The sequence below is a fragment of the Thalassospira lucentensis genome (assembly GCF_001613805.1).
Taxonomy (GTDB): Bacteria; Pseudomonadota; Alphaproteobacteria; order Rhodospirillales; family Thalassospiraceae; genus Thalassospira; species Thalassospira lucentensis_A.
The window spans coordinates 1-57,671 of sequence record NZ_LPVY01000011.1 but is presented as its reverse complement, the minus strand read 5'-3'; the positions used below and the strand labels follow the sequence as shown (position 1 = coordinate 57,671).

Genomic DNA, 57,671 nt, shown 5'->3' with positions numbered 1-57,671 from the left:
AACAGATATGAAGAGGTAAAATACGGCGCAGATTAAATGCGTGTCTTGACCTGTTTTCTAAAGCATTTTTTGACATATCCTAGATTGTCCATATGGAGAAGGCTTCAGCACAGATAATGCCACAGCCTTCTAGTATCCGGATGCACAGGAATCAGCTTCAGTTGGCGAAAGACAACTGAACCTTGACCGATTTGCTGCGATCACGTGCCACGTCAAAGGCTTCTGTGGCGGTTTCAAGCGGAAAGGTTTGGGTGATGATCGGGCTTACGTCAATTTTACCGCTATCGATCACGCGAACGGCCTCGGCAAACTCCGTATGGAAACGGAAAGTGCCGGTGATTGTGATTTCCTTGGCGACTAGCGGATTGAACGGTACCGGAATTTCGCCGGCAACGCCGACCTGAACGAGGATGCCTTGCGGGCGCAAAACGCTGATGGCGGACCGCAAGGCCGCCGGGGCGGCGGAGCATTCTAGGCAAACGTCAAACTGGCCCTTATCCTGTTCATAAGGTTTAAGGTCATCGGCGGCCGTGGCGATGTTGATGGTGCGGGTTGCTCCCATCTGCTTTGCAACATTCAACGCAAAATCCTGCAAGTCGGTCACAACGATTTCGCTGGCACCGGCAAGTTTGGCAGCCGCCGCACAAAGGCTGCCAATCGGGCCGGCACCGGTAATCAGAACCTTTTTATCCGCAAGATCACCTGCGCGTGCAACTGCATGCAGGCATACGGCAAGTGGTTCGGCACAGGCGGCTTTGCCGATGTCGGTTTGATCGTTGATGACGAAACACTGGCCTTCGCGCACATTGACCAGATCGCGGAACGCACCCTGAATATGGGGCATCGGCATTGCCGACCCAAAGAACTTCATGTTCAGGCAATGCTGCTGCAGGTTCTGTTGGCAATAACGGCACGTGCCACACGGATGGCTTGGGTTGATTGCAATCTTTTGCCCGACGGCCAGACTGGTTGCATCCGGGCCAAGTGCAACGACGGTACCCGAGGCCTCATGTCCAAGGATGATCGGTTCGCGCACGCGGATTTGACCAATGCCGCCTTCGAAATAGTAATGCATGTCCGAACCGCACACACCACCGGCACCAACACGGATAAGGACTTCGTCACCAACAGGGGCGGTGGTTGCTTCGGTGTCGATCCGAAGATCATCTTGGCCATACAGACGGCAAACGCGTGTTTGCATCGATTACTCCATCAGGGACGGCAACCAGGTTGACAGCGCCGGGATATAGGAAACAAGGAACAGGATAAGGATATTGGTCAGAAGGAACGGCATCAGCGCCCTTATAACCGTGGTCACCGGGGCTTTGGCGATGTTCGCACAGATGAACATGCAAATGCCTACCGGCGGGGTCGTCAAACCGATCATCAGGTTCAGAACCGCAAACACCGCGAAATGGATCGGATCGACACCGACATTGGTGGCAAGGGTCAGAAGTGGCACAAACAGGATGATCAACGCCGCAATCGTTTCCATGAACATGCCGACAATGAGCAGAACCAGATTGATCAGCAATATCACGGCATATTTGTTATCGGTGAACGACAATACCGCGTTTGAAATCATCTGCGGGATGCGTTCGGAAACAAGGATCCAGCCAAACACGTTTGCCAGACCGACAAGCGCAAGAATGGCGGCGGCGGTCACCGCGCTATCGATGATGATTTTCGGAACCTTGCGCAGCGGCAGTTCGCGATAAATGAAACAGCCGACAATCAGGGCATAGATACTGGCAATGACTGCGGTTTCAGTCGGGGTGACGATGCCGCTCAGCAAACCGCCGACAATCAGGGCCGTCATGGCAAGTGCCCAGAAGGCGCCGACGAAGGATCGGGCCAGTTCACCAAATCCCTGCCACGGCTGGTGAGGGAAATTGCGTCGGACCGCGATGATGTAGCAGGTGACCATCATTGCGAGACCCATCAGGATGCCGGGAATAGCACCCGCAATGAACATCTTGCCGACAGAAATGCCAGACAATGCACCAACGATGATCATGGGCATGCTTGGCGGGATGATCGGCCCGACCGTTGATGATGCCGCCGTAACAGCGGCGGAAAAAGCAGGCGTGTATCCGGCGCGGACCATGCCGGGGATCATCATGCCGCCGATTGATGCCGCGTCGGCAACAGCGGTTCCGGAAATGCCACCAAACAGCATGGAACCGGTAACATTGGTCAGGCCAAGGCCACCCCGCATCCATCCGACCATCGCATTGGCGAACCGCACAATACGCGGTGTAATTCCCCCGCCATTCATCAGGTTCCCGGCAAGGATAAAGCCGGGAATACAAAGCAGGACAAACACATCCATCCCGGCAAACATTTTTTGCGGGATCACAACAAGAGGAATGCCTTCCAGCAGCAAATAGCATAGCGAGGACAGACCCAGTGTCACGGCGACCGGAAGGCCGATGACGAGGCCGAGGGCAAAAACGCCAAGTAAAATTGCGAGGCTCATGGGAAGTCCTTCGTCGTATCTTCAGCTTTTCCGTCAGAAGCCCCGGCGATGACACGTATCATCCGCAGGACCGCGAAAAGGCCGAGAACGGCAAGAAGAATGAAAACGGTGGCGTGAATGAAGTCCATCCGGACGCCTAAAGCGGGTGAAGTTTGAAGAACACCGATTGAAACAAACATCCACGCAGGGGATAGCAGTATCAGGCAAAATGCCGCCGTCAGCCCGGCCGAGATGAACATCAATGCCCGCTGAATACGCAAAGGCAGCATTTCGCAAACGATGTCGACATTAACCAGTTCGCCATTGCGAAAAGACAGCCCGACGCCAAAAGCCGCAAGAAACAGCAGCGCATGACGCGTGAGTTCTTCGGTCCATACCGGTGAACTGGTCAAAAAGGTTCGCGACACAACCTGTATCAGGACCGTGCCGATCAGAATGCCGAAAGCGGCACCGGTTCCGATCCGGCAAAGTGCAATGATGGATGCGTATAATCTGGCAGAAAGCACGTTACTTCCCCGTCGAAAAAAGGTTCGGTCGCGCGTACGCAACCGAACCGGTAGCAATCAGTTTGCGAAAAGGTCTTCGACGACAGGACGGATTTCGTCGGAAACATTTGCAAGAACAGCGTCTTTTGCTTTCTGGGCAAAGGCCTGCGTGTCGACTTCAACGAAGGTCATGCCCTTTGCCTGAAGTTCCTTCGTCAACCGTTCTTCATCAGCGCTAAACAGGTCGCGCTCATATGCTTGGGCCCGTTTTGCAGCTTCCATGACGGCTTCCTTGTCGGCATCTGACAGTTTGCCCCAGGTGATTTCCGAAATGGTCAGATAAATCCATGAACGGACATGCTCGGTCTTGTTCACAAATTTCTGCACTTCGTTGAAGCTTGCCGAATCAATCAGTGCCAGCGGGTTTTCCTGTGCATCGATGGTGCCTGCCTGAAGCGAGGTAAAGACTTCCGAGAACGCCATCGGTGTCGGTTGCGCACCAAGCGATTTCCAGACATCAACAAAAAGCGGAACGTTCGGAACGCGCAGTTTCAGGCCGTTCAGATCGTCCGGGCTTTTGATTTCGCGGTTTGACGTCAGGTTGCGCGGGCCACGGGCAAAATAGGCAATCGGGCGGATGCGGGCTTTCTCGACGATCTGCTGTTCGATTTTGTCGCCGATTTCACCACTGGCAACGGCATCCATGTCTTCGAGCGTCTGATAGGCATACGGAACAGCCAGAAGGGCCGCCATCGGTGCCCAGTTCTGCAGGCTTTCACCGGTAATGGTCATGTCGACCGAACCAAGCTGCATGCCGTTGATCAGGTCGATTTCCTTGCCGAGTGTTTCGTTGGGGAAGACCTGCACATCAATACGGCCGTCGGTAAGGGTCGAAAGTTCCTCGCCGAACTTCACGGCAGCTTTGTGCCAGGCATTCTGTTCATTGGCGAGATGACCAAGTTTCAGGGTTATTTCTGCGGCAATCGCAGAGTTACCCATCATCATGGCGGCTACACCGGCGATCATCAGTTTCTTGGTCGTTTTTTTAAGCATCTTTTCCTCCCTGTTCGGTTGATGCCTTAGGGCGACAACGTGGAATTTGCGTTGTCAAAAAGCTCCGTTCTGGAGCGGGCAATATCAGGCAGCGTATGCAGAATCTCACGGAGGTGCTCACGCATGGCTGCGCTGGCTGCTTCGGGATCACGGGATGTGATCGCGGAAACAATTCGGATATGCTGTTCGATGATCTCGTTCATCGGAAACTGGAAGTAACTGAGGTAGCGCACTCGGTCGAGCTGGGCGCGAACATCCTCAACGACCTTCCATGCGTATGTCTTGCCTGCCGCTTCTGCGAGGCAGCGATGAAAATCATGATCCAGTTTCAGGAATGCACGCGCATCGCCTTCCATGGCCTTGCGCTGATCGGTGATCAGTTGTTCAAGGCGTGCCAGAAATGCATCATCGGGCTTGATTGCGACGAAACGGGCAATGTCGGCCTCGATGGCTTCGCGGACAAAACGCGCATCAAGAACGGCGGCGACGGAAATCTTTCGGACATAGGTTCCGCGTTGCGGGCGAACCTCCAAAAGGCCTTCGTCGGCAAGCTTGATGAAGGCCTCGCGGACGGGTTGGCGGCTGACATTGTAATGTTTGGCAAGTTCGGCTTCGGACAGGCGCACGCCGGGAAGCAGATCCGTGCACACGATCCGTTCGCGAATAATGCGATGGATCTGTGGGCCTACGGCCTGATCGTGTGTGATTTCCCAGTCATTTTGTTCGGGATCGCCCATCAATCTCTCCTTGCTTTTCTGAGTCATGATGCATACTACCATACTAGTCAACAAAATTATGACGTGATATTATTCCTAATCGTTATAGTCGGTGTTGAAGACACCACGCCAATACAGAGAGAAACACATGAAACAAACCTGGAGATGGTTCGGCCCGCGCGATCTGGTCAGCATTGACGATATTTGCCAGGCTGGCGCACATGGCGTGGTTTCCGCCCTTCATCATGTGCCAAGTGGTGCTGTCTGGACGCCGGATGAGATTGCCAAACGTCATGCCGAAATCGCGACCATGAAGGATGGGGCGCCTTCGGGCCTTACCTGGGATGTCGTCGAAAGTCTTCCGGTTTCCGAATCGATCAAACGGCAGGTAGGTCCGTGGCGCGATCATATCGCAGCCTACAAGCAAAGCCTGTGTAACCTTGCCGATTCCGGGATCAACATCGTTTGCTATAACTTCATGCCGGTTCTTGACTGGACCCGAACCCATCTGAGCTGGCGTCTGTCAAACGGCGCAACCTGCATGCGATTTGATCTGGTCGACTTTGTTGCATTTGATCTGTTCATTCTGAACCGCGATGGTGCTGTCGATGATTATCCGGCCGCAATTGTTGCGGATGCAAAAAGTCGTTTCGCACAAATGTCCGAAGATCGCCGTAGTGAACTTGAACGGACGGTTGCCTTCGGCTTGCCCGGTTCGGTCGAGAACCTCTCGCTGGATGATTTGCGTGCGTTGCTTGCAACCTATGCCGATATTGATGCCGATACGCTTCGTAGCAATCTGGTTGCCTTCCTTGAGGAAGTCGTACCTGTCGCACGCGAGGTTGGTATTCGCATGTGCTGCCATCCCGACGATCCGCCCTTTGCCCTTTTGGGATTGTCGCGGATCATGTCGACCGAGGCCGACTATGCCTACATCATGCAGGCGGTGGATCTTCCAGAAAATGGCATAACGCTATGTTCCGGGTCGCTGGGTGTACATCCGGAAAATGATTTGCCGGGGATGATGAAACGCTTGGGTGACCGTGTGCATTTCATTCATCTGCGCAATACAAAACGCGAAAGCGAAGGTCTGCCATGCAGCTTCCATGAAGCGGAGCATCTGGATGGCGATACCAACATGGTCGATCTGATCGAGGAAATCCTGCGCGAAGAGGCACGTCGCAAAGCAGCGGGACGTGCTGACTGGAACATTCCGATGCGTCCGGATCATGGGCAGGATATTCTTGATGACTTGAACCGCAAGGGGCAGCCGGGTTATCCGGCGATTGGGCGCCTCAAGGGCCTTGCCGAGTTGCGCGGTGTGATGACGGCACTTTCGGCAAGGTTTGATTTGCTTGAGGCCCCAAAATGACATCTTCCGATAATTCCGCTAATGCACCCGACGCAGATAGCGCAACGGCCGGTATCGTCCATATCGGTATCGGTGCCTTCCACCGGGCCCATCAGGCAGTTTATACCGACGTGGCAATGCGGGCCAAAGGCGGGAACTGGCGCATTATCGGTGTCAGTTTGCGCAGCACTGACATTGTCGATGCTCTGAACGCTCAGGATTGCGCCTTTACGGTGATTGAACGTCATCCTGACGGCCCCAAAGCCCTTAGGATCACCAGCCTGTCAAAGGCAATTGCGGCTTCGCGTGATATTGCACCGGTTTTGGACGCGCTTGCCGATCCGGCAATCGGGATCGTGACCATCACGGTTACCGAAAAGGCATATGGCATTGATCGGGTGTTGGGGGCGGTTCAGGCGGAACATCCGGCTGTGAAACATGATCTGGCAAATTCCACCACGCCAACCGGGCTTCTCGGAATCTTGGTTGCCGGGCTGAAGCGCCGCAAACAGGCAGGCATTCGACCGTTTACTGTCGTTTCCTGTGATAACCTGCCATCGAACGGAGTGTTGTTGCGCAACGGTGTGATTGACTTTGCCAAGCGTGTCGACCCGGACCTGGCAGGTTGGATCGCGGATAACGTTTCCTTTCCCTCAACGATGGTTGATCGGATTACGCCAGCGGCGACAGCTCGCACGTTTGAAGATGCCAAAATTTTGACTGGCATGGACGATCCGGCTGCAATTGAAACCGAACCATTTTCGCAGTGGGTTATCGAGGATGATTTCCCCGATGGCAGGCCCGCCTGGGAAAAAGCCGGTGCGATTCTGGTTCACGATGTCGAGCCATACGAACTTATGAAACTTCGTATGCTTAACGGCAACCATTCCCTGATCGCCTATTTGGGGCAAGTCGGTGATTACCGCTATGTTCGCGATGCAATGGCAAATGAGGCCTTCTCGCAACTTGTTGCGCAACATATGGAAAATGCTGCCGCAACGATGGCACCGCTTGCCGGGATTGATTTTTCCGATTACGGGGCGGAATTGGTCGAACGTTTCCGCAATCCCGAAATCGCACACGAAACCCGTCAGATTGCCATGGATGGCACGGAAAAACTCCCGCAGCGGATTTTCTCCCCGGCTTGTGACCTGCCGCAGGAAAGCAAGATGCTCGGCACGTTTGCCCTTTGTTTTGCTGCCTGGATGGCGGTTATGCGTCAACGTGTCAATGCAGCGCCAGACGGAGCTGCTGAATTGCTCAATGATCCGCGTGCAAACGAAATCATGGAAGCACTGGCGGATCATCAGGATGCAGCGGGGATATACGAAAAACTGTCCGGGCTTAAGGGCTGGATGCCCAAACAGTTGGAGGATAGCCCGTTCTGGCGTGAAGCCGTGATTGAACGCCTGTCGATACTAATGTCGGACGGCGCCGATGCCGCCATCAGGCACGAGATCAGTGCATGACATTGCTTTAGTTTCCTCTAGTCGATGAATGCATGATCGAAAGGGCATTTGATTAACCCGTAGCCATAGGGACGCATTTTTGCCGATGCTTCATGTGGTTTTGATTGGTGCGGCCATAAAACATATCAATAATATTGAAAGTGATTATCATTACTGATACGGTCCGCTCGTCACCGTTGTGGGGGCTGTCTGTCGGGGCTCGTAAAACGGGCCGTTTGGCAGGGTTTCATAGGCAATGATAGAACCTGCGCATGAGTTTCTGGAGGAACACACTTGCAAAGCTGTTCGAAGACCATCGGCGCCAGCTTGTCGCGATGGTGGTTCGGCGGATACGTGATCGTGAAGTTGCGGCCGAACTTGTGCAGGACGTCTATGCGCGCCTGATGCAGTCCGGTGATTGCGGGGAACCGGAAGCCAATACAAAGATGCTTTATGCATCCGTACGCAATGCGGTCATCGATCATCACCGCAGCAGCTTTGGCCGTGCGCAGGCAATGAACGGGGTTCTCCCGGCTCAGCTCTGGCTGTGCGAAACGTCATCTCCTTACGATCATGCCGAAGCCCGTCAGGCGCTTTCTGCGCTGGATCGCGCCTTGCTGGAACTTTCACCAAAGGCGCGCGAAATGTTCATCCTTCATCGTGTCGACGGCATATCCAACGCGAAACTGGCGAAAAAGTACGGGATTTCTATCAGTGCGGTGGAAAAACAACTGGCCCGGACCATGCGCCATTGCCAGGAACGACTGGCAGCCTATCGCGACGACGCCTGATAAATCCCTTACGCTCCTTGAGGATATTTTATCGTCATCCGTTATTGTATATAGAAAGGGAATTTGGCGGGTCACATCATTTGCTGGTATGAACGTCACATCATAACGGGCGAACCGGGAACCTATGCAAGGCGCTTTTGAACCGACTGAAAAGCAAAAGGACGAAGCGGCAATCTGGCACGCAAGGCGCGCTGGAGGGTCGTTGTCTGCTGTGCAGGAATACGAGTTCGAAGAATGGCTGAATGCAGACCGGAACAACCGGCTGGCTTTTGACCAGATGCGTGTGCTTTGGGCCCGGATCGAAGAACCCTCAAGGCGTTTGGCGCAGACACGAAAAAAGCCCATGCTTTCCGGTTTCCTGTCAATGTTTCGGCCCCGGCGCTCCTTTGCCGCACTTGCAGGAATGGCGTTTGTTGCTGGCGCGATCTTTTTCCTGCATCCCGATTTTATTGATAATATTCAGGCCGATATCGTTAGTGGTCAGTCAAATGTCACGGCGGTTGAATTGCCCGATGGTTCGGTTGTGCGGCTTGCCGCAAACAGTGCCCTATCGACCAACTTTGGTGGTGGTCGCCGGGAGATACAATTATTGCGCGGGCAGGCATTTTTTGAAGTTGTTCATCGCAACGGCGATTCGTTCAGAGTCCATACCGGTGACGTGACAGTGCAGGTCGTTGGCACCCGGTTCAATGTGGATCGTCTTTCACAACAGACTGTTGTGATTGTCGAGGACGGGGCTGTTCGTGTGTCAAGCGCGCAGGATGAAAACGGTGTTCTGCTGGGACCGGGGCAGCAGGTTGTTGTCAATGACGGAACACTTTTGCCATCCGAAATCGGTGATGTCGGACTTGCGCTATCCTGGATGAAGGGGCGTCTTAGTGTGCACAACATGCCCGTCTCAGAGCTGACCGCCCGGTTGGAAAACTTTGACGAAGGTCGCATCGTTGTGATTGGCGATGTAGGAACGCGCAGTATTTCCGGCAGTTTTCCGACAACCGATATCCCCGGATCGCTTGAAACTGTTGCCGATGCAATTGGCGCAAAGGTCGTTAGAACCTTGCCATGGTTGACAGTTATTTATTGAGATTGCGAAAAATTCGCAAAAAATCATCCTCCGATGTGAGGACTCTTATTTCCCGTTCGTTTGTCTTTTTAGATGCAGGGGGGGACCTGCCTGACAGAAAAGACGTTTATGGAGCGGGAAGTTGGAATTCAAACAAGCAAGAACAAGAACATACTCTCTGATTTCGGTATTGCTGGTTTCAACCGCAATGGCCGTGCCAGCAACATCGGGGGCGCTGGCGGCAAATGTGCAGACCGAAATTGCACAGGCGACCTATTCATTTGATATCTCGGTTTCCTCCCTTGCTGAAGGGGTTGCTGAAATCGGTGCCGCATCAGGCTGGCGGATCGCCTATACGATTGATCTGCCGTCTATCGATGGTGCGCGCGATATTCGCGGCGATATGACCGTTCCCGCCGCGATAGATGCATTGCTGCGCGGTACCGGACTTTCCTATCGTGAAGCCGGGGAAAATTCCCTGATCCTGATCGACCCGGCGGCGGAAGCCGGGCAAAGCGGTGCGGCGGTTGTTGATCCGATCCGCGTTGAAGCCAACAGCACGCAATCCGATCTGCCGCCCGCCTATGCCGGTGGCCAGGTTGCGACCGGTGGCCGTCTTGGCATGCTGGGTAACACGGACATCATGGACGCGCCGGTCAGCATCACGAGTTATACCAGCGAAAAGATTGCCGATCAGCAGGCCCAGACGATTGCGGATGTTCTTAAAAACGATCCATCGGTCAGGACGCCCAATAGCAGCGGTGGTATGCTCGATACTTATCAGATCCGCGGTTTCAATGTGAATACCGGCAACTCTGGTGAAATGGCGTTCAGCGGGGTTTACGGTGTTGCGCCAACCTATCGCGCATTATCCGGGTTTGCCGAGCGTGTTGAAGTTCTGAAAGGGCCAGCAGCTCTTCTTGCCGGAATGGCACCTAATAGCGGTGTCGGCGGTGTCATCAATATTGTTCCAAAACGTGCCGGTGACGAAGATCTTAACCGGGGCAGTGCGGATTATGGACTTGGTGAGCAGGCAGGTGGCAATGTTGATTTCAGCCGCAGATATGGCGATGACGGTGAGTTCGGGGTTCGCTTTAACGGTGGATATCACAATGGTGATACTTATCTGGACCATCAGACACGCGAAACGTCACTTGGCGCACTTGCCCTAGATTATCGTGGAGATGATCTGCGGCTATCGCTTGACGTTATTGATCAGCGTGAAAACCTGAATGCTCCCTTTCGCGAATATCGTATTGCTTCCGGCTTAACGATGCCGTCTGCACCTGACGGTAATAAAAATGTTACTCACGACTGGGAGTGGTCAGATGCCGTTGATCAGTCTGCCGTACTTCAGGGTGAATACGACCTTGATAACAGTTTCACTCTGTTTGGCAGTTTTGGTGGTGGCAAGACCGAAGTGGATCGTTTGTTCGGTTATCCGATCATCCGGGCAAATGACGGAACGATTGAAGATGACAGTCTGTCGTTCATGCGCTTTCAGACAGAAAGATGGACTGCGAGTACCGGTGTAAGAAGCGAATTTGAGACACTCGAGGTCAAGCATAAGGTCACACTGGAAGCCAGCCGTTATGAAGATACCTTCAAGCGTGGGCAGGTTTTCTCGACAACTGATCCATTTTCCAACATTTACAATCCCGTGGCAAACGCACCGATTGCTGTGGCGGCGCCTGCGTCAAAACCAAAGATATCTGAATCCGATATGACCGGTGTTGCTTTGGCAGACACAATGTCGATTTGGGATGAGCGGTTTTTGGTAACAGTTGGTGCGCGCCAGCAGCGCGTTGAAACCAATAACTTCAGCGCTACGACAGGTGCTGTAACGGCTGCATACGATAAAAGCGTTGTCACTCCGATGGCTGGCGTGGTGTTCAAGCCTTGGGAAAATGTTTCTGTCTACGCAAACTATCTCGAAGGTCTTAGCAAAGGTGCGAACGCACCCATAACCGGCGAAGCCTTGTCGCCTTATGTCGCTGAACAGATCGAAACGGGTGTGAAGTTGGACTTCGGTTCAATAAGCACGACAGCAGCGATTTTCCAGATCACGAAGCCCTTTGCCCAAAATGTGAGTGGCAGTTATGAAAGCGACGGCGAACAGCGGAACCGAGGGTTTGAACTGAACGTCTTTGGGGAGGTGACGCCAAATGTACGATTGTTGGGTGGCGTCATGTTCCTTGATGCGGAACTGACTAAAACCAACAGTTCTACGACCCGCGGAAATAGCGCTGTCGGGACACCTGAAATGCAGGTCAACCTGACCGCTGAATGGGATACTCCCTTTGTCAAAGGGATGACGCTAAGCGGGACAATCACCCATACGTCGGAACAGTATATCGATACTGCCAATACTCAGGACATTCCCGACTGGACCACACTTGATTTGGGGCTACGCTACAAAACCTCGATCGGTGAAACACCTATTACATTCCGTGCCACCATCCAGAACGTTACTGATGAAGACTATTGGTACGGAGTCAACGAATTCAGCATGGTTTCCGTCGGGGCACCCCGTACGGCTCTGCTGTCTGTTACCGCTGATTTCTAATGGCGTGGGCGGCATCTTTTAAGGTGCCGCCTGGTCCACTAGTTTATCAAAAAAAGGACATCGAAAAGATGCCAACCATTTTACGGGATGGAGCAAATGAACTTTTTATCAAGGGACCATATTGAGCAATCCGGTTTGCAGCCGGTTCTTTCCTTGCCGCCAATCCTTGATCCGATGATCGGTGGCCTGCTGTCCGGGCAGGGCCGGCGATTACCCGATCTTATTGGTCGGTTCGGTTCACCGCTGAATATCGTTTTTCCTCATATCCTTGGCCAAAATCTGGCGCGAATGAGTGATGTGTTTAACCGTCACGCTGTAACGCCGAAAATTTTTTATGCCGCAAAAGTTAATAAGTCGCATTCTCTTGTTTCTGCGGCGATTGATCTTGGGCTGGGTGTCGATGTTTCAAGTCGCTATGAATTGCACGATGCACTTTCCTGTGGCTGTACAGGGGAAATGATATGTGCGTCCGGTCCGGCGAAACCGCGCGTTTTTCATCAAGAACTGATAGATGCCAATGCCTTGATTTCGGTTGATTCCGTTGAAGAGTTGGCCGATCTCGCAGAGCTGGCGCTCAGCCGGGAACGGCAAAAAAGAATTCGTATTCTTCTGCGCTACCGTCCGATTAATGCGCATACCAGCAGGTTCGGTATTGCACCGGAATATATGCAATCCGCCCTGCGGTCTGTTGTTCAGCATAGCGAATGCTTTGCCTTTGAAGGTTTTCACTTCCATCTGGGCGGTTATGCGCCGGAAAACCGGGTACAGGCATTTTGTGAGATTTCCGAATGGGTCCGGTTTGCCGCCGAACTTGATCTGGCGGTTTCCATGATTGATATCGGCGGTGGCTTGCCGGTCCGTTATGTCGAACCCGATGTTTATGCAGCGTTTCTGGCAAGTCAGGACAGTGATCATTATCGCAACGGCGTCGTGCCGCAGTCTTTCTATCCTTACGGCGGGGCAATCGACGCAGCGGAATGGATCGACAGGTTCCTGCTTTCGCCCGGTCCGGGCGATATGACGATCGCGCAATATCTGCGTGCCAATGGAATTACGCTTGGTCTTGAACCGGGGCGCAGCCTTGTCGATCAAACGGCAATTTCCGTTTTTCGTATCACGCGGGTCAAGGATCTTGCCAATGGAACGGCTGTTCTTTTTGTCGAAGGCAGCAGTTTCAGTGCCTGCGAAACCTGGTTCGCATCGGAATTTCTGGTCGATCCCATTTTGATCAGCAGCCGTGTCCCCAACCGTCGGGGATCAGATGTCGCATCGGAAGATGGGGGCGTGCGGGCCTATGTTGCGGGGCACAGCTGCCTCGACGAGGACATCATTTCCAACCGACTGATTTCCTTTCCGAGCAAACCGCAAAACGGTGACTTGCTCGTTTATGGCAATACGGCCGGATATCAAATGGACCTTCTGGAAAACGAATTCCATCGGGTTCCCATGCCACGCCGCATTTCCATCAGCACCGATCTGGCAACAGTTCAACCGGACGATCACAAGGGAGCATCCCGATGATACAGACCAAAGTAACCAATTTGATCGGAAATACCCCGTTACTCGAACTTCCCGTTTCGGCGCCCAATGCGCGCTTCTTGCTCAAGATCGAAAAAAACAACCCAGGCGGCAGCATGAAGGACCGCATGGCACGCAGTATGGTTATGGCCGCAATCGCCGATGGCAGATTATCCGAAGGCGGCACAATTGTTGAGTCCTCATCGGGTAATACCGGCATCGGGCTGGCAATTGTCGCGGCCGAGTTGGGGTTACGGTTCATTGCTGTCGTCGATCATCACGCCGCACCGGACAAGCTGGCAGTGATGAAGGCGATGGGGGCTGAACTTTGCTTTGTTCAAGGTGATTACGCCGAGGATGAAGTGGCCGTCGTTGAACGTCAGCGTCTTGCTGCGGAACTTGGTTCGACGATCCCCGGCGCGATATTTATGAACCAGTCTGACAACCCCGCCAACCCGGCGGGCTATCAGGGGTTTGTTGACGAACTGATTGCCCAGACCGGGGGCGAGATTCATGCATTTTGTGGATGCACCGGCACAGGTGGGTCTTTAACCGGAATTGCAACCGGTCTTAAAAAATTCAACCGGGATATCCGAACCGTCGGTGTCGAGCCAAAGGGGTCAATCGTATTTGGCCTGCCCGGTCACCCCTATTACCAATCCGGAACCGGAACGCCAAAAGGCGACGAGGTCGGCAAGGTCCTTGATTACAATGTGATTGATATTGGGACCCAGGTGGGGGATGCCGAGGCATTTGAGACGGCGCGTTATGTTGCGCAAAATACCGGGCTTTTAGTCGGCGGCTCGACCGGTGGTGCGATTTATGCTGCTCTTGAACATATTCATGCGGGCAAAATCGGCGGCACCGTTGTCTGCGCGGTCGCCGATGGCGGCGAAAAATATCTGCATACGGTTTTTGATGAAAAATGGTTGGCCGAACGCAACCTGCTTAACGACGGTGTCTGGCGACAGATGGCGCAATGGATGCCGCTTGAGCGCGGATATATTGCGCGTTCCGAACCGCTCGGAGACGTCGCATAATGACCATTACACAACAGAAATGGCCGATTGTCCTGATTGATCCGCATCGCCTGCGTAGACATGAAGAACATGATGCTGCTCATGCTTGTGCTTTACATGATGCGATACTCGCCGCTGGTGTATGGACAACGCCAATCATCGTCGAATGGGAAGACTTGATTGTCATGGACGGGCATCATCGCCTGTCGGTTGCCTGTGCCGCGGGTCTTTCGCAGGTCCCATGTCTGATGGCGGATTATCAATCTGTCCGGGTTGAATCGCGTCGGGCGGAATTTGTTGTGACACCCAACGATATTCGGCAACGTGCCCGCACCGGATTGCTGTATCCGCCAAAAACCACACGACATCATATTCCATCGGAATGGAATTCATGCTGCGCGGTTGAACTTGCAGCATTGCGCAAGATTACTGCGCCGAACTGTGCGTGGGCGCATAGCCTTCTTCCCAATCCGGAAGACAGGTGCGCGGTATGAGACAACAGCAAGAAACCCACGGTCCTCTTCGGATCGTGATTTGTGGCGGTGGTCGAACCGGGCATCTCAATGCTGTCTTGTTCAAGAAAATTCCTCATGTTGAAGTCAGATTGCTGACCGGGAACGAGGTTGTTGTTAAGGCGCACAATAACGGGGAAAACATACGTGCCTTACTGCCGGAAGGTGGTGAAATGAGTGCCCGGCTTGATGGTGCAAGCACCTATCCGGCTAATGTCTTGGCTGGTGCGGATATTGTTATCATCACTTTGCCAGCCCACGCCCGTATGGACTTACTGCGTCAGATTAAGCCGTGTTTGCCAAAGGACAAACCCGTCTTCGTCGGGGCCATTCCCGGATTTTGCGGCTTTGACTGGCTGGCAGAAAACATTCTGGATGGCAATCCCAATGTCGTGATCTGGGGCATGAAGGATGTGCCGCACACGGCATTTGAACTCGATCCCGGTCGGACCATCAGAATGGGTGGGGCCAAAAGTGTTTTGCATGTCGCAACTCACGACCGCGAGACGGATGAGGCCCGCAGTCAATTGATCGGACATCTGAACCGTTTGTATGAGTCCCCGGTCGAACTCTTGGATAGCTTCCTTGAAATCACACTGACGCCGGGCAACCCGATTATGCATAGTTCGGTGATCTACGGACTGATTGGTCCGTTTGGCCAATGGCATAACAGGACGTTTTCTTCGCCGATCTGCTGGTGGTCCGAATGCCCGGAAGTTGGGGCATATTTTTTGGAACGCTGCGATGCCGAAAGTCAGGCGCTTTGTGCCAGACTTGAACAGGTACTTTCAGCCGATCTTTCATCGGTCCGGCCATTGAAGGATGAAATCATTGATGCCTACGGTGATCAGATCGCAGATTGCCACACCATGCTTTCGGTTTTGCGCAGTAACCGGGCCTATGATGGAATAAAGGCCCCGCTTGTTCCCGCTGGCGAGGGAATTGATGGGCTGATCATGGACCCACAAAGCCGGGCTTTTCAGGAAGATGTTGCTTTCGGTCTTGCCCTACTGGTCGAGATGGGGCGTCGTCTGTCCGTTTCCCTGCCGCATATCGAAGAAATTTTTGACTGGAGTGTTGCCTATATGGGGGGGCTCAAGGTGTCTTCGCTGGATTACTTCCCGGCGAACTGGCCGATTGAAAGTAACAGGTCATGAACAACAATATTCCCATCAATGTCACCACAAATAACCTATCGTCTGGCACCAGCAGCTATTCCGAAATTGAATATGCGCAGGCAAATGCATTGCGTCGGATTGTCCGATGTCTGTTCGCCGAACGCATCATTGATCCTGATCGTCTGGTTTGTGATCCGGATGGCCGAAGTGCCAAAGTCGAGCTGAGGGCTAGCAATACAACAGTTTGGTTCGAGGATATCGAACAAGCACCGGCCAATACCGTTATTAATCATGGTTCGATCAAGGTCCGTAGTTCTGATGGCGACTGGCATGTAATTTCAACCGGGGCAGAATTGATCGATCTGATGTTGCCCGATTTTGATTTTGTGCCCGCCGATACCAATGGCGAAAACCTTAAGCGTGATATTGCCAACAGCATTGAAAATGATGCCGAGGCCCGCCGGTTTCGGGAAAAGTGGAATGCGGAGCTGGCAAACAATATTGCCGCCAGTGGGGCGCGCGGTCTGATTGACTATGCGCGTCGACAATTCGATACCCGTGATGCATCCATCATGCTTGATCAATGGGGATCGTTGGAAGGGCATCCGTTCTATCCGACATGGAAAACCAAACCGAACCTGACGTCGGCAGAAGTTGCTTCTTTGTCACCAGAATGTGCAGCAGTTGTCCCCGTGCGTGTGGCCGCGTTGCGCGCAGATATGGCCCATCTTGAACATATGCCTCATATCACCGACCTGCATCTCTGGTTTGCGGAAAACCTGCCAACGGTTTACCGCGACTGGAAAAATGGTCTGATGAATAATGGCCACGAACAGCGCGACTGGTTGCCTCTTCCCATTCATGGCTGGCATCTTGAACATTACGTAAAATCGCATTTCTCTAATGAAATCAATCAGGGTATTCTGATCATTGATGGGCCGGATCTCGAAACACGACCCAGCATGTCATTTCGCACGATGTTGCCGACCGATCCGCAAAACAGCCCGTTTATCAAATTGCCGGTGGCGATCTGGTTGACCAGTGAATTGCGAAGTTTACAGGCAAAGTCCATCCATATGGGACCACGCATCAGTACGGTAATCAGCGAAATCCTCGCGGCTGAGAACGGCTTTGACGAGACGCTTGAAGTCTTTACCGAAGATGTTGGCATTCATTACAAACATGCGATCCGTCAGGACGATGCAGAAGGCAAACTTCTGTCCGTGATATTCCGTGCAACCAAGGGGCGGCTTGATCGGAATGATGGTCTGTTGCCGGTAACTGTTGCGGCACTTCTGACCCGCAATCCGTCGGTTGATGCACCGCTGATTGCCGAAATGGTTGATGGGTCGAACGGGCGGGCATCGAAGCCGGATGTCACTGATTTCTTCCGTCGTTATGCGCGTGCGGTCATTCATCCAGTCATTCAAATCTATCTGATGTATGGCATCGCACTTGAAGCCCATCAGCAAAATACATCAATTCTGTTTGATGAAACGGGTACACCGGTCCGTATGTTGATCCGTGATTTTGGTGATGGGCGAACCTTCGCGCCGTTGCTTAATGAACGGGGATACGATCTGAAGTCCTATTACTACAAGGGCATTTTGCCGACGGTCTTTGATGACGATATCGAACCGGTTAGATCATTTGTGATTGATGCCTGTTTCGTCTGTCATTTGCACGAAATGGCCCTGACGCTTAGCCATCATTACGAACTTGATGACGACGTCCTTTGGCAGGTCATGGGCGAAGAAACCGCGCGTGCATTTGCTCATGCAAAGCCCCGTGTCAGTTCCGCCGCATTCTGGCAGGAGGAACGGGAAATTTTCCTGACGCATGACTGGTCGACGCGATCCGTGTTGCGCATGCATTTGCAAAAATACGCGGATTATCGGGTTCAGCATCAGCTTCCCAATCCGATGACCGCGGGATCGAAGCCTGCATGATGACGGGCGGCATACAGACATTGTCCATTCGCTGGCAGATACATCTTCTGTTTATCATCCAGCTGGTCTCGATGGGCGCGATGGAGATGAGCGGGCCGTTCTGGCCCGTTCATTTGCGTTCATTAAGCCAATCAGACGACCTGTTCACATTTGCCAGTATTGCGGTCTATGTCGGGCCGATGCTGGGCATCATGCTGACCAGCACGTTCTGGGGGCGGCTTGGGGACCGGTTCGGGCATAAGGCGATGATGATGCGCGCCCTTTTCGGGCTTGCGATTACCCAGCTTGCGCTGGCCTATGCCAATGACGTGTGGCTGATCCTGATGTTGCGGTTCCTGCAAGGGGCGTGTGCGGGCTATATTGCGCCGGCACAGGCTTATGGCGTCAGCATCGAAAGTCCGGCACGGCGGGCAAAGCTTTTTGCCTATCTTCAGGTTTCAACCAATGTCGGGTCGCTTGGCGGCGCATTGGTCGGTGGTGTGATCCTTGATCATGCGGCTTTCTTCTGGATCAACTTTTCAGCAGCCATTCTGTGCGCCGTTTGTCTGGGTTCGGTCTGGGCATTTTTGCCGGTTGTGGTGCCAAAAGATGCAGGGCGTGGTGCCGTTGTCAATGTCGCACCCACGGAAAAGATTAGCATTTTGCGATCACCACAGATCGTATCTCTTCTGACCATTCTGGGTGTTTTGTTGCTGGGCCGGATGGTGACACAATCGCCGTTTTCGATTTATGTGCTGAACATCTTTGATGTCGGCAACTGGATTGTCGGTCTTTGCTATGGCTTGCTGGCACTTGGTTTTGTCGTTTCAGCATCCCTTTGGGCACGCCATTTCGAAGGGCGTGCCGCGCGCGATGTTCTGGGCGGCATGTGTCTGGTGATTGCCGGATGTGTTGTGGTGACCTTGCTGGCCGGCGCCACCCGGTCGATCTTTGTTTTTACCGCGATGTATTTCATCTGGGGGGTGTTGCTTGGCGCGACGACGCCGGTATTGACCGCCCTTGTGTCACGCGCGGCGGGTGATTACCGTCAGGGGCATGTGCTTGGCCTTGCACAAAGTACGGCGCAATTTGCATCCATCGCGGGCATCGCCCTTGGCGGCTGGTTCAGTCAGGCCGCCGGTCTTTCAAATATCTATTTTCTTGTCGGTCTTGTCTACGCCATCGGGTTTGTCCTGACCGTTTTTGCACGTGCGCGTGCATTCACGAGTGCCCGACCATCAGAAATTCCCGGAGAATAATAATGATCGTAAAAACGATATCGCGCCTGATTGCCACCGCAGGTTTAAGCCTGCTGTTCATCCAGGAGGCACAGGCCGAAATGATCACCGTCACCGACATTGCTGGACGAGAGGTCAGGGTCAATGTGCCGATCCAAAGGGCTGTCTTGGGTGAAGGGCGGCAACTATATATCATTGCCGCACTGGATCGTGAAAATCCGGCAAAGCGGATTGTCGGCTGGCGCAAGGATTTGATCGAGGCCGACCCGGCCACCTATCAGGCCTATCTGGCGAAGTTCCCGGTCTTTGGCGATATACCGGCATTTGCTGGGCTGGAACAAAGCCTGATTGATATCGAAACCACGATTGCGCAAAAACCTGATGTTGTTTTCCTGAACCTTGAAACACAACAGGCCGTGGACGAGGCGAACTATGTTGAAAAGCTTGGTGCGCTTGGTATCCCGGTGATCTATGTCGATTTTCGGCATGATCCGGAACACAATACCGAGCCATCCATCCGGCTGTTTGGCAAGCTGTTCGATCAGGAAGCTCGCGCAGAAGAGTTTATTAAATTCCGCGCCGCCGAAATTGCCCGCGTGACCGATAAACTGGCGGAAGCGAACCCGTCGCGACCAAAGGTGTTCATCGATCGGGCTGCCGGTTTTTACGAGGATTGCTGCCATTCATTCGGGGATGGCAATTTTGGCGCGATGGTCGAAATGGCGGGGGGCGATAACATTGCCAAGGACCTGATTCCGGGAACATTCGGGCAAATCAATGCTGAACAGGTTCTGGTTTCAAACCCTGATCATGTGATTATCACCAGTGCCGCGTGGGATGCCTATGTGCCGGGCGGAAAATGGGTGCCGGTCGGGCCGGGAGCGGATGCGCAACTGGTAGAGAAGAAGCTGAAATATTATCCGACACGTTCGGCCTATCTTGGAATTGCCGCGCAAAAAACGCATGCGTTCCACGCTGTCTGGCATCAGTTCTATAACAGCCCCTATCAGTTCGTCGCGATCCAGCAGATGGCAAAATGGTTCCATCCGGACCTGTTTTCCGATGTTGATCCCGATGAAACATTTCGCCAGCTGCATCACCGCTTCCTTCCGATCGATTATCAGCCGGGCTATTTTGCGTCATTGAACGGGGCGAAATAACACCTCAATCCCCCTCTATCTCACGATGGATATGGCGGGGGATTTTGCGGTTTAAATGATTTCCAGAACCGGTGTGGTCAAAAGCTGCCCCGTCGTGACATCGCCGATACCACGGTCGGTTTGATGCGGGCCGGGGTTGCAGGCCAATGTCGCGCCGAACAGGGCCTTGAAAACCAGATAGGGCGGTTGCCAGTCGACAATCGCATCCGCCGCGGTTCGGATATCGGCAAATTGCTGCGCAACATGATCCATCGGTGCGTCTGACACCAACCCGCAAAGTGGCAGCGGAAGAAGCGCATCAAGTTTGCCGTTTGATGCGACCGCCATACCGCCACCGGCACGGATGACGGCATTGGCGGCGACCATCATATCGCGCGGATTGCCACCGAACACCGTAACATTGTGGCTGTCATGCGAGACGGTGGTGCAAACGGCACCTTTCCAGTCACCCCATCCGGTCAGAAAGCCAACGCGTGGTTTGCTGTCTGCCTTTCCGTGGCGATGGGCAACGGCGATCATGGTCGTGCCTATAGGCGGCACCACATAGCCGTCTTTGACATCGGCGTCGTCTGTTGCCCAGCGAGTAAAGCGTGGCCGGTCAATGGTGGCGATCCGGACGCGATCCCCGGATGCGGGAACACGAAAATCATCGATGGACAGGACATCCATCTTCATGGTGTCAGATAGGGGGGCGGGATCAATCGAAACCGCCCGTGATGCCATTTCACCGGCCCCGGCGACGATTTCACCATTTACAATAACCTGGCGTGCCCTGAAATCGGTCAGGTCGTCAAAGATGACAATATCTGCACGCCGTCCGGCAGCAATCAAACCAAGATCGGAACGGCCAAGGCGCATCGCGGCATTCAGGGTTGCCGCCCGCAACGCCCATTCGGGCTTCATGCCATAACGGACCAGCCGACGCACCACATCATCAAGCCCACCAGCATGAAACAGGTCATCGGGGAATACGTCATCGGTACAAAGCGTGACGGTTTGCGGCAGGAAACCCAACTCATTAAGCGTCTCGACAAAGCCCGGCAGAAGGTGGTCATGCGATCCGCGCATTTCAATCGCAAGACCGGCACGCAGTTTTGCCATCAGATCATCGTTTGAAACAAGTTCATGGTCGGAACTGACTCCGGCCGTCATAAAGGCCGCAAGATCGGGTCCTTCGAGGCCTCGCGCATGACCGCAGACAAGTTTCCCCGAAGCAAGCCCTGCCTGCATGATATTGGTCATGCGCGGGTCGCGATCAATCACGCCGCGCATATTCATGACTTCCGCAACCCCGGCGACTTCGGGCCATGACAGCATTTTGGCCATGGCATCACCGTCAAAATCAGCACCGGAAATTTCAAGGCCGGGGGCGGCGGGAACGCAGGACGGCGCCAGAATCAGAACGCGTAATGGCAGGTCACGTGTTGCATCAATCGCCCAGCGGACACCATCAAGCCCCCGCACATTGCCAAATTCATGCGGGTCCCAGACGATTGTCGTGACGCCGCGGGCAACGACCGTTTCGGCATAGATCGCCGGTGTGACCATCGAACTTTCGATATGCATGTGCGTGTCGATCAGGCCGGGGCTGACATAACCGCCCCGGGCACTGACGATCTTGCGGGCGTCGCTTCTGGTTGCCGGTTCATGGACGCTTGCGATCATCGGGCCGATCAGGCCGATATCGGCCTTGCGGATTTCACCGGTCACCATATCGACGAGCTTGCCACCGGTAATCAGGATATCGAACGGTTCATCGCCGCGTGCGGCGGCGACGGCACGTGTGCGCAATTTATGGCAGGTTAGATCGCCGGGTTCTGTCGTGCGATTATTCATTTTGCTGCTTCCGCCTTGAGGGCTGAAAAGATCAGGTCGCACGCACGTTCCGTGTTAACAGAAACGGCATATTGCGCGTTTTTGATAGCGGTCGGGCGGGGATCAATAATGGTTTGCCCGCGCGAAGGATCTTGGCTGGTGTCAATTTCGATATGTGCATCAGCAAAGCTGATCGCATCTTCATCAATCACCGCTACCGCTGCGCAAGGATCGAAAACCGCCATCGCATCGCGCCCGCGTGACAGGGCGATATTGATGTATCCTTCGCTCAGGTCGGCCAGAAGCCCCGCATTTTTCCCTCCAGCATTGCGTATAGGTGCAACATCATCCGGGGTGGCAAGCACCCGTCGGCAAAGGTCGAGATCAACCATGCGCAATTGCACCTGATGGGACAGGGTAATGGCGACCGCTTCGGGATCGGCATAGGCATTATATTCGGCTAGGGCGGTGTGATTGCCGTGCGTTACGGCACCCCCCATCCAGGTCACGCAGTCGATTTTGCGCGCCAGATCAGGCCGGGCCAGAACCAGCGATGCAATATTGCCAAGCGGGCCAAGGGCCAGAATATGGCGTTCATCATCCGGTCCGGATTTGCTTTCAAGCCAGTTACAAAGGCCGTCGAACGCGCTGCATTCTGCAATCGGGCGGCAATCGGGAAGATGTACGCCGCTTGATTGCATGCCAAGGGGCCCAAGAATCCGTTCGGCGGTTTCAAGCCCACCCATAACCGCCGTTTCGCGACCGGTATAGATTTTGAAATCCCAGTCAAACTGGCGCGCCGCACTGGCTGCATTAATGCGCACGCGCTCAAGAGGGGAGTTCCCGGCAATCAGCGACATCCCGTCGATATGCTTTCCGGCATGGATGACAACCAGCACGGCGACCAAGTCGTCAAAGCCCATATCGGTGTCGATCCACAGTCCCATCAGAGGCTCCCGACGCGCGATAGGGATGCGGCCCGCGATACAGGCAGATCGAATTTCAGGACAGAACTGAATTCATGGGCCGGAAGGCTGGCATCGCATTCCGCCTTGATCGGGCCAAGCGGGGTATCAAGCAGATATTCTCGTGTTCCACCGGCAAAAGACGTACCGCGTATCGTGCCCTCGAACGGCCCATCGCCAAGGGTGACCATGGACGGGCGCCAGGCAAGGCCTTTGGCATCAAGAGGGGCCGTGCCCGACAGTTCGACAGCCCCGGTTGCGGTTTTAAGTTTGCCGTTTTCAAGCGCGAAGACATTTTCAAACCCGACAAAGTCCGCAACAAAATCGGAAACAGGGCGGTTATAGATATCTTCTGGTGTTCCGATCTGTTCGATATGACCATCAAGCATCACGATAATCCTGTCCGCCATCGCAAGGGCTTCGACCTGATCGTGGGTGACAAAGATCATCGTGACACCGCTTTCCTTTTGCACACGCTGCAATTCGGTCCGCATTTCAAGGCGTAGTCGGGCATCAAGGTTTGAAAGCGGTTCGTCAAGCAACAGCACTTTGGGTTCCATCACCATCGAACGCGCCAGCGAAACGCGCTGCTGCTGGCCTCCGGAAAGCTCGGCGGGTTTGCGGGTAGCGAATTTGGACAGCCCGACGGTACGAAGGCCTTCCTGAACCTTGTCGTCCAGTTCCTTGCCGCGAACTCCCATCAGCTTCAGGCCAAAGGCAACGTTTTCATAGACGTTAAGGTGCGGGAACAGGGCATAGGACTGAAACACCAGCCCGACCGGGCGTTTGTTGGCGGGGGTCCGGGTGATGTCGACATTATCAAGGATGATCTTGCCCGATGACGGCTCCATCAACCCGGCAATGGCGCGCATGGTGGTGGTTTTGCCGCAGCCCGACGGGCCAAGCAGGGCAACCAGTTCTCCCTTGCCGATATCAAGATCCATTTCCGGTACGGCAACATTTTTACCGTAAGACAGGGTCAGTTTTTCAAGACAGAGAAAGCGGGCATCAGACATAGCGGGAAAATCCTAGGAAACGTTCGGCCAGAAAGACAATGCCCAGCGACATGAAGGCAAGCAGCGCGGACAGGGCTGCGACCGACGGGTCATAGGTGATTTCCATATAGGCGAGCATGTCGATTGGAAGGGTTCGGACACCGGGCCCGGACAAAAACAGGGAAACCGGCACCTGATTGAAACTGGTGACAAAGCCCAGAATGAAGGCGGCGAGAATACCGCCACGGATATTTGGCATCACCACGCGGAAAAAGGCACCAACCCGCGACGACCCCAAAAGCACGGCAGCTTCTTCAATGTCGGATCGCAAATTATTCAGGCTGGCCGACACCACGCGTACCGCATAGGGCAGGATCAGCGCGGTATGCGCCAGAAACAGTGCAAACAGAATGCCGAAATTGAAAGGTACGACGAAATAACGCAGCAGCGCCAAACCGACGATAATGCCCGGTACAATGATCGGTGACGATACGATGGTTCGGATGGTTTCCGCACCGGGGACCTTGTAGCGCGACAGCGCATAACTTGCCGGAATGCCAAGGATCAGGGCGGCAAGCGTGCCGCCGATGGCGAGAAACATCGAGATGCCGAAACTCGCACGGAAGCTTTCGACCTCGAAGACTTTCAGCACCCAGCGCAGGGACAGCCCCTGCGGCGGGAAGGCAAGCGTTTCGCCAGCAGACAGCGATGCCGCGATAATGATCAGGAACGGACCGATAAGAAAGGCCAGTACCAGTAAAAGAATGATCGGGGAAAACAGCTTGTTGGTCATCGCTTGTTCCTCGCGGTGGCAAGGCGTTTGAGCAGAAGATTGGCCGCAAATGCCATGACGATCAGGATCAGGGCGATCACACTGGCCGATACGAAATCATTGGCAACAGTCACGCGCTGATACAGCAGGGTTTCAAGCATCAGGACCTTGGAACCGCCCAGAATGGCCGGGGTGATATAGGCGGTCATTGAGCCGGTAAAGACCAGCGTACCACCGATCACAAGGCCCTCTTTGGTTAGCGGCAGGATGACTTTGGTGAAAACCTGCAACCAGTTGGCGCCAAGAACGCGAGCAGCCGGCACCGCATCGCGCGGCATGTTTTCAAGCGCACTGATCAGCGAAATGATCATCAGCGGCAGAAACAGTTGCAGCAACCCGATGAAAACGGCTGTTTCGGTGAACAGAAAACGGATCGGTTCATCCGATAGCCCGACGGCAACCAGTGCCTTGTTCACAAAGCCGGTTCGGCCAAGGATCACCAGCCACGCATAGGTCCGCGCCACCGGCGAAATCATTAGCGGCAAGACAACAAGGCCGGTGATCCTGCCCTTGCCCTTCGGCGGCAGGTTCACGATTGCAAAAGCTGCGGCATAGCCGATCACGGCTGAGGCTGCCGTGACCAGTGCCGCAAGTTTAAGCGTGCGCAAAAAGACGGTCTGATTCAGCGACTGGGAGAAGAAATCGATATAGGCCTGTATCGTCCAGCTGTCGCCCGACCGAAAACCTTCGGACAGAAGAATCAGAACCGGGGCCAGAAAGACCACAGCGGCAAAGATCGCGGCAGGGAGGACCAGCGCAAAGGCTTCGGCCCGGTTCTGAAACATCTCGGCAACCTTGTCGTCGGTTAAAGTCAATAAGTGGTGGCGCGAGCGAGGCTCGCCGGATCAGGGTAAATGGCGACATGCCCCGATCCGATAATGGGTTCGGTGTCGGTTACTGGCCGACCTTGTTGTTCCATTCGGACAGCCAGGTTTCCTGATTGTCGATGGCAACCTGTGACGGGATCAGATGCAGGTTGGCAACGGTATCGGCCCCATAGGTCAGGTTTTCGGCAATCTCGTCGGAAACCTTGACGTCCTTGTTTGCCGGGCTGTCGACAAGGTTTTCGGCCAATGCCGTCTGGATTTCGGTCGAAAGCCAGAAATCCATGAATTCAAGCGCAAGATCGCGGTTCTTGCTGCCTTTGGTCAGGACCATGACATTCATGCCGCCGGACTGGCCTTCTTTCGGGGTTGCCCATTTGATCGGCAAATCCATTTTCGAGAAGCCGGACCATGCAAAACGCCCGATGGGTGCGGCCCAGATTTCTTCCTGCTGCATCAGTTGCACCAGCTGGGAAGAACGGACATAGAAGGTGACGATCTCGTCCTTCTTTTCGCCAACGGCAGCAATCGGGGTTTTCAGCGACGGGTCTTCATCGCCAAGTGCCTTGCCCAGCATATAAAGGGTCAACGGGCCCTGTGTGGTCGTGACGTTCGGAAGGGCAACATGATCAACCACGTCATCAGCCAGAAGGTCCGACCAGCTTTCGACTGTCATCTTGTCAGAACGATAGGCGATCGAGCTGGCATAGAAGGTGTAACCAACACTCATGCCATCGCCATTCGGGTCTTTGGCAATGTCGTAAAGCTTGTCAAAGTTCGACAGCTTCGACGTATCGATCTTGTCGGTCAGGCCATCCTTGGCAGCGGCCAGTGCATCGCGCATGGAAATAACCGCAAGGTCGATGACCGGATCGGCTTTGTTGGCTTCGATTTTGGCGAGACGTTCGACCGAGTTGCCGGTTTCGACAACCAGTTCGCAACCGCATTTTTCTTCGAACGGGTCGTACAGGAGTTCCTTGAATTCATCCTGTGCGAAACCATAGACCGAAATGGTCAGGGTCTTTTCCTGGGCCTTTGCCGCACTTACGGACAGCAAAAGGGCAGCAGAAGCCATAAACAGTTTTTTCATCGGCATCACAGCGTTTCTCCGGTTGGGAAGGGTGCGTCAGGGGAAGCCGGCGGTCCGCTTGACGCGCGGACCATCAGTTCCATCGAAACCTTCGACGTATCGGCAGTGACGGTCTGTTTTGCCGCCTTGCCATTTTGAACGGTGGATTTGCCCTGTTCGATTTCACGGACAAGGGCGGCGATGGCCAGCTCGGCAATCCGGGCCATATCCATATGCACCGTGGTTAGCGAAGGGGTCACCACGGGGGAAAAAATCAGATCGTCAAAACCGGTTACGCTGACCTGCTGCGGGACCTTGATTCCGGCGGTCTGCAATTCGGTCAGAACGCGAAGGGCATGCAAATCCGAAACGGCGGCAATCGCCGTGACACCGTTTTTAACGTGGTCAATCAGGCCAAGCGATGCCCGTTCGCCACGTTCGTACATCAATGTTTCAAGCCAGACTGTCGTATGACGGGTATTGCGACCAAGGGCCGATTTCATGCCGCCGATGCGGTCATTCTGCACATTCGATGCCGGATCATGCCCGATCAGAAGAAAATTCTTATGCCCCAGATCGACCAGATGGCGCGCAACCTTCGCCCCTCCTTCCCAATGGTCCGCCGAAACGGTGTTTCCCGGTGTGGACGGGGTATCAACCATTGCGACAGGACATCCAACATCACCGATCCGTGTGCCACGACGCGGAATGACGACCAGACCATCAACGCCACGTTCGATCAGGCGGCTGATGGCCTGTGTCTGTGTGGTGACCTTGCCACGCGAGTCCGCAATCAGAACCCCATATCCGACATTTGATGCCGCCGCTTCCATGGCCTGCGCAATTTGCGGGAAAAGCGGATTGGAAATATCGGGAAGGACAAGCCCCAGAACATTTGATCGGCCCGTGCGCAGTGCACGACCCGCATTACTGGGAACATAACCAAGTTCGTCAGCCTTCTTGCGGATTTTATCGACCAGATCGGTCGATACCCGGCCTTTCCCCGACAGCGCGTTCGATACGGTTGCCGAAGACACGCCCAAGGCGTCGGCAATCATGCTCATATTCGGTCCGGAACGCGGTGAAGCCACTTAATACCCCCGTCAAACATCCAAAAGATGTGATCTGGCAACATTGATTAACTGGTTAATCGATTAATCACACGCTACCGGACTCTTTTTAAAGAGTCGAGGGGTAAATTTATACAATATCCGGTGGCAGACCATGCCAAAGCAACGGCATAAATGCGAAGCCTTTGAAACAAGGCGAAAAACCCGGGCGCGGAAAATTTCCGGCCCGGACGTGGTCGGGATGCTTTTTAGAGGAGGGTTGCGGGGGGGAATTAAATAATGCCAATGGCAGCCCCGTCGCTACGTGGATCATGGGCACCGTCAACATTGCCGTCAGGCGCGATCCGGATGATACCTGCCTGTCCGGCAAGTGCGCTTTGCGCCTCGATTTCACGCAGGATGTGCCCGCGATTTTCCAGTTCGGTAAAGACGGTTGGTCCGGCGTCTGCTTCGAGTTTCAGGCTGTCACGGGAATCAGAAAATGTTTTCCCCAGAAGGAAACGGGGGCGGGAAAGCGCATCGGCCGGGGATAATCCGAAATCAATCAATCGGGTTAATAGCATGGCCAGTGTCTGGGGTTGCCCGTCGGCGCCCTGCGTTCCGTAAAGCAGGCAGGGTTTGCCGTTCCGCAAAGCCAGACCGGGGTTCAATGTATAAAACGGTCGTTTGCCTGGTTTAAGCTGGTTGGGGTGACCGTTGATCGTGCTGAATGCGGCACCGCGATTTTGCCAGACAATGCCGGTATCGCCTGCGACAACGCCGCTACCCCAATCGAAATAGGTGCTTTGCAGGACACTGGCGCAATTCCCCTGTGCATCCGTTGCCGCAAGGAAAACCGTATCGCCGTGGCGGAACGGATAGGGCCATTCCATCGCGAGGTCTGTTGCAATATCGGCTGCATTTTTGCGCAGCATGTCAGTGCCGAGCATATCACTGAAATCAAGGTTCGTACCGTCGGGATCACCAATCCGATCACGTTCCAGAAAGGCGCGTTTGATGGCCTCTACCACCAGATGGAAATGGTCCGGATTGCTTTCGTCCCAATCCTTGATCCCCAATTCACGCAGTATGCCCATGGTCATCAATGTTGCCAGCCCCTGTGTTGGCGCAGGCGGGGCAAACAGCGTAACATCCCCATATTCAAGCGAAACGGCATCCGCCGTCCGGGTGCGGGTCATTTCCAGATCGCGGGCTTGGAGAGGGGAGCCGACATCGCCAAGCCCCTTGGTAATCCGGGCTGCCAGTTCGCCTTCGTAAAAATCACGTGCGCCGTTTCTGGCAATCAGTTTCAGGCTCTCGGCAAGGCGCGGTTGAACGAACCTTTCACCCGCTTTTGGCATCCGCCCGTTCGGAGCAAAGATATCGGCAAAGCCCGGCCAGTTGCGGTAATCATCTTTTCGGAAATCCAGCCAGAAACATTGTGATTTGCTGACAGGAAAGCCATTTTCGGCCAGCGTAATCGCCGGTTCGATCAGATCGACAAGCTTGCGCGTTCCGCCCCAATTGCGCGCCGAATGATCAAGCGCGTGTTGCCAGCTATCGACCGTGCAGGCCGTGGTCAGGGTTGATGCCGGTCCGCGCAACGCAATGGGGACGCCCGCATCAAATTTAGCATCAAGCGCGACCTGTCCGATACCGAGGAACGATGAAACCTTGCCGGTTCTGTCGGCAACCATCCAGACAGCATCACCACCAATGCCGCAAAAATGCGGATATGTCACGGCAAGAACCGAGGCGGTGGCGACAACAGCCTCGATCGCGGTTCCGCCATCACGGAGGACCTGTGCGCCTGCTTCGCTGGCGGCGATACTCGGACTTGTGACCATCGCGCGATAGGGTGTGGAAATGTTGGCAGCACGCATATCGGCATCTTTCGTAATGGATGGTTGGATGTAAATGAACGATCAAATTGTGTGGATCGGCGGTGGCGCAATTGCATGCAATCGACTATACAGAGTTGCATTCATCATCATTGTTGCCGGGATCTTATGAAGGCTTCTGATAAAGCAAAGCATCGCAATGAACTGATCAGTTCGGCATTGCGGTCCGCCATTCTTGAACGTGTTCTGCTGCCCGGTATGAAGCTGCCCGAAGACTCCCTTGGTGAACGCTTTGGCGTCAGCCGTACTTTGATCCGTCAGGCGCTTGAACGGCTTGCGGCCGAAGGGCTTGTGGAACTTCGGCGCAATCGCGGGGCGATGGTTGCCAAGCCAAGCCTTGAAGAAGCCCGCGATATATTCGAGTTGCGTACCCAGATCGAGGACCTTGTGATCAGCCGTGTGATCAAGGAAATGACCCCGGAAAAGCTTGCGGAACTTGAAGCCCATCTTGCCAAGGAAGTTGAAGCCGAACATGCGTCCGAGCCGATTTCGATCCGACTTGCGACCGAGTTTCATATCCTTCTGGCGAAGCTGGCCGGAAGCCCGGTTTTGTTGCGTTACGTCGAAGAAATCGGCTATCGCTGCGGACTGACATTGTCGCTTTATGCGCGGCCGCATTCGACGGATTGCGGCATTCAGGAACATCGTCAGATTATTGATGCCCTTGCTTGCGGGGACGAGGAAAAGGCGCGCGAATTGATGCGATCGCACCTGACGGCGGTTGCTGACCGGGCGCTGATCACGCGCAAGGAAGCCGGGCCGCTTGTGTATCTTGATGCGCTTGAGCCCTATGCACGCAAAGTGCGTGACGGTCAGGAATAGACTGTCACACGGAGGTGCATCCGACCGTAAAAGCTGTGGCACCCGATCAGGCCCTTGTACCCTGACGGATCAGAATGCGTTCCGCACTTTCATTCCAGACATCCATTTTGACGATCTTGCCGTTACGAATGACAAAGCGGTCAACATAGCGGTTGCCGTCGAACGGTGTTCCATCCGGCCATTCGCCATATAGCGTGCCCACACTGTAAACCACGGTTTCGGTCTTTCCCGGTGCGACGTCGAACTGCCCGAACTTCTTTTTTACCCATTTATAGCGCGCTGCGTTAAAGGCGGTCGTGCCGGACGGGTGGTCGTATTTGGCGCCGTCGGTAAACGTGATGACAACATCGTCCGACATATAGGTCGCGGCCTTTTCCGGATCGGGCTTCATCGATGCGTCCAGAAAATCGCGCACAATCTGAGCGTCGGGTGACGATAGTTCCGGAGCATCCGGAGCAAGAGTGGCGGTCATCTTGTATCCTCGTTTCGTGCGATTGATCTTTGATCAGCATAATACGGCGGCAGATTTTTTGCATGCACTAATTTTATGCAATAATTGCATGCAATTTGCGTATACATGAGGCAATCCAATTTGGAAGTCTGGGGTGAAATCTGATAATGCATTGAATTAAAACGATTTTGATTCTTGGCACATGGCTTGCTGCACTGCGAAGGCCAACAGGCACTTCAAAATAATCAGGGAGTCTCACATGTCTGCTTATTCGCCTATCCCGAAACTGACACGGCGTGCCGCGCTTTTGGGGGCAGCTGCTGTGCTGATGCTTGCCAGCGCATTGCCGGTTACCGCTGTACGTGCCGAGGATACCGTGAAGCTTGGTCTTGTCGCAGCCCTGAGTGGCCAGTCGGCCAAGTCGGGTGAGGCCATCACGCGTGGCATTACCCTTGCGATTGACAAGATCAATGCCGAGGGTGGAGTCCTTGGCAAGCCATTGGAACTTGTGTCGCGTGATGATGAAAGCAACCCGGGAAAGGGCCTTGTCGCGGCGCGTGAATTGGCGCAGCGCGAAGGGGTTGCTGCCCTGATTGGTGGTCTGGATACGCCTGTATCGCTTGCCATCGTGCCGTTTGCCAATCAGCAGAAAATTCCGTTTGTCGGCCCATGGGCTGCCGGTACGCCGATCACCAAAAACGGTGCGGAAGAAAACTATGTTTTCCGTGTCTCCGCCGTGGATGAATATGTCGACGAAGCGATCACCGAATATCTGGTCAAGAAATACGGTGCTAAAAAGCCTGGCATGATCCTGATCAACAACCCGTGGGGGGAGTCCAATGAGAAGGGGCTTCTAAAGGCGCTAGAAAAACGCAGCATGCCCAATGCCGGGATTGAAAAGTTTGAATCAAACGATGTTGATGTTGTCCCGCAGCTGACACGCCTTAAGGAAAACGGGGCAGATTCCCTGTTTGTGGTTGCCAACGTGGCCCCGACCGCACAGGTCGTCAAATCGCTTGATCGCATGGGTTGGGATGTTCCGATTTCATCGCATTGGGGGCCGGCTGGGGGTCGCTTTACCGAACTTGCCGGTGCCAGTGGCGAAAAGGTTCATTTCATCCAGACCTATCTCTTTACCGATGCCTCAAGCCCGATGTTTGTAAAGCTTCAGGAAAAATTCCCGGAGATCAAAACACTGGCCGACGTTACCCCAGCGACCGGTATCGCCAATGCCTATGACGCGACCCTTTTGATTGCCGCAGCTATCGAAAAGGCTGGTTCGACCGAAGGCCCGGCTGTTCGGCAGGCAATGTATGAGATCAGCGGGATCGAAGGCATGATCAAAACCTATGACAAGCCTTTCACCCCGGATGATCAGGATGCGCTTGGTCCGGAAGACTACACGTTCGCGAAGTTTGTCGAAGGCGAAATCATTCCGATCACTGACTGATTCCGATTTTCCCTGCGGCCCTGCCTTACCTGTTGTGGCCGCAGGGAAACCGCGCGCCATTTTGCTGCGGTTTCGTGCAAAGGATAATTTGCAATGACCTTGTTAATGGCCGCCCTTATTACCGGTATCGGTTTGGGCAGCATGTATGGCCTGATCGCACTTGGCTTTCAGATCACTTATTCGGTTTCATCCAAAGTCAATTTTGCCCAAGGCAGCATGGTCATGCTTGGGGCTGTTTTGGGTTTTGTTTTCTGTCAGCAATATGGAATGCCGGTGATTTTGGGTTATCCGCTGGCAATTCTGTGCTGTGGCGTGATGGGGGTTCTTGTTGAATTTTTCCTTGTCCGTCCGTTTGCGGTTCGCAATTCCGAAGCGTGGCTGATGGCAACCGTGGCAGGCGGTATTTTGCTTGATAACGCGGTGCTGTTTACCTTCGGAAATGAACCCAGAACCTTGCCATCGGTTCTTGTGGAAGACAGCTGGAATATTCTTGGCACCGGGGTTTATCCGCAACAAATCCTGATCCCGATTGCAGCAATTGGTGTCGCATTGGGATTGCATGCGCTGTTTCGTCATACCCGACAGGGCCGGGCGTTGCTGGCAGTCGTGCAAAACCAGACAGCGGCGAAGCTTATGGGGATCAACACCACGATCATGGTGACCGGATCCTTTGCCATATCATCAATGCTGGCCGGGTGTGCCGGACTTTTGATCGCACCGCTTTTTTCCGTGCATTCAGACATGGGAACGCTGTTTGGCCTGAAGGCTTTTGCGGTTGCCATTCTGGGCGGCATGACATCGGCTTATAGCGTCATGCTGGCGGGGTTCATCTATGGGATGGTCGAGGCCGCTGTGACCACCTATCTCGGTTCGTCCTATACCTTCATCGTGGTCTTTGCACTGGTGATCGCGGTTCTGACGATCAAGCCAAGCGGCCTGTTTGGCCGTGCTGCCATCAAGAAGGTGTAGGGATGAAACTGTCCGTGAAATTCAAAAATCCGATCCCGAAACTGAACAAGCCGGCAGCACTCGACAGCGTCATTGTTGCGGCGATGGCCGGGGGACTTGTCGCCGTATTGTTCACTGGCGGCTATACGCAGTTCATTATCGGGCTGGTGGCGATGACCGTCATTCTGACGGTGGGCCTGAACGTGCTTTATGGTCTGACCGGGCTGGTCTCGCTGGGGCAGGTTGGCTTCTTTGCCATCGGGGCCTATGCCAGTGCGATCCTGACGCTTGCCGGGCTTAACTTCTGGGTCAGTTTGCTGGTGGCCACCATTATTGCCGGGATTGCCGGATGTTTATTGGCGATTTCGGCCGTGCGGATGGCGGGACCGTTTCTGGCAATGGTCACTATCGCCTTTGCCTTTATCGTTGAACATGGCGCGATTGAATGGCGTGACCTGACCGGCGGGCAAAACGGTTTGATGGGTTTTCCGATGCCGCAGATCGGATCATATGTTTTTTCTGAACGTGATCTGGTCATGCTGTGTGTGTTGCTCGGCGGCATTGCACTTCTGGCATTCCGGCGTCTGGCGGTTAGTGGCTGGGGCATGGCAATGACCAGCATGCGGGATGCGGAAATCGCCGCAAGTTCGCTTGGTTATAATGCCTTTGTGGTCAAGGCATCGGGCTTTGCCATTGCGGCGGCAATGGCCGGATTAGCGGGGGCGTTGTTTGCACCGTTGATGATGTTTATCGCGCCTTCGAACTTCCCGCTCAGCCAATCCATCCTGTATCTGTTTGCGGTTATTCTGGGCGGAGCCGGAACCGTTCTGGGGCCGTTGGTTGGGGCGTCTGTTTCCGTCCTGCTGCCGGAGCTGCTTTCGGACTTCGCCGAATACCGGTTGCTGATTTTCGGTGCACTTCTTGTTGCGGTTCTGCTGATTGCGCCGCGCGGCATTGTCGGCACGATTGCCCGTTTCATACCGTTGGTGCGGCAGAAGGTGACACCGGTTCCCCTCGAAAAGATCGAAGCCGGGTTGGCCGATTATCCCAAATCCGATGGTTTGCTGGTCGATGATGTATCGATTGCCTTTGGTGGTGTTAAGGCAGTTAATCAGGTGTCCTTCGCGGCCCGACCGGGGCAGGTCACATCAATCATTGGGCCTAATGGTGCCGGTAAAACGACGTTACTGAATATCATCAGCGGGTTTTACAAGCCGACCGAGGGTGCCGTTCGTATCGGTGATCGTGATATCGCAGGCAAGGCTACAGATTTTGCCGCGCGTAACGGTATTGCACGCACCTATCAGGCGACCCGTCTTTTTGAAAACATGTCGGTGGTCGACAATGTGATTGCCGGTATTTCATTGGGCCGGTTCGGGGCGCCATTTTCACGCATCGCATCAGACGAAAATCGCGATTTTGCGGCGGGGCTTTTACAGTTTTGCGGATATCTTGGTGATCCTGATGCACGTGCGGGTGATTTGCCGCATGTGGATCGGCGTCTGGTCGAAATCGCCCGCTCGCTTGCGACCAAGCCCGGAGTCCTTCTGCTTGATGAACCGGCCGCGGGTTTGATGCATGCCGACAAGGTTGCACTTGCCAAATTGCTGCGCAAGCTGGCGGATGCCGGGATTGCGGTGGTTCTGGTCGAACATGACATGGAAATGGTCATGGGCATTTCGGACCTGATACTGGCGGTTGATGCCGGAACACCGATTGCCCTTGGCAATCCGCAGGACGTTCAGAAAAATCCGCGTGTCATCGCCGCCTACCTTGGCGATGGCAACAGCAAGGCGCATCCAAGACCGACACCACTTGTGACCAGCGAAACACCGGTTATCGCGTCACTGCGATTGACGGCCGGTTATGGGGCGGCCCCGGTATTGAAGTCGGTGGATATCAAGGTCCGGCAGGGGGAAATGGTGGCGTTGCTTGGGGCCAATGGGGCAGGAAAATCGACCTTCCTGATGGCGCTTTCGGGATTGCTGCGCCCTGTTTCCGGCAGCATCATTCTGAATGACGAATATATCCATAATCTGGCGCCACATCAGATCGTCGAACAGGGACTGATCCTTGTGCCCGAAGGACGGCAGGTTTTCCCCGAACTGACGGTGCGTGAAAACATCGAACTGGGGGCTTACAAACAACCCAAACCGGTCAGCCGTGACGAACTTGAAGCTATCCTGACCCGTTTCCCGCGACTGCGTGACCGGATCAACAGTCAGGCTGGTCTTCTGTCGGGTGGGGAACAGCAGATGATGGCAATCGCGCGCGGACTTGTCGCCAAGCCAAAGGCGTTGCTTCTGGATGAGCCATCCCTTGGTCTGGCGCCGGCCATGGTCGAAGAACTTTATACCATTCTGGGTGAATTACGGGATGACGGGGTCACGATCCTTCTGGTGGATCAGATGGCGACCATGGCGCTGTCGGTTGCCGATTATGCCTATGTCCTTGAACAGGGGCAGGTCGTTGCCGAAGGCAACGCCAAAGACCTTCTGAAAGATGAACGATTGATTGATGCGTATCTCGGTGGTGCGGATCAGTCCAAAAATGAAAAGGTGATCAGCGAACATGCTTGATTATGTGGTGAGGAACGCCTGCCTGCATGGCGAAACCGGTCTTCTTGATATTGCGATAAAGGATGGAATAATCGCCGATATTGCGGCATCGATTGCGAGCGAGGCGCCGTCCTTTGACGCCGGTGGCAATCTTCTGACCGGTGGTTTTGTTGAAAGTCACCTGCATCTCGACAAGGCCTGCATTCTTGATCGTGCCAAAAACGAAAGCGGTACGTTGCAAGGCGCAATAAGTGCTGTTGCAAAGGCCAAAAGCGGCTTTACCGAAGATGATGTTTATGCCCGCGGGGCGAAAGTCATCGAGAAAGCCGTCACACAGGGTACGAACGCCATCCGGACCCATGTTGAAATCGATCCGGGTATCGGTTTGGCCGGCTTTCGGGCGATCAAACGCCTGAAGCACGACTATGCATGGGCGATGGATGTCGAGATTTGCGTTTTCCCGCAGGAAGGTCTTTTGAATTATCCGGGGACCGAGGAGCTTCTGCGTGAAGCACTTGATAACGGTGCGGACCTTTTGGGGGGCTGCCCCTATATGGATAGCGATCCGGTCGGACAGATCAAACGCCTGTTTGAAATGGCGCGCGATTATGATGTGGATCTGGATTTTCATCTGGATTTCGATCTCGACCCGACATGGCGACATCTGGATGAAGTCGCGCGTCAGACGATTGCCTTTGGCTGGCAGGGGCGGGTGATGATTGGTCATGTGACCAAATTGTCTGTTTTGCCCAAGGATCAATTGGCCAATACAACCGCCCTGATGCGACAGGCCGGGATTGGTTTGACGGTGTTGCCATCGACCGATCTTTTCCTGACCGGACGTAATTGCGAACATTCGGTCCCGCGGGGTGTCGCCCCGGCGCACAGTCTGGCGCGTGCGGGTGTGTGCTGTACCATCGCAACCAACAATGTCCTGAACCCGTTCACGCCGTTCGGGGATTGCTCGTTATCACGGATGGCAAATCTTTATGCCAATGTCAGTCAGCTGAGCACGACCGAGGAACTTGAAATGTGCTTTGCGATGGTTGCCGATAGCCCGGCAAAGCTTCTGGGGCGGCCAACCGAAATCATGATTGGCGGGGCTGCGACTTTTATTGCATTACCTGCGCAAAGCCGGGCACAGGTGGTTTCCGAAATCAGTCGCCCGGTCTGGGGCATGAAGGATGGACGGGTAACGTTCGAACATCCGGCGCCAAGATTGCTGCATCCATAAAGATGCAGCAATCACGCGTCTGAAAGGGTGAAAATTGCGCGCATGCCGCCAGAGGCAAGGAAAGCTGTCTCGCAATGCCAGTTGCAGCGTTCGCAAATACTGCGCACCAGATGCAGGCCGATGCCTTCACCCTGATCGCGGGCGCAATCCCCGGCACAGGTCATCAGGTTGTTTTCGACAACCAGTTTGTTGGCCTCAAGCCGGACCGTAACCTGCCCTTTGGGCGTATGTTCGAACGCATTACGGATCAGGTTGGATACGACAATCATCAGCGCTGCAGGTGATGCTTCGATCTCGCCGCTTTCTGCGTCAGCACTGAATTCACATGTCAGATTCTTGCCGTCGGTCAGATAGGCAAGATCAACGATGGCCTCGCGCACGAAAGCCGGATAGTCGATCTTTTCGTGTATGCCGTTAGGCGTTGCTTCGCGCCCGAGCCAAAGCAGGGTTTCAATCAGTTGCTGCATATTGCGGTTGGCGCGTTTGATCCGTGCGGCCAGACGAACCTGAATTTCGTTTAACGGTGTTTTATCAAGCAGTTCAACATTGCCGCTGACAATCGTTACCGGGGTTCGCAGTTCATGACTGGCCTGACGCAGGAATTCGCGTTCGCGTGTCACGAACCTGTCGACCCTTACCAGTGACTGATGCAGTTCGCTGGCGACATCATTCAGTTCGGTAAAGCCAAAATCGGGTACCGGTTGGTCAAGGTTTTCGGGTGACAGGGTTTTCGCCCAGCTTTGCAGGTTTTCAGATGGCTGCGTCATGCGTTTGCCGATCAGCCAAAGCACATAGGCAAATATCGCCATAACTCCGAGTGCAAACGGGATGGAAAGAAGGGCCAGTTTGTGAAGGCGCGCAAAATAGACGCTGTCTTCATCTCCCGCGTGATAGGTCTGTAGCAGCATGATCTGCGTGCCGTCGGCAAGAATATGGGGGAACACCAGAAAGACCGGATTATCCGGATCTTTTTGCGCAGCATATTTATCGGTGTTCAGATAATAAAGCTCGCCCGGATCGATATCTTGGGGTTTGTAGCGGTTGCGCAGAAGCTCCGGCAATTCGTTGTAGTCTGTAAAGGTCTGAATGTTAAAGCCATTGGGAAGCGGGGCGGTTGGGTCATTGCTGCGCATTTCATCATATTGATCGGCAATGGTCTGCAACTGGAAACTCGCGACCATCCATTTGCCATACAGCATGTAGAAATTAACGACACCGGTATAGATCACCAGTGTAATGACAAGTGCCAGCAAAACGTAGTTCCGCACAAAGCGGGAAAAAGTTTTCTGGATTGGTGCGCAGGAATGCATTTCTCTTACTCGCGAAGGGCCACGCCCTGGCCGGCAACTGTATGTATCAGGTTTTGATCGAATGGTTTGTCGATGCGCATCCGCAATTTGTAAAGATGCGTTTTAAGCGCATTGGTATCTGGCGGATCGCCCTGCCACAATGCCATCGACAATCGTGACCGTGTCACGACATGCGGACTGTTCTGGGCAAGAACTTCCAGAATGGTCCAGCTTGTCGGGGAAAGATTGATTGCCTGTCCGGATCGCGCAACATGTCTGTTTTCAAAATCAACGATCAGATCGCCAAGCGAAAACCGCCGGATTTCGCCACTGCGGCGGCGCGACAGAACCCTTGTACGCATCAGAAGTTCTTCAAGCGCAAAGGGTTTGACCAGATAATCATCCGCCCCGGCACTGAAACCTTCAAGTTTGTCTGCGAGTGTATCGCGCGCTGTCAGCATCAGAACCGGGGTGTCGATCCCCTCGTTGCGCAAGGCGTTGCAGATGCTGATGCCATCGCGAAACGGCAACATGATATCAAGCAATATCACATCATATTCGCCAGTCAGTGCGCGCTGAAAACCCGTTTCCCCATCAAAGGCGTGATCGCATTCGATGCCTTCTATTGTCAGGTAATCGCTTATTGTTCCGGCAATATCCATGTTGTCCTCGACCAGAAGGACCATGATGTTGGCGGTTGATTTCATGTGCTTGTGGTTCCGGTTTCGCCGTTTTTGCCAGATGCTGAAGATACCAGATTGCCCTAAAAGCGGTGAAAGGTCAGCCCGGTTCGAAAAGCCGGTTGGCAAACAGTTTCAGATCATCCTGAGTGTCGATGTCGAACGCTGCATTTGGCATGGCGATCGCACTGATATCGTGACTGCTGCTATTGAGCACCTGTTGTGCGCCGCGGGCGCCGTCCACCTTGGAAAGTTCCGGGAAATATGCGGCTGGAAACAGGGCGGGGACGCCGTTCATTTCCTTATACCGGGATGCTATGACGTGGCTTCCGTCAAAGGCATTCAGAAGTTTCTGATAGTCGTTGCCGGTTAACCCGATCTGATCCGCAAGGGCGATCAGAACGCCGTCATACGTACCGGCTGCGCAAATTCCGGCAATGCCTGCTGCAATCGATGATCCCATGCCAAATTGCCAATTATCATTCGTGATGGTTTTTGCACGATTGCCGATCACCGAAAGGATTTCATCGCGAAATGCACCCAGCACGACATAAAGATCATCGTTGAAAATGGGGCGAAGCTGATCAATGGCGTGCTCCAGCATCGGCTTGCCATCGATATCTGCAAGCTGTTTGCGTCCGCCAAATCGTGTGCTTTCACCTGCTGCAAGGATAAGACCGGCAATCTTCATCATTCTGCCGCCTGAGCGAGTTCCGGGGCGGCATCAAATTTGTAAAGTGCCGCGTGAATACCCGATAACATTGAAAGTGCAATGCTTTCGGGCAGTTGTCCGCCAATATCGATCCCGGCGGGGCTGGCTACCGGGAAGGGCAGGGCAGGCTCGGCAATTTCCGCACGTTCAAGAACATCGACAAAACGATGCCGCGGACCCAGCATGGAAACATGACGCAACTGGCTGGATTTCAGAATTTGAAGCGCCTTGGCATCGATATCAATGCTGTGCGACATCAGGATTGCCGTATCGACGCGATGTTGCGCAACATAATCAACCAATGTTGTGTCGATCTGACGCAGGATGGTGCCTGCCTTGGGGAAATGTTCGGGGCGGGCATTCGCTGGGCGCGGGTCAACCAATGTGGTTTTCCAGCCCATTTCATGTGCGATGGAAACCACAGGCCGCGCATCCAATCCACCCCCGACGATCAGGATGTGGGGTTCAGGCACAATCGGGGTTACAAGCCAGTCACCATCCGATCGGTTTTCGATATAGGCATTGCGTTGACCGGTATGATCTGAGCGTTTGAAATATCCACGAGTGTCGCCGACTTTCTGAAAATACAGACCGCTTTGGCGCAGCATCAAAGCATCGCACAGGTCGGAAAGCCCAAGATCGTTTGAGTGGTCAAGGGGTTGCAGCATGATGAATACCTTGCCGCCGCAACCAACGCCCAGCCGGAAAGACAGGTCGTCTTCGTCATTTCCATCATAAACCAGCATGACCGTTTTGCCGGTAACCATGGCGCGCCTTGCGTTACGAATGATATCGGCTTCAAGGCAGCCGCCGCTAAGCAGCCCGAATTGCTGCCCCTGCCCGTTGATCAGCATCATGGCCCCGGCCTTGCGATAGGCCGAACCCTCTGTGCGATAAACCGTACCCAAAACCCATTCGGTATCTGTCTTGTTTTCCTGCCAGACGCGTAGCATGGCCGATAACTGGTTACTCATGATGTGCTCCCGCAAAAGGGGCTGCCCGGGGGACGGGTGGGGACCCGAAAATGCCCCCCGGGCAACATGCCTTACACGAAGTCGAAACCGGCTTTGGTCATCGGAAGATCCGTGATCCGTTTTCCGGTTTTGGCAAAAATGGCGTTGGCAACAGCCGGAGCGGTCGGGGGGACGCCCGGTTCGCCAACGCCCGTAGGGGCATTGTTCGATTGAACAATTGCCACTTCGATGGCAGGCATTTCGGCATTTCGAAGCAGTTCGTAATCCGGGAAGTTGAACTGGTCGACTTCACCATCCGTCAGGGTGATTTCGTTGCGGAAGGCGGCACATAATGCGTAACCAGCACCGCCTTCCATCTGTGCGCGGATGACATCGGGGTTAACTGCTACCCCGCATTCAACCGCCATGAACAGTTTGTTCACATGCACACTGGTGTCCTCGACCGTTACGTCGGCAACAACCGCAACGCAGGTATTGAACGAAAGGTGCGCGGCAAAACCACGTTTGTCGCCCTTTTCCCATCCGGATATCTCACGGACAAGCTTGATGGCTTCGATCATGCGGGCCTGATTGGTGCCTGCCGGATCAAGCATCGCAAGGCGCATTTCGATCGGGTCCTGCCCCGTTTCGATTGCGAGCATATCCATCAGTGTTTCCATGACATATCCGGTGTGGGTATGTCCCACCGAACGCCACCACAATATGGGGGTCGGGGTCTGGAAGTCGCTTAACCCGATGCCATGGTTGGGGATGGTATAAAGACTTTCGGTGACACCCTCGACCGATGTCGGGTCGATGCCATCCTGTACCATACCTTCCATCGGGCCACCCTTCATGATGGATTTGACAGCCATCCGGTGATCCCAGCCAATAATCTTGCCATCACTATCCAGACCGATTTTTGCCCGGTGTACGGCCATTGGGCGGTAATAACCGCCGCGAATATCGTCTTCGCGGCTCCAGACCAGTTTGACCGGAACCTTGCGGCCCGAAACGGCAAAGGCCATGGCGGCTTCGACATTATAGTCCGAGGCGCCGTTGGCACGACGACCGAACGAACCGCCGGCATAAAGCGTTCTGATCTCGACCTGTGACGGTTCCAGTCCAAGGGCGGCTGCGACCATTGGCCGGGTCAGGGTCGGAAACTGGCAGCCATCATGTAGGCGAACGCCATTTTCGGTTGGCTCGATGATGCAGTTTTCCGGCTCCAGCGGTGCATGGGCCAGAAACGGGAAGGTGAATTCTGCATCAATGGTTTTGGTGGCATTGGCCAGAAGCGGTTCAACGGATGCCAGCGGGACTTCATGATTGGCGTCAAACTGCGGCGCATCAAGCAGTGCCTTGTGATCGGCAATCATGGCATCCGTGCTGCGTGTTTCGGCCTGGCTGAAATCCCATTCAACAGAAAGGGCATCACGTGCCTGAAACGCAGCCCAGGTGTTTTTGCCAAACGCCACAACTCCTGCCTTGTTCGGCAGAATTTGTGCAGCAATGAACCCTGCAACATCTTTGGACGCAGTGTCGTCAAAGGAGGTGACGGTGCCACCGAATTTCGGGCTGCGCATGATCGCGGCATAGATCATCCCCGGCAGATTGACATCCATTGCAAAGATTGCGGTGCCGTTCGTCTTGTCGGTGTTGTCCTTGCGATGCAGTTTGTCGCTGCCAATCAGCTTGAACTGATCCGGGGTTTTAACGGTTGGTTTTTCAACCGCCTCAAGGGTTGCTGCAATCGCAACAAATTCTCCGAAATGACCGGAATTGCCACCGGATTTCAGCATACCGTTTTCAACGGTGATGCTGCTGGCATCGACACCCCAGTTCTGGGCGGCCGCACGGACCAGAAGATCACGCGCTGCTGCACCGGCTTCGCGATATTGCATGAAGGAATTGGCGATGGATGTTGAGCCACCGGTTCCCTGTGCATGGAAGAACAGGTTGGCATAACGTTCATTGTCGGCAGGGGCGAATGCCGTCTGAACCGTGGCCCAGTCAGCGTCGAGTTCCTCGGCAACCAGTGTCGTCAGGCCGGTGGTCGTGCCTTGGCCCATTTCAAAATGTTTGATGATGACGGTTACCGTGCCATCGGCATCGATTTTGACAAACGGGTTAAGGTCGGTTGCGGCAGCCACACTGCTGCCTGCTGCAAGAACGCCTTTGGCATTGACGCCGACCAGAAGGGCGGCGGTACCGGCGGCTGATCCGATCATGAAGCCGCGACGTGATACATTGATTGTCATGACTTATGCCTCCAGCTTTTCAGACGCCAGTTTGATGGCTTCGTTGATGCGTACATAGGTCACACAACGGCACGCATTGCCGTACATGTATTCCTTGATTTCATCATCCGTCGGTTTCGGATTTTCGGTCAGAAGGCCGATGGCCGACATGATCTGTCCGGATTGACACCAGCCACATTGTACGACGTCCTTTTCGCGCCATGCGGCCTGAACCGCTTGGGCAATCTTGTCGGTTGCGCCTTCAATCGTCGTGATTTCGCTGTCGACAGCGTCTTCAATAAAGGTCTGGCAGGAACGGGTCGGGTACCCGTCAATGTGAACGGTACAGGCGCCGCAATAGGCAACGCCACATCCAAACTTGGTGCCGGTAAGTTCCAGACCGTCACGCAGAACCCATAATAGCGGGGTGCCAGGTTCTGCTTCGACGGTACGGGATTCTCCGTTTATTTTTAGCTGATACTGCATGACCGCCTCATCTCTCTCGATAAACAGTGATTTATCTTCTGATGAGCGGGGGTAACCGATGGGTAAACGCCAATTGGAATGGTTAAAATGAGGGGTGGCTGGCAATCAGGCGGCGGGAACAAACACCCTGAAGGTCGCACCACGACCCGGTGGACTCTCAACCCAGATCTTGCCTTTGCAGTGTTCCACGACATGTCTGGCGATAGCCAGACCAAGACCGGAACCGGACGGGCGGGGTTTGTCATCGGGGTATTTGCCGCCACGGGCAAATTTATTGAAGATTACCGCCTGTTCGTCTTTGGTGATGCCGTTTCCGTTATCGGTGATCGAAACAAGATAACCACCATCCATAACTTCACCGCGGACCTTTACGCTGGGATCACGGGCTGCGGAGAATTTTGCAGCGTTTGACAGCAGGTTGATAAAGACCTGTGTAAGCCGGTCGCGATCCACATGCAGCGTGACAGTCGCGGGCGACAAGTCGAGTTCCAGATCAACCCCCTTGTTGTCGAGCAACCCTTTGATTGCTTCGACGCTTTCGTCAAGGACGGACCGCGGATCAACATTTTCCGGGCGCCAGTCGGAATGACCGGCCTCAAGCCTGGCAAGATCAAGATGGTCGTCAATCAGACGGGTCAGGCGTTCGCTTTCGCGTACGATAATTCCCATGAAATGTTCGGCGCGTTCCGGATCGAGTTCCGGTGTGTCGACAAGGATTTCGGAGAAGGACCGGATCGACGTCAGCGGTGTTCTGAATTCGTGACTGACCATGGTCAGGAATTCGTCTTTCAGGCGATCAAGTTCCTTAAGCCGTTCATTGGCAGCGCGAAGTTCGGCCGCTGCACGTTCCAATTCGTGCGATTTCTGTTCAAGGCGCTGGGAATATTCGATCACATGTGATGTTTCCTCGAGAATTTCGAGGACTTCATCAAGACTGACCATTTCTCCCTTGGCGACAGAGGAAACCATTACGCGCGCCGACGCGGCCCCGATGGACCCGGCAAGCAGCCGTTCGGTAAAGGCGATCATGTCGGCATTGGCTTCGCCTTTGCCGCGCCAGGGCGTTTCGCGCGTCCAGCCGAAATCGCGAAAGGAATGAAACGCACGTTCACGGCCCAGAAAACGTTCAACCAGTTCATACAGATCGTCAATCGTTGCTGATGACCGCCAGATAACTGTTTCCTGACCTTTGCGCAGAAACGCATCGACAAACAGGGTGGCCTGAATGCGTTCCAACGCGCTTGGCGATGTGAACAGGCTGATCAGGACATAGGCCGCTGTATTGAGTGTGATTGACCAGATCAGGGCATGGGTGAGTGGTTCGAACCCGGTTAAGCCAAACAGGCTTTCCGGTCGAAGCCAGGGGTGACCAAATGCACCATGTTCGATCAGTGTCGGGTTCATCCAGCCGCTATCGGCAAGCGATGGCAGCAGCAGGGTATAGGCCCAGATTGCAAAACCGATCACAAGGCCGACCTGCGCACCGGTTTTGGTGCCTCCCTTCCAATAAAGACCGCCAATCATGATCGGGATGAATTGTGCGGTGGAGGCAAAGGATATCAGACCGATTTCTGCCAATGCATCGCTGGCTCCGGCCGACCGGTAATAGGCAAAGCCCATAAACACGACCAGCACGATGGAAGCGCGCCGGATAAAAATCAGAAGGCCGGTAAGATCATCGCGTTCGGTGACGCGCAGCCAGCGAATGCGCAGCAAGGCGGGAACGACAAGGTCGTTGCAGACCATGGTCGACAACGCAATCGTTGCAACAATCACCATGCTGGTGCTGGCCGATAATCCACCGACATAGGCAATCAGGGCCAGTAGCGAATGACCTTCAAAAAGAGGTACGGAAATCACAAAGAAATCCGGATCTGCCCAGCTTGGCAAAACGCCAAGGCCCGCCAAGGCAATTGGCAGGACGAACAAATTCATCGCCAGCAGATAAAGCGGAAAGGCCCAGCTTGCGGTCGACAGGTGGCGTTCATCGACATTTTCGACGATGATGACCTGAAACTGCCGCGGCAATGTCAGGATTGCCGCCATGGACAGCATCATCAACGTCATCCAGCGTGCGCTGCCGTTTTCGGGCAGTTGCAGCAAGGATGCGGTTTGTGGATTTGCCGCGGCCTGATCAAACAGATCACCCAATCCGGCAAACATGAAGAAGCAGACAAAAATGCCGACAGCAAGCAGGGCGAACATTTTAACAAGGCTTTCAAAGGCGATGGCTGCGACCATGCCTTCGTGATGTTCATCCGCATCAATAAACCGGGTGCCAAACAGAATGCCAAAAAGGGCAAGACCAAGGGCTGCCCAAAAGCCGCTATCGGCAAACATGGGTACCTGATTGACGACCGGGCCGGTCATCGCCCCGCCCCAGACGGTCAGAACGGTATAGCTGGTGGCAATCGCCTTAAGCTGGAGCGCGATATAAGGCGTTGTTCCGATCACCGTGATCAGGGTAACCAGCATCGACAATTGCGTGCTTTTGCCATAGCGCGATGAAATGAAATCGGCGATGGATGTGATGCGATGCGCCTTGGAGATGCGTAGCATCTTGCGCAGCAAAAACCACCATCCAAGGAAAATGACTGTCGGTCCGAGATAGATCGTCAGATATTCAAGGCCGTTTCGTGCAGCCGACCCGACCGCGCCATAGAATGTCCAGGATGTGCAATAGACCGCAATGGACAGGGTGTAGACAGTCGGATTGCGCACCCATGATCGTCCGTCGCGTGCCCGTTTGTCCCCCCACCATGCGATGGCATAAAGCAATCCGACATAAGCAAGCGAAACCGTGATCACCAGTTCGGAGGACAGCATGCCTATTCCCTTTCCTCCGTCTGGATGCTGTGACGAAGGGCGCGGGTGATGAGCGCACAGCAGCCGATAAGCAAGGCCCAGCCGGCAAAGAAATAAACGAACAGGATGGGTAACCCGAACAGCGTTCCTTCGAGCGAAAAGACCCCGACCAAAGGCGGGATCCATGCAAAGAACGCAACAAGGGCAAGAACAAAGGCGCGTTCGGTAAGTTTCCGGGGTGGGGTCATTGGCCAGCTCCCGCTTTTTTGCGCCTAGTTCCGGTCGCCAGCCAGCATGGCTTTGACGCGTGAAACCACATCGCGGGTGGAAAACGGTTTGGTGACAAAGTCGTCAACGCCAAGCTCAAGTCCTTTGCGTCGGTCGACCTCACGGGTTTTGGCCGTCAACATCATGATCGGAACGGGACGGGTTTGAGGATTTTCGCGAACGGCGCGGACAACATCAAAGCCGTCACAGCCCGGCATCATGACATCAAGCAGAACCATGTCAGGAAGGTCGCGCACAATCATTGCGATGGCCATCTGGCCATCGGTTGCAACGCTGACGTCATAGCCTTCCTTCTCCATCAGAAAGCTAAGCGATTCGACGATGGTTTCCTCGTCCTCGGCTATCAGGACCTTCGGTCTCTCCGTCACGGACGTTCTCCCCAATATTCGAATTATTATATATTCGATCCTAACCGGTTATTGCGCGAGTTTTAATGCTACTTTGGGGTGGTATGGATCTCGTGCCCTGTATCGGCAACCGCATAGGCGCGCTGCATGCATTCTTCACGTGGGCATTGTCGGCACCCAATGCCAACCGGAACGGCTGCCTGCGGGGTATCAAGCGGCAATCCGTCCGCATAAACAATGTCACGGGCAAAGGCCGTGTCGCAACCGATCATAACGGAATAAACCGATTGCGGCACCCGATACCCTCCGGCACCAGTACGTACCGCACGCGCAATAAAAAGATATTCGCTTTCATCGGGCAGGCGAACAAATTGCGGTATTACCCGTTCTGGCGTCAAATAGGCTTCGTGGACCACCCAACGGGGGCAGGCGCCGCTGTAACGTGGCAATTGCAGGCCGGATGCCGAAAAACGTTTGGAAATGTTGCCGGCAATATCGGTGCGCATGAAATGGAAAGGAATGCCTTCTGCACCCGGGCGGCGCAAGGTCGTCAGGCGGTGGCAGACCTGCTCCCAGCTTGAGGCAAAGCGTTGCTGCAGCAATTCGATGTCATGCCGCAAAATCTGGGCCTCGGCCCGGAAGCTGTCATAGGGGAACAGAAGGGCCGCTGCGAAATAGGATATCAGGGCCTCGCCTGCGCGTTGGCGGGCGGCATCGGTGCCAAGGTTGGCGCGGTCCAGAATGTCATTGACCGTATCCTCGCCTTCCAGTCGGCAAATGATCCGTGCAGCATGAAAGCGTGTCGAGGTGATCGGCATCGCGCGCGAAAATCTGAGGTGGGAATCCGCGCGGTTCCAGTCGAACCCCGATGCGGGCAAATCTTCGGGGGGCAAACGATCAACCCGGATTTGATGACGTCGTTCCAGATGCTTGATCAGGTCGGTCAGAAACAATCCGCCTGCAGGATCAATGACAGCCCGCATTTCATCGGCCCGATCTTCGAGTGTCGGGAAATAGTTGGCATTGTCATAAAGCAGGTCGTCGACTTCCTCGGCGGGGCTGGCGGCAGGGCGCCCGGCATCACCGCGTTCAAGGAAGCTGAAAATCTCGGTTGCTGATTCTGCCAGTCTTTGGGATTCCCGCACCAGGGTTGCATTGAAGCGCGCCCGTTGTTCGGCAGGCAGGTCATCGTAATCGTCAAAGATTTCGGCAACTGTCCGGATTGATGTGATGCGGGTCAGGATTGAATGGCTGGCCTCGGCCAGGAACGGATCGTGGCTGAGCCGTTCGGACAGATTGTCAATTTCCTCAAGCCCGTTGCGATAGGCGCGATAAAGCGACAGGAAGGCGGAAATCATGCCTGGTGCTGCGGCGATCATTGCCGGAAATTCACGGGGGATCAGCGGTGTTTCACGAAATACCGGATCGGTTGCGGCTTCACCAAGATCGGCAAGCAGTCGGCTTTCTTCCGACCCTGACAGGGCATGGGGCTGGATTTCAAGTGCGCTTGCCAGGCGCAGCAGTAATCCACCGCCAATCGCACGGCGGTTATGTTCGATCAGATTGAGATAAGAGGGCGAAATTCCCGCGGCCTTGGCCAGGGCATTCTGCGTGAGGCCGATGTCTTTGCGGCGTCCGCGAATACGGTGTCCGATGGGTGCCTGACGGGACATGGCGTGCCCTTTTCTTGACAAGATTTACAAATTTTCATTTGAGTTGTTCATATATTTACAAAAAAACTGTTCTTGTTCAATCACATATTGATTCATTTTCAACTAGTCCCCATTGTTTTGACAGGTCGACAAAAACATTAATCAAAAAACGCGGCCTCAGATTTTTCTGAAACGCATCCCAAGACATTGGGGAGGAAAACCATGTCGGAGACCAAGAACACCCGAAATGTATCCCGTCGTACGGTTCTTAAAGGAACGGCTGCGACGACAGGGGCTGCGCTGATCGGCGCATCATTCCCGATGCATTTCATCAAAAATGCACATGCACAGACTTTCCGGGGCGACCCGGGTAGCTCGGGCAGCGTCAAGTTCGGTTTTAACGTTCCACAGTCCGGTCCGTATGCCGACGAGGGTGCCGATGAATTGCGCGCCTATCAGCTCGCTGTGAAACACCTGAACGGCGAAGGCGATGGCGGTATGCTCAATACCATCAAGCCGCTGGAGCTTAAGGGGAACGGCGTCCTGGGCAAGAAGGTCGAATTCGTGACCGGTGACACCCAGACCAAATCCGATGCGGCGCGTGCTTCGGCAAAGCGCATGATCGAAAAAGACAATGTTGCAATGATTACCGGTGGTTCATCGTCCGGTGTGGCGGTGGCCGTTCAGGGGCTGTGTCAGGAAATGGGCGTGATCTTCATGGCCGGTCTGACGCACTCGAATGATACCACCGGCAAGGACAAAAAGCGGTATGGCTTCCGTCATTTCTTCAACGCTTACATGTCCGGTCAGGCGATTGCGCCGATCCTGAAGGAAGAATATGGCACCGATCGTCGTGCCTATCACCTGACGGCCGATTACACCTGGGGCTGGACCCAGGAAGAATCGATCAAGGCCGCAACCGAAAACATTGGCTGGGAAACCGTGAATACCGTTCGCACCCCGGTTGGTGCGGGTGACTTCTCGCAATATATCACGCCGGTTCTGAACTCTGGCGCGGATGTCCTGATCCTGAACCACTACGGCAAGGACATGGTCAACTCGCTAACACAGGCGGTTCAGTTCGGTCTGCGCGACAAGCAGGTAAATGGCAAGAACTTCGAAATTGTGGTTCCGCTGTATTCCCGCCTGATGGCACAGGGTGCCGGTGATGCCGCAAAAGGCATTCTGGGGACCACCAACTGGCACTGGTCGTTGCAGGATGCCGGTTCGCAGGCGTTTGTGAAATCGTTCGGTCAGGAATACGGCTTCCCGCCGTCACAGGCCGCACACACCTGCTATGTCCAGGCGCTGCTTTATGCGAATGCCTGCGAAATGGCCGGTACTTTCGCGCCCTGGGAAGTCATCAAGCAACTTGAAGGTTTCGAGTTCGATGGTGCGGGCAATGGCCCGACCCTGTATCGCGCAGAAGATCACCAGTGCTTCAAAGACGTTCTGGTCGTGCGTGGCAAGCAGGAGCCGCAGTCCAACTTCGACCTTCTTGAAGTGGTCAAAGAGGTTCCGCGCGCACAGGTCGAATATCCGGCCGACATGTTCGGCGGGGAACTCGGTCCGTATCAGGTCTGATCCCCTTGTAACGTAACAGGCTGGGCCGACTGTCATCTGACGGTCGGCCCAACTGCCCCGATGGGCAATGCTTTTGGCAAATGCTTTGGCTTTCTGTTCGTTAAGCCCTTTTGAACACGCGGCGGATAATCAATGGACGCTATATTTCTTCAAATCCTGAATGGTCTGGACAAGGGGGGCGCTTATGCGCTGATTGCCCTTGGTCTGACCCTGGTGTTCGGCACGCTTGGCGTGGTGAACTTTGCCCATGGTGCCATCTTCATGATCGGCGCCTTTTGTGCGGTGACGCTGGAAAAAATCCTGACGCTTTCTGTTCGGGTCAAGGACGAGTCAGTCACCTTCTTTGACGCCTACAAGGAAACGCCTTATCTCGAAGTCTGGTTTGGCGATACCGGCACAGCGATTATTGACTGGTCTGTGCCGTTATCAATCATCCTTGCCATTCCGGTGATGCTGGCGATTGGCGTGATTATGGAACGCGCACTGATCCGGCATTTTTACAAACGTTCCCACGCCGAACAGATCCTTGTGACATTCGGTCTGGCGATCGTGTTGCAGGAACTGATCAAATCCTTCTTCGGGGCAAACCCGATCCCGCAAGGCGCACCGGAAATTGTTGCCGGTTCCGCCAATATCGGGGCATGGATCGGCCTTGGGGAATCCGTGGTTTATCCATGGTGGCGTCTGATTTACCTGCTGTTCTCGGCAACAATTATCGGTCTTGTTTTCTCGTTCCTGCATTTCACCACTTACGGGATGGTGGTGCGTGCCGGCATGGCTGACCGTGCAACGGTCGAACTGCTTGGCATCAATATCGAACGTCGTTTTACCATTGTGTTTGGCATGGCTGCAGTGGTCGCAGGGCTTGCCGGTGTGATGTACACACCTGTCCTGCCGCCTGATTACCATCTCGGGATGGACTTCCTTGTCCTGTCCTTTGTCGTCGTTGTTGTCGGCGGCATGGGGTCGCTTCCCGGAGCGGTACTGGCGGGTTTCCTGCTTGGTATCCTGCAATCCTTCTCGTCGATGACCGAAGTGAAAGACATCTTTCCCGGTATCGACCAGATCATCATCTACCTTGTCGCCGTCGTGATTCTGCTGACCCGTCCGCGTGGTCTGATGGGTCGACGGGGCGTGATGGAGAGCTGATATGTCAAATACTCAAATCGTCTCGCCCAAGCAGGACCTGATTTACATGGTGGTTCTGTCGGTTGTGGTCCTGACCATGCCGATCTGGTTGCAGCCTTTCGGTGCGGCCTATCCCGATCTGATGCAGAAATTCATGATCTTTGGCATTTTTGCCATCGGTTACAATGTCCTGTTTGGCCTGACCGGTTATCTCTCCTTTGGTCATGCGGCGTTTCTGGGCGTCGGGTCCTACACTGCCGTCTGGTCGTTCAAACTGCTGTCGATGAATGTCCTGCCGGCAATGATCTTTGCCGTTGCGCTTTCGGGGCTGTTTGCCCTTCTGATCGGCTATGTCTCGTTGCGTCGTTCGGGGATTTATTTCTCGATCCTGACGCTGGCTTTTGCACAGATGTCCTACAATCTGGCCTATTCGGTTCTGACGCCGATCACGAACGGTGAAACCGGCCTGCAACTGACGCAGGGTGATGCAAGGGTTCTTGACCGTATGGCCGGGATCGAAGCATCGGCGGCATTGCCGACCCCGAACCTGTTCGGAATAGAGGGGATCGGATATTCCGGCTTTTACATATGCGCGGTTCTTCTGATCATTTCGTTCTTTATCTATCTGCGTATCTTCCGGTCCGCCTTCGGGTTGAAGTTGCGTGCCATCAAGTCGAACCAGAACCGCATGGGGTATACCGGATATAACACCCGGCCCTACCTGATGACCGCCTTTGTCATTTCGGGCATGTATGCCGGACTGGCCGGATCACTTCTGGCGGTGACGGATCCCCTTGCCGGGGCGGAGCGCATGCAGTGGACGGCGTCGGGCGAGGTTGTTCTGATCACCATTCTTGGTGGTGCGGGAACACTGATCGGGCCGCTTCTGGGTGCGGGGATCATCAAGTATTTCGAAAACATCTTTTCGGCCTTTAACGATCAGGTTCTGCAAAATGCGTTTTCCTTCCTGCCCGACTGGCTTGGCCATGCGGTGGCATCGGTTGCAGGTCTGTTCGTCGGGGACGGCTGGCACCTGACACTTGGTCTGGTCTTCATGCTGATCGTGATCTTCCTGCCCGGTGGGGTGATGGAAGGGATCAATCGCCTGTGGCGTCTGATCCGGAACCGTTCAACATCCTTCGAGAATAACGAAAAAGAACAACAACCTTCGACGAGGGAGGTCTGATCGATGTCCGAATACATTCTTGATGTTACCGATGTCGACAAGCATTTCGGCGGCCTGCGGGCCCTGTCCGACATCAATCTTCGGGTCAAGGAAGGCACCGTTCATGCCATCATCGGCCCTAACGGGGCGGGTAAATCGACCCTGCTTAACGTGATTGTCGGGCGTCTTGCGCCCAATCGCGGGCGGGTGTTGCTGGGGGACGAGGTTCTGACCGGCAAAAACCCGTATGAGATCAACCAGCTGGGTGTCGCACGTGTTTTCCAGACACCGGAAATTTTTCCGGAACTGTCGTTGCTGCAAAATGTGATGGTACCGGCACTGGCCAAGCGTGATGGCGAGTTTAACCTGAGCTTTCTCAAGAGCCTGTTCTCGGAACGCGAAATTCGCGATCAGGCGGAACACATGCTTGAGGATGTCGGGTTGATCGAACACAAGGACCATCTGGCAGGATCAATGTCGCGCGGGGATAAACGCCGTCTTGAACTGGCGATGTGCCTGAGCCAGCGGCCGAAGCTGTTCCTGCTGGATGAACCGACCGCGGGTATGTCGCGGCATGACACCAACCGCACGATTGATCTGCTCAAACGGATCAAGGAACGCGGCATGACCAAGGTGATCATCGAGCATGACATGCATGTCGTGTTCAGTCTGGCAGACCGCATCAGTGTTCTGGCGCAGGGCGCGATCATTGCCGAAGGCACCCCGGAAGAGGTGCGCAACAATCCCAAGGTCAAGGAAGCCTATCTCGGAGGGGAAACTGTATGAACGCGGTCCCGCAAACCAAACCCGTCATGAAACAGGGCGGTGATCCGGCCTTCTTCTCGGTTTACGATCTGCATGCCTATTACGGCGAAAGCTATATCGTGCAGGGGGTCAGCTTTGACATTCGCGAGGGCGAAATTCTTGCCCTTCTGGGGCGTAACGGTGCCGGTAAGACATCGACCCTGCGTGCGCTTGCGCGGATGGCCGATCCGGAACTCAAGCATGGTGAAATCTGGCTCGATCATCAGCCGCTTCACACCATGAAGGCATGGCAGGCCGCCCGCCTGGGGCTGCAGCTTGTGCCCGAAGATCGCCGCATCATTCCGGGGATGACGGTTGAGCAGAATCTTGAACTGGCCCAGATTGCCGAGCCGATTGGATGGTCGATCCAGCGCATTTACGAACTGTTCCCCCGTCTTGGTGAACGTGCCGAGCAGGAAGCGATCACCCTTTCGGGCGGGGAGCAGCAGATGTTGGCGATCGGGCGGGCATTGGCGCGTGATATCAAGCTGCTGTTGCTTGATGAACCGTATGAAGGTCTTGCACCGGTGATTGTCCAGGAGATTGAAAAGACGCTTCAGAATGTCAAAAAGCTTGGCATCACCACCATCATTGTCGAGCAAAACGCGATTGCCGCACTCAAGCTTGCGGATCGCGCGATCATCATGGATAGCGGTCAGATCGTGTTTGATGGCACAGCCCAGGCGGTTCTCGATGATACCGAGTTGCGTGATCAGTATCTTGCGATCTGATTTTTGACCTGACAGGCGGAGGATCCCGGCATCTTTGGGTAAGGGTGTGCCGGGATGTCAAAAGGCCGCGCCATTGTGCGCGGCCTTTTCCGTCTTCGTGTGTTGCCGGTTATATGCCAGCCGCAGATAGCCGGTTCACAATTGGGGGATCCCGGTGCACAATGGATGCTGCAGACAGGCTTCATAACGGGTTGCCAAACAGCAAGCGGAAGCACGTATGGAAAATATTCGGGTCCTCGGAACCGGGCATATTGATCTGGCGCGTGATGATATGGGCGAAGTTGATATCGCCATCGGGTTGCTGCGTGCCACGCTTGCGCATGTGGCTGTGTGTAACGAAGGCGAAGCCGGCGAGGATGCCGAAAACTGGCTCCATCCCGAAGAACTGTCTTTGGCACGCCGGATGAGCCACGATGGCCGCCGTACCAGCTATATCGCCGGGCGGGTTGCCGCCAAAATTTCCCTGACCAGCTGGCTTGCGACCGATGAGCCGGATCGTTTCTGGGTGCGGCCGGGGGTGTTCGGGCAGCCCTTTATTGACGGCACATCGGCAATCGGGTCCGGCCTGGGGCATAAGCTTCCCTGTGTCAGTATCGCGCACAGCGAAGATGCTTCCATGGCGATGGCCTATCACCGGGCCCATCCGATGGGTATTGATCTTGCGCCCATTGACGAAGATGCGATGCCGTTATTGCAGGCGGAACTGACCCGCGAGGAACTTGCGGTGATGGCAAAGCTTGACCTGCCGGAATGCGATGCGGCCCAGCTTCTCTGGAGCTGCAAGGAAAGCCTTGGCAAAACGCTTAATACTGCCCTGATGGTGCCGCTTCCGGTTTTCGAGGTGGCGGAGCTGATAGAAGAACCGCCCTTTATCACGATCCATTACCGTAATTTCGAGCAATTCCGTACCATTGCCTGCCGCAATCAAACCGGCTGGTTTACCCTGACCCTGCCACGTGAAACCGAAATTACCGATACGTCATGGCTTGAATGTATCTGATTGCGTCGGGGGACGTGCCTAGCCGGTTTCAACGGCCAGCCCTTCGAAGTCCTTGAGCATGTTAAGCACAATCGATGTTTTGACATGCTGCACGGAATCGTGGGGCAGCAAAACCTCGTTCACGAAATGCGAAAGGGCGGCAAGGTCCCTGGTCACGACCTTCAGGTGATAATCCATTTCCCCGGTCAGGGAATAGGCTTCCAGCACTTCGGGAAGGTCTGCGAGCAGTTCGGAAAACCGTTTGGCATTGTCGCGATTGTGGGTGGCCAGGGTTACGGAAATCACGACCATCAGGCCAAGGCCCATTTTTTGCCGGTCAATATCGGCGCGGTATCCGCGAATGAAGCCCTCGGCCTCAAGCCGGGCGCGGCGGCGCGAACATTGTGACGGCGATAATGCGATCCGTTCTGACAGATCATTGTTGGTCAGACGCCCGTCACGCTGCAATTCGGCAAGCAGTTTCAGATCAAGTTTATCAAGTTGCGTCATTCATGCACCATTTTGATAATCTGCGCATGATATGTGTATGAAATAGCGAAAATCAACCGTGAATGCACGCACATTGCGGGCGATCTGGCGCAAGATAGGTCCATAACAAGAACCTTTCTAATTCCAGATCAAGGAGCCTTCGATGGGACCGTTTCCACATGATGCCCCCCGCGCAACGATCACGGCCGATAACCCGGCCGGAACGGATGGCTTTGAGTTCGTCGAATTTGCCCATGAAGAGGCCGAAAAGCTTGAAACCCTGTTTGCGCGCATGGGCTATACGCCGGTTGCCAAGCACAAATCAAAGAACATTACCGTCTGGCGTCAGGGTGACATAAACTACATCCTGAATGCCGAGCCGGGTTCACACGGGATGAAATTTGTTGAAAAGCATGGCCCCTGTGCGCCGTCGATGGCGTGGCGTGTGGTGGATGCGAAACATGCCTTTGATCACGCGGTTTCCAAGGGTGCGAAGCCGTATACGGGTGATGACAAAACCCTTGATGTCCCGGCGATTGTCGGCATTGGCGGGTCGCTTCTGTATTTCATCGATGCGTATGGTGAAACCGGTTCGGCCTATGATGCGGAATTTGACTGGCTGGGCGAACGTGACCCGAAACCCGAAGGGGTTGGTTTTTATTATCTCGACCATCTGACGCATAATGTCTATCGCGGCAATATGGATAAATGGTGGGATTTCTATCGCGACCTGTTCAATTTCAAACAGATCCACTTCTTTGATATTGCCGGCAAAATTACCGGTCTGGTCAGCCGGGCGATTACATCGCCGTGCGGCAAAATCCGTATTCCGCTAAACGAATCAACGGATGATAAAAGCCAGATCGAGGAGTACCTCAAAAAATACAACGGCGAAGGCATCCAGCATATCGCGGTGGGTACGGACGGTATCTATGACGCCACCGACAGGCTTGCGGCCAATGACCTTAAATTCATGCCCGGTCCGCCCGATACCTATTACGAAAAATCCCATGACCGTGTGCAGGGGCATGACGAGCCGATCGAGCGGATGAAAACTCATGGCATCCTGATCGATGGCGAGGGCGTTGTGGATGGTGGCATTACCAAAATCCTGTTGCAGATTTTCTCGAAAACCGTGATCGGCCCGATCTTCTTCGAATTCATCCAGCGCAAAGGCGATGAAGGCTTTGGCGAGGGCAATTTCCGCGCCCTGTTTGAAAGCATCGAAGAAGACCAGATCCGTCGCGGCGTTCTGAAAGTTGATGCGGCGGAATAATCGTTGGTGAGGGATATTTTACAAAAGCCCGGATTGCGTCATCCGGGCGTTTGCGATCTTGCCTTTCAGACAGACAGATTCTTTTCAAAATAAACGCGGTTGAACCCGTTTTCAGTGCGCCGTCCTGTTTCGACATAACCAAGATGCGGATAGATCGATAAATTCGCAGTCATCTTTTCATTGGTATAAAGACGCATATGGGAAAATCCCTGCTGCCTTGCGTTTTCCTCGCAAAAGGCCATTAGGCGTTTACCAATACCGCGCCCTTTCTGGTCGGGCATAACCGCAATGTTTTCGAGCATCATGGTCGTATCGTCGTCAGGGTAAAAAACGATAAACCCGACAACTTGGTTTTTGTCATCGGTTGCGATGTGAACATTCCCGGCCATAATTTGTGCAGCAAAATCGGCGGTCATGGGGGCCGGTTTGCGCCCGATGATGGCAACATATTGCTGATAAGCCGAAATGGCGCAGTCGCGGATAGCGGTTTCATCGCTCGGCCGGGCAGGACGGATCATGTCGTTCCCAAATCAGTTGTGGCACCATGATTTTTTTATGATTGTGCAAGTAAATCAATGGGTTTTGGCTTTTGGGGGAACTTTTTCCGGCTTTTTTTGAAAAAGTTCTTGATTTGTTCTTTTCGTTGTGGCATAAAGATAAAGTCAACAGGACAAATGGGTCCGGAGACAAAACCCGCAAAGCGTG

Annotated in this window: 50 protein-coding genes; 24 read left to right on the top strand and 26 right to left on the bottom strand. The window is 54.4% G+C overall.

From position 1 onward, the window contains the following. Positions 1-157: 157 nt before the first annotated feature. From AUP42_RS10280 to AUP42_RS10260, 5 genes are read right to left on the bottom strand one after another with little or no spacing between them, the layout of a single operon-like run. Positions 158-1,201 carry an L-idonate 5-dehydrogenase gene (locus AUP42_RS10280; protein WP_062951532.1) on the bottom strand — a complete coding sequence of 348 codons (1,044 nt, stop codon included), beginning with the start codon at positions 1,199-1,201 and terminating at the stop codon, positions 158-160. A 3-nt stretch (positions 1,202-1,204) separates the two neighbouring features. Further along, positions 1,205-2,479, bottom strand: a complete 1,275-nt coding sequence (locus AUP42_RS10275) for a TRAP transporter large permease (RefSeq protein WP_062951531.1) — start codon at positions 2,477-2,479, stop codon at positions 1,205-1,207. Then, positions 2,476-2,985 carry a TRAP transporter small permease gene (locus tag AUP42_RS10270; RefSeq protein WP_062951530.1) on the bottom strand — a complete coding sequence of 170 codons (510 nt, stop codon included), beginning with the start codon at positions 2,983-2,985 and terminating at the stop codon, positions 2,476-2,478. The genes AUP42_RS10275 and AUP42_RS10270 overlap by 4 nt, the downstream gene beginning before the upstream one ends. Before the next feature lie 57 nt (positions 2,986-3,042). Further along, positions 3,043-4,017, bottom strand: coding sequence for a TRAP transporter substrate-binding protein (locus AUP42_RS10265; protein ID WP_062951529.1), 975 nt, complete (start codon positions 4,015-4,017; stop codon positions 3,043-3,045). A 26-nt stretch (positions 4,018-4,043) separates the two neighbouring features. Next, positions 4,044-4,754 (bottom strand): GntR family transcriptional regulator, encoded by a 711-nt coding sequence (locus AUP42_RS10260; RefSeq protein WP_062951528.1) that lies wholly within the window; start codon positions 4,752-4,754, stop codon positions 4,044-4,046. 127 nt (positions 4,755-4,881) lie between these two features. Between AUP42_RS10260 and uxuA the strand changes: the two genes are divergently transcribed. The 12 genes from uxuA (at position 4,882) to AUP42_RS10200 (ending at position 20,445) form a co-directional block, all read left to right on the top strand. Then, complete coding sequence (gene uxuA, locus AUP42_RS10255) at positions 4,882-6,105, top strand: mannonate dehydratase (protein ID WP_062951527.1); 1,224 nt, start codon at positions 4,882-4,884, stop codon at positions 6,103-6,105. Beyond that, the gene (locus AUP42_RS10250; protein ID WP_062951526.1) at positions 6,102-7,553 is read left to right on the top strand and encodes a mannitol dehydrogenase family protein; all 1,452 of its coding nucleotides are present in this window, start codon (positions 6,102-6,104) and stop codon (positions 7,551-7,553) included. The genes uxuA and AUP42_RS10250 overlap by 4 nt, the downstream gene beginning before the upstream one ends. A 251-nt stretch (positions 7,554-7,804) precedes the next feature. Further along, complete coding sequence (locus AUP42_RS10245) at positions 7,805-8,323, top strand: RNA polymerase sigma factor (RefSeq protein WP_062951525.1); 519 nt, start codon at positions 7,805-7,807, stop codon at positions 8,321-8,323. Positions 8,324-8,447: 124 nt separating this feature from the next. Beyond that, a complete protein-coding gene (locus AUP42_RS10240) occupies positions 8,448-9,407 on the top strand; it encodes a FecR family protein (RefSeq protein WP_062951524.1) in 960 nt (319 codons plus the stop codon). Between the two features lie 121 nt (positions 9,408-9,528). Continuing rightward, a complete protein-coding gene (locus tag AUP42_RS10235) occupies positions 9,529-11,952 on the top strand; it encodes a TonB-dependent receptor (protein WP_062951523.1) in 2,424 nt (807 codons plus the stop codon). 96 nt (positions 11,953-12,048) lie between these two features. Further along, positions 12,049-13,473, top strand: a complete 1,425-nt coding sequence (locus AUP42_RS10230) for a Y4yA family PLP-dependent enzyme (RefSeq protein ID WP_062951522.1) — start codon at positions 12,049-12,051, stop codon at positions 13,471-13,473. After that, entirely contained in the window at positions 13,470-14,510 is a 1,041-nt protein-coding gene (locus tag AUP42_RS10225) for a PLP-dependent cysteine synthase family protein (protein ID WP_062951521.1), read from the top strand. The genes AUP42_RS10230 and AUP42_RS10225 overlap by 4 nt, the downstream gene beginning before the upstream one ends. Then, on the top strand, positions 14,510-14,983 hold the full coding sequence (locus AUP42_RS10220; RefSeq protein ID WP_062951520.1) for a ParB N-terminal domain-containing protein: 474 nt from the start codon (positions 14,510-14,512) through the stop codon (positions 14,981-14,983). The genes AUP42_RS10225 and AUP42_RS10220 overlap by 1 nt, the downstream gene beginning before the upstream one ends. Next, a complete protein-coding gene (locus AUP42_RS10215) occupies positions 14,980-16,158 on the top strand; it encodes an NAD/NADP-dependent octopine/nopaline dehydrogenase family protein (protein WP_062951519.1) in 1,179 nt (392 codons plus the stop codon). The genes AUP42_RS10220 and AUP42_RS10215 overlap by 4 nt, the downstream gene beginning before the upstream one ends. Then, positions 16,155-18,068 carry an IucA/IucC family protein gene (locus tag AUP42_RS10210; RefSeq protein WP_082824727.1) on the top strand — a complete coding sequence of 638 codons (1,914 nt, stop codon included), beginning with the start codon at positions 16,155-16,157 and terminating at the stop codon, positions 18,066-18,068. Before AUP42_RS10215 ends, AUP42_RS10210 begins: the two co-directional genes overlap by 4 nt. After that, complete coding sequence (locus tag AUP42_RS10205; protein WP_231858235.1) at positions 18,065-19,306, top strand: MFS transporter; 1,242 nt, start codon at positions 18,065-18,067, stop codon at positions 19,304-19,306. Before AUP42_RS10210 ends, AUP42_RS10205 begins: the two co-directional genes overlap by 4 nt. 2 nt (positions 19,307-19,308) lie before the next feature. Next, positions 19,309-20,445, top strand: coding sequence for an ABC transporter substrate-binding protein (locus AUP42_RS10200; RefSeq protein WP_062951518.1), 1,137 nt, complete (start codon positions 19,309-19,311; stop codon positions 20,443-20,445). Between the two features lie 51 nt (positions 20,446-20,496). On the opposite strand, the gene AUP42_RS10195 is transcribed toward AUP42_RS10200, so the two are convergent. From AUP42_RS10195 to AUP42_RS10160, 8 genes are all read right to left on the bottom strand, one after another. Continuing rightward, positions 20,497-22,281, bottom strand: a complete 1,785-nt coding sequence (locus tag AUP42_RS10195; protein WP_062951517.1) for an adenine deaminase — start codon at positions 22,279-22,281, stop codon at positions 20,497-20,499. Continuing rightward, complete coding sequence (locus AUP42_RS10190; protein WP_062951516.1) at positions 22,278-23,207, bottom strand: nucleoside hydrolase; 930 nt, start codon at positions 23,205-23,207, stop codon at positions 22,278-22,280. The genes AUP42_RS10195 and AUP42_RS10190 overlap by 4 nt, the downstream gene beginning before the upstream one ends. Beyond that, positions 23,207-24,241, bottom strand: a complete 1,035-nt coding sequence (locus AUP42_RS10185; RefSeq protein ID WP_062951515.1) for an ABC transporter ATP-binding protein — start codon at positions 24,239-24,241, stop codon at positions 23,207-23,209. Before AUP42_RS10185 ends, AUP42_RS10190 begins: the two co-directional genes overlap by 1 nt. Beyond that, the gene (locus tag AUP42_RS10180; protein WP_062951514.1) at positions 24,234-25,013 is read right to left on the bottom strand and encodes an ABC transporter permease; all 780 of its coding nucleotides are present in this window, start codon (positions 25,011-25,013) and stop codon (positions 24,234-24,236) included. Before AUP42_RS10180 ends, AUP42_RS10185 begins: the two co-directional genes overlap by 8 nt. Next, positions 25,010-25,837: an ABC transporter permease gene (locus tag AUP42_RS10175; RefSeq protein WP_037990615.1), complete on the bottom strand. Its 828-nt coding sequence runs from the start codon at positions 25,835-25,837 to the stop codon at positions 25,010-25,012. Before AUP42_RS10175 ends, AUP42_RS10180 begins: the two co-directional genes overlap by 4 nt. A gap of 109 nt (positions 25,838-25,946) precedes the next feature. After that, positions 25,947-26,972: an ABC transporter substrate-binding protein gene (locus AUP42_RS10170; RefSeq protein ID WP_231858234.1), complete on the bottom strand. Its 1,026-nt coding sequence runs from the start codon at positions 26,970-26,972 to the stop codon at positions 25,947-25,949. Further along, a complete protein-coding gene (locus AUP42_RS10165; RefSeq protein WP_156484594.1) occupies positions 26,972-28,009 on the bottom strand; it encodes a LacI family DNA-binding transcriptional regulator in 1,038 nt (345 codons plus the stop codon). The genes AUP42_RS10170 and AUP42_RS10165 overlap by 1 nt, the downstream gene beginning before the upstream one ends. Positions 28,010-28,287: 278 nt before the next feature. Further along, positions 28,288-29,877: a gamma-glutamyltransferase family protein gene (locus AUP42_RS10160; RefSeq protein WP_197468264.1), complete on the bottom strand. Its 1,590-nt coding sequence runs from the start codon at positions 29,875-29,877 to the stop codon at positions 28,288-28,290. Between the two features lie 126 nt (positions 29,878-30,003). Here AUP42_RS10160 and AUP42_RS10155 point away from each other — a divergent pair, with 126 nt between their 5' ends. Beyond that, positions 30,004-30,717: a GntR family transcriptional regulator gene (locus AUP42_RS10155; RefSeq protein ID WP_062951512.1), complete on the top strand. Its 714-nt coding sequence runs from the start codon at positions 30,004-30,006 to the stop codon at positions 30,715-30,717. 46 nt (positions 30,718-30,763) lie between these two features. On the opposite strand, the gene AUP42_RS10150 is transcribed toward AUP42_RS10155, so the two are convergent. Further along, positions 30,764-31,189 carry a nuclear transport factor 2 family protein gene (locus AUP42_RS10150; protein WP_062951511.1) on the bottom strand — a complete coding sequence of 142 codons (426 nt, stop codon included), beginning with the start codon at positions 31,187-31,189 and terminating at the stop codon, positions 30,764-30,766. A 238-nt stretch (positions 31,190-31,427) separates the two neighbouring features. On the opposite strand from AUP42_RS10150, the gene AUP42_RS10145 reads away from it, so the two are divergent. The 4 genes from AUP42_RS10145 to AUP42_RS10130 all read left to right on the top strand — a co-directional run bounded on the left by AUP42_RS10145 (position 31,428) and on the right by AUP42_RS10130 (position 37,358). Beyond that, entirely contained in the window at positions 31,428-32,618 is a 1,191-nt protein-coding gene (locus AUP42_RS10145) for an ABC transporter substrate-binding protein (RefSeq protein ID WP_062951510.1), read from the top strand. 93 nt (positions 32,619-32,711) lie between these two features. Continuing rightward, positions 32,712-33,587: a branched-chain amino acid ABC transporter permease gene (locus AUP42_RS10140; RefSeq protein ID WP_231858233.1), complete on the top strand. Its 876-nt coding sequence runs from the start codon at positions 32,712-32,714 to the stop codon at positions 33,585-33,587. A 14-nt stretch (positions 33,588-33,601) separates the two neighbouring features. Next, positions 33,602-36,145, top strand: a complete 2,544-nt coding sequence (locus AUP42_RS10135) for an ATP-binding cassette domain-containing protein (RefSeq protein WP_231858232.1) — start codon at positions 33,602-33,604, stop codon at positions 36,143-36,145. Beyond that, positions 36,138-37,358, top strand: a complete 1,221-nt coding sequence (locus AUP42_RS10130; protein ID WP_062951508.1) for an amidohydrolase family protein — start codon at positions 36,138-36,140, stop codon at positions 37,356-37,358. Before AUP42_RS10135 ends, AUP42_RS10130 begins: the two co-directional genes overlap by 8 nt. A gap of 11 nt (positions 37,359-37,369) precedes the next feature. Here AUP42_RS10130 and AUP42_RS10125 read toward each other — a convergent pair whose 3' ends face one another. The 10 genes from AUP42_RS10125 to AUP42_RS10080 all read right to left on the bottom strand — a co-directional run bounded on the left by AUP42_RS10125 (position 37,370) and on the right by AUP42_RS10080 (position 48,831). After that, a complete protein-coding gene (locus AUP42_RS10125) occupies positions 37,370-38,611 on the bottom strand; it encodes a sensor histidine kinase (protein ID WP_062951507.1) in 1,242 nt (413 codons plus the stop codon). 62 nt (positions 38,612-38,673) lie between these two features. After that, positions 38,674-39,354 carry a response regulator transcription factor gene (locus AUP42_RS10120; protein WP_062951506.1) on the bottom strand — a complete coding sequence of 227 codons (681 nt, stop codon included), beginning with the start codon at positions 39,352-39,354 and terminating at the stop codon, positions 38,674-38,676. A 73-nt stretch (positions 39,355-39,427) separates the two neighbouring features. Next, the gene (locus tag AUP42_RS10115; protein WP_062951505.1) at positions 39,428-40,021 is read right to left on the bottom strand and encodes a nucleotidyltransferase family protein; all 594 of its coding nucleotides are present in this window, start codon (positions 40,019-40,021) and stop codon (positions 39,428-39,430) included. Then, entirely contained in the window at positions 40,018-41,013 is a 996-nt protein-coding gene (locus AUP42_RS10110; RefSeq protein WP_062951504.1) for an XdhC family protein, read from the bottom strand. The genes AUP42_RS10115 and AUP42_RS10110 overlap by 4 nt, the downstream gene beginning before the upstream one ends. 71 nt (positions 41,014-41,084) lie before the next feature. Next, positions 41,085-43,253, bottom strand: coding sequence for a xanthine dehydrogenase family protein molybdopterin-binding subunit (locus tag AUP42_RS10105; protein WP_062951503.1), 2,169 nt, complete (start codon positions 43,251-43,253; stop codon positions 41,085-41,087). A 3-nt stretch (positions 43,254-43,256) separates the two neighbouring features. Then, the gene (locus AUP42_RS10100; RefSeq protein WP_062951502.1) at positions 43,257-43,718 is read right to left on the bottom strand and encodes a (2Fe-2S)-binding protein; all 462 of its coding nucleotides are present in this window, start codon (positions 43,716-43,718) and stop codon (positions 43,257-43,259) included. Between the two features lie 105 nt (positions 43,719-43,823). Further along, positions 43,824-46,544, bottom strand: a complete 2,721-nt coding sequence (locus AUP42_RS10095; protein ID WP_062951501.1) for a sensor histidine kinase — start codon at positions 46,542-46,544, stop codon at positions 43,824-43,826. 2 nt (positions 46,545-46,546) lie between these two features. Beyond that, the gene (locus tag AUP42_RS10090) at positions 46,547-46,771 is read right to left on the bottom strand and encodes a hypothetical protein (RefSeq protein WP_062951500.1); all 225 of its coding nucleotides are present in this window, start codon (positions 46,769-46,771) and stop codon (positions 46,547-46,549) included. A gap of 24 nt (positions 46,772-46,795) precedes the next feature. Beyond that, positions 46,796-47,179, bottom strand: coding sequence for a response regulator transcription factor (locus tag AUP42_RS10085; RefSeq protein ID WP_231858231.1), 384 nt, complete (start codon positions 47,177-47,179; stop codon positions 46,796-46,798). Positions 47,180-47,247: 68 nt separating this feature from the next. After that, positions 47,248-48,831: a helix-turn-helix domain-containing protein gene (locus AUP42_RS10080; RefSeq protein ID WP_062951499.1), complete on the bottom strand. Its 1,584-nt coding sequence runs from the start codon at positions 48,829-48,831 to the stop codon at positions 47,248-47,250. Positions 48,832-49,032: 201 nt separating this feature from the next. On the opposite strand from AUP42_RS10080, the gene AUP42_RS10075 reads away from it, so the two are divergent. From AUP42_RS10075 to AUP42_RS10050, 6 genes are all read left to right on the top strand, one after another. Next, positions 49,033-50,394 carry an ABC transporter substrate-binding protein gene (locus AUP42_RS10075; RefSeq protein WP_062951498.1) on the top strand — a complete coding sequence of 454 codons (1,362 nt, stop codon included), beginning with the start codon at positions 49,033-49,035 and terminating at the stop codon, positions 50,392-50,394. Positions 50,395-50,526: 132 nt separating this feature from the next. After that, positions 50,527-51,543, top strand: coding sequence for a branched-chain amino acid ABC transporter permease (locus AUP42_RS10070; protein ID WP_062951497.1), 1,017 nt, complete (start codon positions 50,527-50,529; stop codon positions 51,541-51,543). A 1-nt stretch (position 51,544) separates the two neighbouring features. Then, positions 51,545-52,708, top strand: coding sequence for a branched-chain amino acid ABC transporter permease (locus AUP42_RS10065; RefSeq protein ID WP_062951496.1), 1,164 nt, complete (start codon positions 51,545-51,547; stop codon positions 52,706-52,708). 3 nt (positions 52,709-52,711) lie between these two features. Then, complete coding sequence (locus AUP42_RS10060) at positions 52,712-53,473, top strand: ABC transporter ATP-binding protein (protein ID WP_062951495.1); 762 nt, start codon at positions 52,712-52,714, stop codon at positions 53,471-53,473. Continuing rightward, positions 53,470-54,222, top strand: coding sequence for an ABC transporter ATP-binding protein (locus AUP42_RS10055; RefSeq protein ID WP_062951494.1), 753 nt, complete (start codon positions 53,470-53,472; stop codon positions 54,220-54,222). Before AUP42_RS10060 ends, AUP42_RS10055 begins: the two co-directional genes overlap by 4 nt. A 217-nt stretch (positions 54,223-54,439) precedes the next feature. Next, on the top strand, positions 54,440-55,222 hold the full coding sequence (locus AUP42_RS10050; protein WP_062951493.1) for a 4'-phosphopantetheinyl transferase family protein: 783 nt from the start codon (positions 54,440-54,442) through the stop codon (positions 55,220-55,222). An 18-nt stretch (positions 55,223-55,240) separates the two neighbouring features. Here AUP42_RS10050 and AUP42_RS10045 read toward each other — a convergent pair whose 3' ends face one another. Beyond that, positions 55,241-55,711 (bottom strand): Lrp/AsnC family transcriptional regulator, encoded by a 471-nt coding sequence (locus AUP42_RS10045; protein WP_062951492.1) that lies wholly within the window; start codon positions 55,709-55,711, stop codon positions 55,241-55,243. A gap of 142 nt (positions 55,712-55,853) precedes the next feature. Here AUP42_RS10045 and hppD point away from each other — a divergent pair, with 142 nt between their 5' ends. After that, complete coding sequence (gene hppD / locus AUP42_RS10040; RefSeq protein WP_062951491.1) at positions 55,854-56,966, top strand: 4-hydroxyphenylpyruvate dioxygenase; 1,113 nt, start codon at positions 55,854-55,856, stop codon at positions 56,964-56,966. Between the two features lie 65 nt (positions 56,967-57,031). Here hppD and AUP42_RS10035 read toward each other — a convergent pair whose 3' ends face one another. Further along, positions 57,032-57,484, bottom strand: a complete 453-nt coding sequence (locus AUP42_RS10035; RefSeq protein WP_062951490.1) for a GNAT family N-acetyltransferase — start codon at positions 57,482-57,484, stop codon at positions 57,032-57,034. Positions 57,485-57,671 lie beyond the last annotated feature (187 nt).

Bases quoted from the DNA above. Each gene is read 5' to 3' on its own strand.
- AUP42_RS10045 (WP_062951492.1), bottom strand. From the start codon at position 55,711: ATGACGCAACTTGATAAACTTGATCTGAAACTGCTTGCCGAATTGCAG.
- AUP42_RS10260 (WP_062951528.1), bottom strand. From the start codon at position 4,754: ATGGGCGATCCCGAACAAAATGACTGGGAAATCACACACGATCAGGCC.
- AUP42_RS10080 (WP_062951499.1), bottom strand. From the start codon at position 48,831: ATGTCCCGTCAGGCACCCATCGGACACCGTATTCGCGGACGCCGCAAA.
- AUP42_RS10075 (WP_062951498.1), top strand. From the start codon at position 49,033: ATGTCGGAGACCAAGAACACCCGAAATGTATCCCGTCGTACGGTTCTT.
- uxuA (WP_062951527.1), top strand. From the start codon at position 4,882: ATGAAACAAACCTGGAGATGGTTCGGCCCGCGCGATCTGGTCAGCATT.
- AUP42_RS10055 (WP_062951494.1), top strand. From the start codon at position 53,470: ATGAACGCGGTCCCGCAAACCAAACCCGTCATGAAACAGGGCGGTGAT.
- AUP42_RS10210 (WP_082824727.1), top strand. From the start codon at position 16,155: ATGAACAACAATATTCCCATCAATGTCACCACAAATAACCTATCGTCT.
- AUP42_RS10170 (WP_231858234.1), bottom strand. From the start codon at position 26,972: ATGCCGATGAAAAAACTGTTTATGGCTTCTGCTGCCCTTTTGCTGTCC.
- AUP42_RS10060 (WP_062951495.1), top strand. From the start codon at position 52,712: ATGTCCGAATACATTCTTGATGTTACCGATGTCGACAAGCATTTCGGC.
- AUP42_RS10230 (WP_062951522.1), top strand. From the start codon at position 12,049: ATGAACTTTTTATCAAGGGACCATATTGAGCAATCCGGTTTGCAGCCG.
- AUP42_RS10160 (WP_197468264.1), bottom strand. From the start codon at position 29,877: ATGCGTGCTGCCAACATTTCCACACCCTATCGCGCGATGGTCACAAGT.
- AUP42_RS10165 (WP_156484594.1), bottom strand. From the start codon at position 28,009: ATGAGCATGATTGCCGACGCCTTGGGCGTGTCTTCGGCAACCGTATCG.
- AUP42_RS10275 (WP_062951531.1), bottom strand. From the start codon at position 2,479: ATGAGCCTCGCAATTTTACTTGGCGTTTTTGCCCTCGGCCTCGTCATC.
- AUP42_RS10065 (WP_062951496.1), top strand. From the start codon at position 51,545: ATGTCAAATACTCAAATCGTCTCGCCCAAGCAGGACCTGATTTACATG.
- AUP42_RS10195 (WP_062951517.1), bottom strand. From the start codon at position 22,281: ATGAATAATCGCACGACAGAACCCGGCGATCTAACCTGCCATAAATTG.
- AUP42_RS10250 (WP_062951526.1), top strand. From the start codon at position 6,102: ATGACATCTTCCGATAATTCCGCTAATGCACCCGACGCAGATAGCGCA.
- AUP42_RS10280 (WP_062951532.1), bottom strand. From the start codon at position 1,201: ATGCAAACACGCGTTTGCCGTCTGTATGGCCAAGATGATCTTCGGATC.
- AUP42_RS10070 (WP_062951497.1), top strand. From the start codon at position 50,527: ATGGACGCTATATTTCTTCAAATCCTGAATGGTCTGGACAAGGGGGGC.
- AUP42_RS10225 (WP_062951521.1), top strand. From the start codon at position 13,470: ATGATACAGACCAAAGTAACCAATTTGATCGGAAATACCCCGTTACTC.
- AUP42_RS10175 (WP_037990615.1), bottom strand. From the start codon at position 25,837: ATGTTTCAGAACCGGGCCGAAGCCTTTGCGCTGGTCCTCCCTGCCGCG.
- AUP42_RS10185 (WP_062951515.1), bottom strand. From the start codon at position 24,241: ATGTCTGATGCCCGCTTTCTCTGTCTTGAAAAACTGACCCTGTCTTAC.
- AUP42_RS10240 (WP_062951524.1), top strand. From the start codon at position 8,448: ATGCAAGGCGCTTTTGAACCGACTGAAAAGCAAAAGGACGAAGCGGCA.
- AUP42_RS10120 (WP_062951506.1), bottom strand. From the start codon at position 39,354: ATGAAATCAACCGCCAACATCATGGTCCTTCTGGTCGAGGACAACATG.
- AUP42_RS10190 (WP_062951516.1), bottom strand. From the start codon at position 23,207: ATGGGACTGTGGATCGACACCGATATGGGCTTTGACGACTTGGTCGCC.
- AUP42_RS10095 (WP_062951501.1), bottom strand. From the start codon at position 46,544: ATGCTGTCCTCCGAACTGGTGATCACGGTTTCGCTTGCTTATGTCGGA.
- AUP42_RS10100 (WP_062951502.1), bottom strand. From the start codon at position 43,718: ATGCAGTATCAGCTAAAAATAAACGGAGAATCCCGTACCGTCGAAGCA.
- AUP42_RS10050 (WP_062951493.1), top strand. From the start codon at position 54,440: ATGGAAAATATTCGGGTCCTCGGAACCGGGCATATTGATCTGGCGCGT.
- AUP42_RS10155 (WP_062951512.1), top strand. From the start codon at position 30,004: ATGAAGGCTTCTGATAAAGCAAAGCATCGCAATGAACTGATCAGTTCG.
- AUP42_RS10115 (WP_062951505.1), bottom strand. From the start codon at position 40,021: ATGATGAAGATTGCCGGTCTTATCCTTGCAGCAGGTGAAAGCACACGA.
- AUP42_RS10220 (WP_062951520.1), top strand. From the start codon at position 14,510: ATGACCATTACACAACAGAAATGGCCGATTGTCCTGATTGATCCGCAT.
- AUP42_RS10215 (WP_062951519.1), top strand. From the start codon at position 14,980: ATGAGACAACAGCAAGAAACCCACGGTCCTCTTCGGATCGTGATTTGT.
- AUP42_RS10035 (WP_062951490.1), bottom strand. From the start codon at position 57,484: ATGATCCGTCCTGCCCGGCCGAGCGATGAAACCGCTATCCGCGACTGC.
- AUP42_RS10110 (WP_062951504.1), bottom strand. From the start codon at position 41,013: ATGAGTAACCAGTTATCGGCCATGCTACGCGTCTGGCAGGAAAACAAG.
- AUP42_RS10180 (WP_062951514.1), bottom strand. From the start codon at position 25,013: ATGACCAACAAGCTGTTTTCCCCGATCATTCTTTTACTGGTACTGGCC.
- AUP42_RS10265 (WP_062951529.1), bottom strand. From the start codon at position 4,017: ATGCTTAAAAAAACGACCAAGAAACTGATGATCGCCGGTGTAGCCGCC.
- AUP42_RS10245 (WP_062951525.1), top strand. From the start codon at position 7,805: ATGAGTTTCTGGAGGAACACACTTGCAAAGCTGTTCGAAGACCATCGG.
- AUP42_RS10130 (WP_062951508.1), top strand. From the start codon at position 36,138: ATGCTTGATTATGTGGTGAGGAACGCCTGCCTGCATGGCGAAACCGGT.
- AUP42_RS10200 (WP_062951518.1), top strand. From the start codon at position 19,309: ATGATCGTAAAAACGATATCGCGCCTGATTGCCACCGCAGGTTTAAGC.
- AUP42_RS10090 (WP_062951500.1), bottom strand. From the start codon at position 46,771: ATGACCCCACCCCGGAAACTTACCGAACGCGCCTTTGTTCTTGCCCTT.
- AUP42_RS10145 (WP_062951510.1), top strand. From the start codon at position 31,428: ATGTCTGCTTATTCGCCTATCCCGAAACTGACACGGCGTGCCGCGCTT.
- AUP42_RS10150 (WP_062951511.1), bottom strand. From the start codon at position 31,189: ATGACCGCCACTCTTGCTCCGGATGCTCCGGAACTATCGTCACCCGAC.
- AUP42_RS10205 (WP_231858235.1), top strand. From the start codon at position 18,065: ATGATGACGGGCGGCATACAGACATTGTCCATTCGCTGGCAGATACAT.
- hppD (WP_062951491.1), top strand. From the start codon at position 55,854: ATGGGACCGTTTCCACATGATGCCCCCCGCGCAACGATCACGGCCGAT.
- AUP42_RS10140 (WP_231858233.1), top strand. From the start codon at position 32,712: ATGACCTTGTTAATGGCCGCCCTTATTACCGGTATCGGTTTGGGCAGC.
- AUP42_RS10105 (WP_062951503.1), bottom strand. From the start codon at position 43,253: ATGACAATCAATGTATCACGTCGCGGCTTCATGATCGGATCAGCCGCC.